The organism is Aquabacterium sp., assembly GCF_035476535.1.
GTDB lineage: Bacteria > Pseudomonadota > Gammaproteobacteria > Burkholderiales > Burkholderiaceae_C > Pseudaquabacterium.
The window spans coordinates 1-50,149 of the sequence record NZ_DATILJ010000021.1 but is presented as its reverse complement, the minus strand read 5'-3'; the positions used below and the strand labels follow the sequence as shown (position 1 = coordinate 50,149).

At 69.9% G+C, this 50,149-nt stretch carries 47 protein-coding genes; 26 read left to right on the top strand and 21 right to left on the bottom strand.

Features of this window, described 5'->3' with window-relative positions:
- The first annotated feature begins 3 nt into the window (after window positions 1-3).
- Window positions 4-2,088, top strand: a complete 2,085-nt coding sequence (gene sctV, locus VLK61_RS02790) for a type III secretion system export apparatus subunit SctV (protein WP_325418060.1) — start codon at window positions 4-6, stop codon at window positions 2,086-2,088.
- A 26-nt stretch (window positions 2,089-2,114) separates the two neighbouring features.
- Here the strand turns inward: sctV and VLK61_RS02785 are convergent, their stop codons facing one another.
- Window positions 2,115-2,459, bottom strand: a complete 345-nt coding sequence (locus VLK61_RS02785; protein WP_325418054.1) for an STAS domain-containing protein — start codon at window positions 2,457-2,459, stop codon at window positions 2,115-2,117.
- A 62-nt stretch (window positions 2,460-2,521) separates the two neighbouring features.
- Between VLK61_RS02785 and sctD the strand changes: the two genes are divergently transcribed.
- The 6 genes from sctD (at window position 2,522) to VLK61_RS02755 (ending at window position 6,840) form a co-directional block, all read left to right on the top strand.
- Window positions 2,522-3,859 carry a type III secretion system inner membrane ring subunit SctD gene (sctD, locus tag VLK61_RS02780; RefSeq protein ID WP_325418052.1) on the top strand — a complete coding sequence of 446 codons (1,338 nt, stop codon included), beginning with the start codon at window positions 2,522-2,524 and terminating at the stop codon, window positions 3,857-3,859.
- On the top strand, window positions 3,856-4,167 hold the full coding sequence (locus VLK61_RS02775; protein ID WP_325418050.1) for a hypothetical protein: 312 nt from the start codon (window positions 3,856-3,858) through the stop codon (window positions 4,165-4,167). The genes sctD and VLK61_RS02775 overlap by 4 nt, the downstream gene beginning before the upstream one ends.
- Window positions 4,168-4,192: 25 nt before the next feature.
- Window positions 4,193-4,450 (top strand): EscF/YscF/HrpA family type III secretion system needle major subunit, encoded by a 258-nt coding sequence (locus VLK61_RS02770; protein ID WP_325418048.1) that lies wholly within the window; start codon window positions 4,193-4,195, stop codon window positions 4,448-4,450.
- A 145-nt stretch (window positions 4,451-4,595) separates the two neighbouring features.
- Complete coding sequence (locus tag VLK61_RS02765) at window positions 4,596-5,390, top strand: hypothetical protein (RefSeq protein WP_325418046.1); 795 nt, start codon at window positions 4,596-4,598, stop codon at window positions 5,388-5,390.
- 506 nt (window positions 5,391-5,896) lie between these two features.
- Window positions 5,897-6,352, top strand: a complete 456-nt coding sequence (locus tag VLK61_RS02760) for a GNAT family N-acetyltransferase (RefSeq protein WP_325418044.1) — start codon at window positions 5,897-5,899, stop codon at window positions 6,350-6,352.
- Window positions 6,349-6,840, top strand: a complete 492-nt coding sequence (locus VLK61_RS02755; RefSeq protein WP_325418042.1) for a cupin domain-containing protein — start codon at window positions 6,349-6,351, stop codon at window positions 6,838-6,840. Before VLK61_RS02760 ends, VLK61_RS02755 begins: the two co-directional genes overlap by 4 nt.
- 143 nt (window positions 6,841-6,983) lie before the next feature.
- Here VLK61_RS02755 and VLK61_RS02750 read toward each other — a convergent pair whose 3' ends face one another.
- Together VLK61_RS02750 and deoC are read right to left on the bottom strand one after the other, a co-directional pair.
- On the bottom strand, window positions 6,984-9,428 hold the full coding sequence (locus VLK61_RS02750; protein ID WP_325418040.1) for an aldehyde dehydrogenase family protein: 2,445 nt from the start codon (window positions 9,426-9,428) through the stop codon (window positions 6,984-6,986).
- Window positions 9,428-10,468, bottom strand: coding sequence for a deoxyribose-phosphate aldolase (deoC, locus tag VLK61_RS02745; RefSeq protein WP_325418039.1), 1,041 nt, complete (start codon window positions 10,466-10,468; stop codon window positions 9,428-9,430). The genes VLK61_RS02750 and deoC overlap by 1 nt, the downstream gene beginning before the upstream one ends.
- 139 nt (window positions 10,469-10,607) lie before the next feature.
- Between deoC and VLK61_RS02740 the strand changes: the two genes are divergently transcribed.
- The 5 genes from VLK61_RS02740 (at window position 10,608) to VLK61_RS02720 (ending at window position 16,351) form a co-directional block, all read left to right on the top strand.
- Window positions 10,608-11,420 carry a DeoR/GlpR family DNA-binding transcription regulator gene (locus VLK61_RS02740; protein ID WP_325418037.1) on the top strand — a complete coding sequence of 271 codons (813 nt, stop codon included), beginning with the start codon at window positions 10,608-10,610 and terminating at the stop codon, window positions 11,418-11,420.
- A gap of 73 nt (window positions 11,421-11,493) precedes the next feature.
- Window positions 11,494-12,306 carry a purine-nucleoside phosphorylase gene (locus VLK61_RS02735; protein ID WP_325418035.1) on the top strand — a complete coding sequence of 271 codons (813 nt, stop codon included), beginning with the start codon at window positions 11,494-11,496 and terminating at the stop codon, window positions 12,304-12,306.
- 66 nt (window positions 12,307-12,372) lie between these two features.
- Entirely contained in the window at window positions 12,373-13,992 is a 1,620-nt protein-coding gene (ushA, locus tag VLK61_RS02730; RefSeq protein ID WP_325418033.1) for a bifunctional UDP-sugar hydrolase/5'-nucleotidase UshA, read from the top strand.
- Between the two features lie 12 nt (window positions 13,993-14,004).
- Window positions 14,005-15,327 carry a thymidine phosphorylase gene (gene deoA, locus VLK61_RS02725; protein ID WP_325418030.1) on the top strand — a complete coding sequence of 441 codons (1,323 nt, stop codon included), beginning with the start codon at window positions 14,005-14,007 and terminating at the stop codon, window positions 15,325-15,327.
- 121 nt (window positions 15,328-15,448) lie between these two features.
- Window positions 15,449-16,351 carry an alpha/beta fold hydrolase gene (locus VLK61_RS02720; protein WP_325418028.1) on the top strand — a complete coding sequence of 301 codons (903 nt, stop codon included), beginning with the start codon at window positions 15,449-15,451 and terminating at the stop codon, window positions 16,349-16,351.
- A gap of 37 nt (window positions 16,352-16,388) precedes the next feature.
- Here VLK61_RS02720 and VLK61_RS02715 read toward each other — a convergent pair whose 3' ends face one another.
- Window positions 16,389-17,336 carry a GAF domain-containing protein gene (locus VLK61_RS02715; RefSeq protein ID WP_325418026.1) on the bottom strand — a complete coding sequence of 316 codons (948 nt, stop codon included), beginning with the start codon at window positions 17,334-17,336 and terminating at the stop codon, window positions 16,389-16,391.
- A gap of 48 nt (window positions 17,337-17,384) precedes the next feature.
- Here VLK61_RS02715 and VLK61_RS02710 point away from each other — a divergent pair, with 48 nt between their 5' ends.
- The 5 genes from VLK61_RS02710 (at window position 17,385) to VLK61_RS02690 (ending at window position 23,906) form a co-directional block, all read left to right on the top strand.
- Window positions 17,385-18,587 (top strand): beta-ketoacyl-[acyl-carrier-protein] synthase family protein, encoded by a 1,203-nt coding sequence (locus VLK61_RS02710; protein WP_325418024.1) that lies wholly within the window; start codon window positions 17,385-17,387, stop codon window positions 18,585-18,587.
- Window positions 18,584-19,381, top strand: a complete 798-nt coding sequence (locus VLK61_RS02705; protein ID WP_325418022.1) for a beta-ketoacyl synthase chain length factor — start codon at window positions 18,584-18,586, stop codon at window positions 19,379-19,381. Before VLK61_RS02710 ends, VLK61_RS02705 begins: the two co-directional genes overlap by 4 nt.
- A gap of 27 nt (window positions 19,382-19,408) precedes the next feature.
- On the top strand, window positions 19,409-21,040 hold the full coding sequence (locus tag VLK61_RS02700; RefSeq protein WP_325418020.1) for an NAD(P)/FAD-dependent oxidoreductase: 1,632 nt from the start codon (window positions 19,409-19,411) through the stop codon (window positions 21,038-21,040).
- Window positions 21,041-21,126: 86 nt separating this feature from the next.
- On the top strand, window positions 21,127-22,626 hold the full coding sequence (locus VLK61_RS02695) for a type VI secretion system contractile sheath domain-containing protein (protein WP_325418018.1): 1,500 nt from the start codon (window positions 21,127-21,129) through the stop codon (window positions 22,624-22,626).
- Window positions 22,602-23,906: a hypothetical protein gene (locus tag VLK61_RS02690; RefSeq protein WP_325418016.1), complete on the top strand. Its 1,305-nt coding sequence runs from the start codon at window positions 22,602-22,604 to the stop codon at window positions 23,904-23,906. The genes VLK61_RS02695 and VLK61_RS02690 overlap by 25 nt, the downstream gene beginning before the upstream one ends.
- Window positions 23,907-23,924: 18 nt before the next feature.
- Here VLK61_RS02690 and VLK61_RS02685 read toward each other — a convergent pair whose 3' ends face one another.
- The 4 genes from VLK61_RS02685 to VLK61_RS02670 form a co-directional block, all read right to left on the bottom strand.
- The gene (locus VLK61_RS02685) at window positions 23,925-24,656 is read right to left on the bottom strand and encodes a glutathione S-transferase (RefSeq protein WP_325418014.1); all 732 of its coding nucleotides are present in this window, start codon (window positions 24,654-24,656) and stop codon (window positions 23,925-23,927) included.
- 42 nt (window positions 24,657-24,698) lie between these two features.
- The gene (locus VLK61_RS02680; protein ID WP_325418012.1) at window positions 24,699-25,667 is read right to left on the bottom strand and encodes a Bug family tripartite tricarboxylate transporter substrate binding protein; all 969 of its coding nucleotides are present in this window, start codon (window positions 25,665-25,667) and stop codon (window positions 24,699-24,701) included.
- A gap of 113 nt (window positions 25,668-25,780) precedes the next feature.
- Window positions 25,781-26,050 carry a DUF3297 family protein gene (locus VLK61_RS02675; RefSeq protein ID WP_325418010.1) on the bottom strand — a complete coding sequence of 90 codons (270 nt, stop codon included), beginning with the start codon at window positions 26,048-26,050 and terminating at the stop codon, window positions 25,781-25,783.
- Between the two features lie 24 nt (window positions 26,051-26,074).
- Window positions 26,075-26,785: a YebC/PmpR family DNA-binding transcriptional regulator gene (locus VLK61_RS02670; protein WP_325418009.1), complete on the bottom strand. Its 711-nt coding sequence runs from the start codon at window positions 26,783-26,785 to the stop codon at window positions 26,075-26,077.
- 128 nt (window positions 26,786-26,913) lie between these two features.
- Between VLK61_RS02670 and VLK61_RS02665 the strand changes: the two genes are divergently transcribed.
- Complete coding sequence (locus VLK61_RS02665; RefSeq protein ID WP_325418008.1) at window positions 26,914-27,900, top strand: Bug family tripartite tricarboxylate transporter substrate binding protein; 987 nt, start codon at window positions 26,914-26,916, stop codon at window positions 27,898-27,900.
- Between the two features lie 10 nt (window positions 27,901-27,910).
- Here the strand turns inward: VLK61_RS02665 and VLK61_RS02660 are convergent, their stop codons facing one another.
- Window positions 27,911-28,441: a hypothetical protein gene (locus VLK61_RS02660; protein ID WP_325418007.1), complete on the bottom strand. Its 531-nt coding sequence runs from the start codon at window positions 28,439-28,441 to the stop codon at window positions 27,911-27,913.
- A gap of 219 nt (window positions 28,442-28,660) precedes the next feature.
- Here VLK61_RS02660 and VLK61_RS02655 point away from each other — a divergent pair, with 219 nt between their 5' ends.
- Window positions 28,661-29,956, top strand: a complete 1,296-nt coding sequence (locus VLK61_RS02655; RefSeq protein ID WP_325418005.1) for a calcium-binding protein — start codon at window positions 28,661-28,663, stop codon at window positions 29,954-29,956.
- 20 nt (window positions 29,957-29,976) lie between these two features.
- On the opposite strand, the gene VLK61_RS02650 is transcribed toward VLK61_RS02655, so the two are convergent.
- On the bottom strand, window positions 29,977-31,275 hold the full coding sequence (locus VLK61_RS02650; RefSeq protein WP_325418003.1) for a UDP-N-acetylglucosamine 1-carboxyvinyltransferase: 1,299 nt from the start codon (window positions 31,273-31,275) through the stop codon (window positions 29,977-29,979).
- A 118-nt stretch (window positions 31,276-31,393) separates the two neighbouring features.
- Between VLK61_RS02650 and VLK61_RS02645 the strand changes: the two genes are divergently transcribed.
- Entirely contained in the window at window positions 31,394-31,657 is a 264-nt protein-coding gene (locus VLK61_RS02645; protein WP_325418058.1) for a VF530 family protein, read from the top strand.
- On the opposite strand, the gene VLK61_RS02640 is transcribed toward VLK61_RS02645, so the two are convergent.
- Window positions 31,654-32,157 (bottom strand): hypothetical protein, encoded by a 504-nt coding sequence (locus VLK61_RS02640; RefSeq protein WP_325418001.1) that lies wholly within the window; start codon window positions 32,155-32,157, stop codon window positions 31,654-31,656. The two genes, VLK61_RS02645 and VLK61_RS02640, sit on opposite strands and share 4 nt — an antisense overlap.
- A 318-nt stretch (window positions 32,158-32,475) precedes the next feature.
- Here VLK61_RS02640 and VLK61_RS02635 point away from each other — a divergent pair, with 318 nt between their 5' ends.
- The 4 genes from VLK61_RS02635 to VLK61_RS02620 all read left to right on the top strand — a co-directional run bounded on the left by VLK61_RS02635 (window position 32,476) and on the right by VLK61_RS02620 (window position 35,541).
- Window positions 32,476-33,174 carry a hypothetical protein gene (locus tag VLK61_RS02635; protein ID WP_325417999.1) on the top strand — a complete coding sequence of 233 codons (699 nt, stop codon included), beginning with the start codon at window positions 32,476-32,478 and terminating at the stop codon, window positions 33,172-33,174.
- Window positions 33,175-33,279: 105 nt separating this feature from the next.
- Complete coding sequence (locus VLK61_RS02630; protein WP_325417997.1) at window positions 33,280-33,918, top strand: MBL fold metallo-hydrolase; 639 nt, start codon at window positions 33,280-33,282, stop codon at window positions 33,916-33,918.
- Window positions 33,919-34,074: 156 nt separating this feature from the next.
- Window positions 34,075-34,836: a helix-turn-helix transcriptional regulator gene (locus VLK61_RS02625; RefSeq protein ID WP_325417995.1), complete on the top strand. Its 762-nt coding sequence runs from the start codon at window positions 34,075-34,077 to the stop codon at window positions 34,834-34,836.
- Between the two features lie 84 nt (window positions 34,837-34,920).
- Entirely contained in the window at window positions 34,921-35,541 is a 621-nt protein-coding gene (locus VLK61_RS02620; RefSeq protein WP_325417993.1) for a Crp/Fnr family transcriptional regulator, read from the top strand.
- A 39-nt stretch (window positions 35,542-35,580) separates the two neighbouring features.
- Here the strand turns inward: VLK61_RS02620 and VLK61_RS02615 are convergent, their stop codons facing one another.
- The 4 genes from VLK61_RS02615 to VLK61_RS02600 are packed head-to-tail and all read right to left on the bottom strand — an operon-like array spanning window position 35,581 to window position 42,328.
- Complete coding sequence (locus VLK61_RS02615; RefSeq protein ID WP_325417991.1) at window positions 35,581-36,528, bottom strand: M48 family metallopeptidase; 948 nt, start codon at window positions 36,526-36,528, stop codon at window positions 35,581-35,583.
- Window positions 36,529-36,587: 59 nt separating this feature from the next.
- The gene (locus tag VLK61_RS02610; RefSeq protein WP_325417989.1) at window positions 36,588-38,159 is read right to left on the bottom strand and encodes an AmpG family muropeptide MFS transporter; all 1,572 of its coding nucleotides are present in this window, start codon (window positions 38,157-38,159) and stop codon (window positions 36,588-36,590) included.
- A 9-nt stretch (window positions 38,160-38,168) separates the two neighbouring features.
- Window positions 38,169-41,255 carry an efflux RND transporter permease subunit gene (locus VLK61_RS02605; RefSeq protein WP_325417987.1) on the bottom strand — a complete coding sequence of 1,029 codons (3,087 nt, stop codon included), beginning with the start codon at window positions 41,253-41,255 and terminating at the stop codon, window positions 38,169-38,171.
- The gene (locus VLK61_RS02600) at window positions 41,252-42,328 is read right to left on the bottom strand and encodes an efflux RND transporter periplasmic adaptor subunit (protein ID WP_325417985.1); all 1,077 of its coding nucleotides are present in this window, start codon (window positions 42,326-42,328) and stop codon (window positions 41,252-41,254) included. The genes VLK61_RS02605 and VLK61_RS02600 overlap by 4 nt, the downstream gene beginning before the upstream one ends.
- A 207-nt stretch (window positions 42,329-42,535) precedes the next feature.
- On the opposite strand from VLK61_RS02600, the gene VLK61_RS02595 reads away from it, so the two are divergent.
- A complete protein-coding gene (locus VLK61_RS02595; RefSeq protein ID WP_325417983.1) occupies window positions 42,536-42,778 on the top strand; it encodes a hypothetical protein in 243 nt (80 codons plus the stop codon).
- Between the two features lie 90 nt (window positions 42,779-42,868).
- On the opposite strand, the gene VLK61_RS02590 is transcribed toward VLK61_RS02595, so the two are convergent.
- From VLK61_RS02590 to VLK61_RS02580, 3 genes are all read right to left on the bottom strand, one after another.
- Window positions 42,869-43,705 carry an anti-sigma factor family protein gene (locus VLK61_RS02590; protein ID WP_325417982.1) on the bottom strand — a complete coding sequence of 279 codons (837 nt, stop codon included), beginning with the start codon at window positions 43,703-43,705 and terminating at the stop codon, window positions 42,869-42,871.
- Between the two features lie 2 nt (window positions 43,706-43,707).
- A complete protein-coding gene (locus VLK61_RS02585; protein WP_325417980.1) occupies window positions 43,708-44,241 on the bottom strand; it encodes a sigma-70 family RNA polymerase sigma factor in 534 nt (177 codons plus the stop codon).
- A 72-nt stretch (window positions 44,242-44,313) separates the two neighbouring features.
- A complete protein-coding gene (locus tag VLK61_RS02580; protein WP_325417978.1) occupies window positions 44,314-44,496 on the bottom strand; it encodes a hypothetical protein in 183 nt (60 codons plus the stop codon).
- 126 nt (window positions 44,497-44,622) lie between these two features.
- Here VLK61_RS02580 and VLK61_RS02575 point away from each other — a divergent pair, with 126 nt between their 5' ends.
- Window positions 44,623-45,549 (top strand): LysR family transcriptional regulator, encoded by a 927-nt coding sequence (locus tag VLK61_RS02575; RefSeq protein WP_325417976.1) that lies wholly within the window; start codon window positions 44,623-44,625, stop codon window positions 45,547-45,549.
- A 12-nt stretch (window positions 45,550-45,561) separates the two neighbouring features.
- Here VLK61_RS02575 and VLK61_RS02570 read toward each other — a convergent pair whose 3' ends face one another.
- The 3 genes from VLK61_RS02570 to VLK61_RS02560 all read right to left on the bottom strand — a co-directional run bounded on the left by VLK61_RS02570 (window position 45,562) and on the right by VLK61_RS02560 (window position 50,117).
- The gene (locus VLK61_RS02570) at window positions 45,562-46,467 is read right to left on the bottom strand and encodes a 2-hydroxyacid dehydrogenase (RefSeq protein WP_325417974.1); all 906 of its coding nucleotides are present in this window, start codon (window positions 46,465-46,467) and stop codon (window positions 45,562-45,564) included.
- Between the two features lie 65 nt (window positions 46,468-46,532).
- A complete protein-coding gene (locus VLK61_RS02565) occupies window positions 46,533-48,320 on the bottom strand; it encodes an ABC transporter substrate-binding protein (RefSeq protein ID WP_325417971.1) in 1,788 nt (595 codons plus the stop codon).
- Between the two features lie 9 nt (window positions 48,321-48,329).
- Window positions 48,330-50,117 carry an ABC transporter substrate-binding protein gene (locus VLK61_RS02560; protein ID WP_325418056.1) on the bottom strand — a complete coding sequence of 596 codons (1,788 nt, stop codon included), beginning with the start codon at window positions 50,115-50,117 and terminating at the stop codon, window positions 48,330-48,332.
- Window positions 50,118-50,149 lie beyond the last annotated feature (32 nt).

Sequence of the window (50,149 nt, the reverse complement as noted above, 5' to 3'; positions counted from 1 at the left end):
CCGCTGCAACGCCTGCTGCAGGCCACAGCCGGCCGCAGCGACCTGGTGCTGGCGGTGATGATCGTGGCCATCGTCTTCATGATGATCCTGCCGCTGCCGCTGTGGCTGGTGGACACGCTGATCGCGGTGAACATGACGCTGTCGGCCGTGCTGCTGATGGTGGCGATGTACCTGCCTTCGCCGCTGGCCTTCAGCTCCTTCCCCAGCGTGCTGCTGATCACCACGCTGTTCCGGCTGGGCATCAGCATCGCCACCACGCGGCTGATCCTGCTGCAGGCCGATGCCGGCCACATCATCGACACCTTCGGCAACTTCGTCGTCGGCGGCAACCTGGTGGTCGGGCTGGTGGTGTTCCTGATCCTGACCATCGTGCAGTTCATCGTCATCACCAAAGGCGCCGAGCGGGTGGCCGAGGTCGGCGCGCGCTTCTCGCTGGATGCGATGCCGGGCAAGCAGATGTCGATCGACGGCGACATGCGCGCCGGCACCATCGACATGGACGAGGCGCGCCGCCGCCGCATGCTGGTGGAGAAGGAGAGCCAGCTCTACGGCGCGATGGACGGCGCGATGAAGTTCGTCAAGGGCGACGCCATCGCCGGGCTGATCATCGTTGCCGTCAACCTGCTGGGCGGCATGCTGATCGGCGTGGTGCAGCGTGGCATGCCTGCCGGCAAGGCGATGCAGACCTATTCGATCCTGACCATCGGCGACGGGCTGGTGGCGCAGATTCCGGGGCTGTTCATCAGCATCTGCGCCGGCATCATCGTCACCCGCGTGACCACCGGCGACGGGCCCAGCAACGTCGGCCGCGACATCGTCGCGCAAATGCTGGCGCAGCCCAAGGCGCTGCTGATCGGCGCGGCCATCGCGCTGGGCATGGGCCTGATCCCGGGCATGCCCTGGCCGGTGTTCATCGCGCTGTCGTTGGTGGTGGGTGGTGTCGGCTTCGCGCTGCAGCGCGGCACGCGGCGCGTCGTCGACGAGAGGACCGGTGCGGTCACCGAGGTGCCGGCCATGCAGGCCGCCGGTGCGCCGGCGGGCGCACGCAAAAAGGGCGAGCCCGGCGACGAGTTCGTGCCCACCGTGCCGCTGCTGATGGACGTGGCCGCGGGCCTGCAGCAGAGCTTCAACGCCGAGGCCTTGAACGACGAGCTGCTGAAGATCCGCCGCGCGCTGTACTTCGACCTCGGCGTGCCCTTCCCCGGCATTGCGCTGCGCTTCAACGAGGCGCTGCCGGCCGAGAGCTACAACATCCTGCTGTCCGAGGTGCCGGTGTCGCAGGGCCGGCTGCGGCCGCACCACCTGTTGGCGCGCGAGACACCGGCACACCTGGAGGCCCTGGGCCTGCCCTTCGAGGCCGACCGCAAGTTCCTGCCCAACCTGCCGACGATCTGGGTTGCCGACAGCCTGCGCGACACGTTGACCCAGGCCGGCATCGGCGTGCTGGACTCGAACCAGGTGCTGACCTACCACCTGGCCTTCGTGCTGAAGAAGCATGCCGCCGACTTCATCGGCATCCAGGAAACCCGGTTCCTGCTGACACAGATGGAAGCCCGCTTCCCCGACCTGGTGAAGGAGGCGCAGCGTGTGCTGCCGGTGCAGAAGATCGCCGAGATCCTGCAGCGCCTGGTCTCCGAGGATGTCTCGGTGCGCAACCTGCGTGCGGTGCTGGAGGCCCTGATCGAATGGGGCCAGAAGGAGAAAGACTCCGTTCTGCTAACTGAATATGTACGCGGCGCCCACAAGCGCTGGATCAGCCACAAGTACAGCAGCGGGCAGAACCTGTTGCCGGCCTACCTGCTGGCGCCCAAGGTCGAAGAGACGGTGCGCGGCGCCGTGCGCCAGACCAGCGCCGGCAGCTACCTGGCGCTGGACCCGGCGGTGGGTAAACGCCTGGTCGACAACCTGAAGAAGAGCGTCGGCGACCTGGCCACACGCGCGCAGCGTCCGGTGCTGCTGACCAGCATGGACATCCGCCGCTACCTGCGCAAGCTGATCGAGCAGGACCTGTACGACCTGCCGGTGCTCAGCTACCAGGAGCTGACGCAGGATGTCAACATCCAACCGCTGGCCCGCGTGGAGCTGTGATGTCAGCCGCCATGTCGGGCCTTGTGTCAGGCGTTCAACTGCGCCAGGGCCGCATCGACGCTGTCGCTCACCGGGAAGAGTGTGAGGAAGCCGCTCATCTCGAACACCTCGCGCACATTGCCATGCACGCCGGACACCGCCACCCGGCCTTGCGGGCTGCCGGCGCGCAGTTTCTTGGCCGCCAGCAGCAGCACGCGCAGGCCGGCCGAGCTGATGTAGTCCAGGCCGGCCAGGTCGAACAGCAGCCGCGCACCGCCGGTGTCCAGCACCTCGCGCAGGCCACGTTCGAGGTCGGGCGAGTTGTGGCTGTCCAGGCGGCCCTGCAGCCGTGCCACGTGCACGCTGCCAACCTGACTGAGCTCGAATGCCATGCGAAGGTGCTCCGTGGGGTGAGCGTTTTGGGGATGGGCGCCAGCATAGCCGAGGCTTGCCGATGAGTGCCGCTGCACACGAGTTGCGCGTGCTGGACGGCCTGCATGCGGGCGCCCGCGCACCGCTGGAGGATGACAGCAGCGTGCGCGTGGCCATTGGCTCGGCATGGGACAACGACATCGTGCTCAGCGATCCCGGCATCGACGGCCGCCATGCGCTGCTGCAGTGGGACGCCGGCGCGCGCCGCTGGCACCTGCTGGCCGATGAACAGGCCGCGCCGGGCCTGGGTCACGCCCTGGGCGAGCCCGTGGCGCTGGGGCCGGTGCGGGTAACCGTGGCCGCCGCCAACGACCGCTTCGAGCTGCATCCCGGACCGGCCGAGCCTGAACCGGCTTTGGTGGACGAGCCGGTGCACGAAGAAGTTGCCGAAGCCGAAGTGGCTATCTCTCCAATGGATCGGCCACGGCGCCGATGGCAGCACCTGCTGGTGCTGGGCTGCGGCCTGCTGGTGGCCCTGGTGGCCGCCGGGCTGTGGCAGTTCTCGCCGGCGATCGGCGAGATCGAGTCACCGGCACGGCCGGCGCCTCCCGCCACAGCCACGCCGATCGCCGCGGTGCAGGCCGCGACGCCCGATTACCGCAGCGCCGTGCATGCGGTATTGAAAGCCCAGGGCCTGGACACCGCGCTGCAGGTGCAAGGCTCGGCGGCCAAGCCGGTCGTCACCGGTCTGCTGGCCGACGCCGCCACGCTGGAGACGTTGGCCCAGGCGCTGGCCCGCCTGACGCCGCGCCCGGGCCTGCAGGTGGGGACGATCGACCAACTGCGTGCCGCGCTGCGCGACGGCGGGCTGCGTGTGCCGGCGACGCTGCAGATGAGCATCGATGCGAGCGGCGCCTTGCGCCTGTCCGGCCCCATCGCCAGCGAGGCCGCCGCCATCGACCTGCAGCAGCGTGTGCAGACCCTGCTGCCGGCCGGCGTGCCCGTACAGGCGGCCTTCGACACGCCGGCAGGTTTAGCGGCGCGCTTCATCGCCGACGCACAGGCCCAGGGCTTCAAGCTTGACGGCCGCTTCGACGGCCAGCAGCTGGCCCTCACGCTCGATCTGCCGGAATCCGATCAAGCGCGCTGGGAGCAGTGGCTGGCCACCAGGCACAAGCAGCTGGCCGGTGCGCTGCGCTTCACCGCCACCTTGCGCAGCGCGCCACCGCCACCGCGCAGCGACCAAGGCCTGCCCTTCCGCGTCAGCAGCATCGTCGGCGGTGAATCGCCCTACCTGGTGCTGAGCGACGGCTCGCAGCTGCTGCCCGGCGCGCAGCGCGGCGACGTGACGCTGCTGCAGATCGACAACGATGCCCTGCTGCTGCAACGCGGCAGCCAGACCTTCAAGGTGCCCCGATGAATCCAGCCCTGCTGCAGACCCCGCTGCCCCAAGACCTGTTGCCCCAAACCCCGCTGCAGCGCGCGCTGCAAGGCGACGATGCCCAGGCGGTGTGGCTCGCGACATCGAAGCGCCTGGCGACGCTGCGGCAGCAGGTCTTGCAGCAGCTGGACCAGGGCCTGGCGCCCGGCGACTACGCCCGCTGCCGGCAGCTGCTGGCCATGTGCGAAGCAGCGCTGCGCGTGCTGCAGACCCTGTCACCCACCGCGACCGAAACGCCGCCCCTCGGACCGGCGGCCGGCTTGCTGCCGCGCCCGGTCATTGCCTGAAACCTAACCCACCACTGGAGCGCCCATGGCCACCACCCCGATTGCCTCGTCGACCGCCGGTCTGAACTTCGACTTCCTGAACGGCAGCATCGCCAAGGTCGTGCAGACCAAGGAGAGCGACCTGCGCACGCTGATCGGCTCGATGGGCGACAACCCGACCACCGCCGACCTGCTGTCGCTGCAGCAGCAGGTGCAGCAATGGACGCTCACCACGCAGGTGCAGAGCACGGTGATCAAGGAAGTGGCTGACGCGCTGAAGGGCATCGTGCAGAAGGCGGGCTGAGGTCCGCGAGGCCAGCGCCTGATCAAGGCGCGGGGCGGCTGGCGGCCCCGCGTGCACGCCTTGCATCGACGCTTGGAAGTCGGTGCCAGTGCCGGTGCCGGTACGTTCCTCCCGTGCTTGAATGCATGTCCCACCGGCTTGCACGGTGTCGACGAATGTCGCCTTGCGCGTATCCTTTCGCGCTGTGAACTTTGACGCCGGCCTGGCCGGCAACTCGATCGTCGGCTACCGGGCCACCCGTCGATCGCGCTCCGATGGCCTGATGAAGGAAGGAACGAGGATCATGCCCAGCCTTGAAGAATTCAGGCAGCTTGTGCACGAAGGCAAGCTGAGCGAGGCCTTTACAGCCTACGAACTCGACTTCAATTCGGAGGCGTTCGACATCTTCGGCAAGCAGGACGTGCAGGGCTACGAGACCGACATCTACTGGTCGTTCGAGGGGCCCAACAAGATCAAGATGAACAAGAGCGCCAGCTCCGATGGCGGTACCGGCAAGAAGATCTACTACCTGCCCTGGAATACCAAGAAGGTGACCAGCGTTCAACTGGACGGCACGAGCCCAGGCTACTTCGTGACATCGCACTTCAGCAACTGCCGCTTCACGATGAACTACCTCGACGCCGAGGGAAAGTCGGTGTTCGTGCAGCACGTCGCGGGCGATACCGGCGGCGGATCAATGGCAAAGGGCACCCAGGAGCGCGACGACCTTGAAATCAAAGTACCGCAGGCCGTGCGCACGCGTCGCTTCTCCGTCAGCGGCCACAAGGCATTCGCGAAGAGCGGAAGGGAGCTCATGAAGGAGCGGGCGAAGCAGGGCACCACCTACTACGACAGCTGCGCTCGGGTCTTCGGCGTCCGCAGCACGTCCGGCGGCTGGGTGTTCTATATGCAGGACATCGATCACAAAGAAAAGGTCATCGGTTTCAAGGATTCCAAGTGAAACGGTTCGATTAGGCCGGCGCTGCGGGTCTTCGAACCTGGGACCAGGGCGCACGGAGCGAAAAAGACTGGGTGCTGTCACTCAGTTTCGGTGGCCGAATGACAGCCGCGACCGAAAGCTGCCTGTCGGCGGCCGCACTGGCGAATGGCGGCTGAACCCCGGAAGCAGCCCGACGTCAGCGACCAGGCCGGTGGCATGAGCCAGCATGGCTCTGGGCAACTGGCCAGCGACCGCTTCCAACGATCTTGAACTGGGGCTCTCGGCCCGTTGCGGTCGTTCGGTTGTTGTTCTGAGAGCCGACATTCGATTGTTGAGTCCTGCGGAGTGGCCGGGATTCCGCCCCGCCGGGGCGGAATCCCGGCCACGTCCAAGTACGCCGGCATCGAATGGCGCCCCCGACCGAACGACCGCAATGGGCCGACTGCAGTCGCACTCATGTGCACCGACGCGCCAAGCGTGGCGGGTGGCGCTTGGCGCAATGGACCACTGAAATGCAGGACCACGCCATGAAGACCATCGTCGTCAGGCCCGCGGTCGCGGCGGACATCGACCCCATCGCGTCGCTGTTCGATGCCTACCGCCAGTTCTATGGCCAGCCGGCCGACCTGGCCCTGGCGCGCCGATTCATCGCTGACCGGTTCGGCAAGCAGGAGTCCGTGCTGCTCGTCGCCGGCACCGGTGCGCCCATCGCGGCCTTCTGCCAGCTCTACCCCACGTTCTGCTCGGTCGAGGCGCGCAAGATCCTGACCCTGTACGACCTCTTCGTGGCGCCCGCGGCACGACAGCATGGCCTGGGGCGGGCGCTGCTGCTCGCGGCAGAGCAGTTCGCGAAGGACGAGGGCTATGCCCGGATGGACCTGACCACCGCGCGAACGAATGCGCCGGCCCAGGCGCTTTACGAATCCCTCGGCTGGCAACGCGATGAGGTCTTCTTCGCGTACAACCGCCACATCAGGCCATGAGCGTCATGTCGAACTCCAAGTACCCGCCCGCCCTGAACGCCCTGGACGTGGCGCCGCCCGCGAAGCAGACGACCTATCCCGAGCCCTTCGCGACGTGGGTCGGCGGACGAGAGAAGCGCCGGCTCGGCGAGGCGTTCGGCCTGTCGAACTTCGGCGTCAATCTCACCCGGCTCAAGCCCGGCGCGGTGTCCTCGGTGCGGCATGGGCACAGCAAGCAGGAGGAGTTCGTCTACATCCTCGAAGGCGCTCCGACCCTGGTGACCGACAGCGGGCCGACGCGTCTGGCGCCAGGCATGTGCGCCGGGTTCAAGGCCGGCAGCGGCGATGCGCATCACCTGAAGAACGACACCGCCGAGGATGTCTGGTACCTGGAGGTCGGTGATCGCACGCCAGGCGACGCGGCGACCTACCCGGACGACGACCTGGCCGTCGTCACGCAGGACGGTGCCTACCTGTTCACGCGCAAGGATGGCTCGCCGCATGCGTAGCGCGACGAGCCGGATCAGCGAGACTGCGATCGAGCTGCAGGTGGCGCGGCTTCCCGCTGTGCCCGGCGCACCGTGAGGCTCAATGCCCGCGTCGCGGTGCGGAGCAGCAAGCGGGTACGACGCCGCTGTGGGCGCCGGCCGCTTTACTCGCCGTAAGGAATCCAGACATTCTTCACCTGCACCGCATGGCGCAGCAGCAGCGGCCCTTCGGCAACGCGCGCGTCGAACCAGTCGATGGCGCGGCCGTTGTCGACCAGCGTGCGTTTCAGGTTGCCGATCGACAGCTTCTCGGCCATCGCACTCAACTCGGCCGAGCCGAAGGCCCACAGGCCGTCGACATCGTCGTGTTCGGCCAGCGTGCGGGCGAGGGTCTGGCTGGCGCCGGTGACGATGTTGATCACGCCGGCCGGCAGGTCCGAGGTCTCCAGCACCTGGTAGAGATCGGTGGCCACCAGCGCGGCGGTTTCGCTGGGCACGACGACCACGCGGTTGCCCATTGCGAGCAGCGGCGCGACCAGGCTGACGAAGGCCAGCAGCGGCGCTTCGGGCGGGCAGACCACACCCACCACGCCGAGTGGCTCGGGCAGCGCCAGCGCCACGCCGCGCAGCGGTGGCTGGTGTACGCGGCCTTCATATTTGTCGGCCCAGGCGGCGGCGCTGAACAGGCGGCCGATCGCGGCCTCGACTTCGGCGCGGGCCTGCTCTGGTGTCGCGCCGGTCAGCGCGGCGATGCGTTCGGCGAACTCGCGGCCGCGCGCCGACAGGTTCTCGCCCAGGTAGTACAGCACCTGCGCCCGGTTGTGCGCGCTGGCCTTGGACCAGCCTTCGGCGGCGCGCGCGGCGGCCACCGCGTTGCGGATGTCCTTGCGGTTGCCGGCGCCCACTTCGCCGGTTAGCGTGCCGTCGGCCGCGAACTGCGGCAGCTCGTGGTTGCCGTCGGGCCGCGCCTGCTTGCCGCCGATGAACAGCTTGGCCGTGCGGTCGATCGCCGGCATCGCGAAGACGTTCGACAGGTCCGGCGCGGCGGCCGGCACCGCGGGGCTTGCCGGCGCTGCCGCCAACGCGCTTGACGGCGCCGTCGACGCGGTGGCCGCACGCAGCGGCAACGCCGCCCAGGCCGCTGGCTTCAGGTATTCGAAACAGCCCTCGCGCCCGCCCTCGCGGCCGAAGCCCGATTCGCGCGTGCCGCCGAAGCCGACCGCGGCATCGAACAGATTGGTCGCGTTGACCCACACCACGCCGGCGATCAGCTTGGGCGCGATGTCCAGTGCCAGGCCGATGTTCTCGCTCCACACGCTGGCCGACAGGCCGTAGCGGCTGTTGTTGGCCAGCAGCACCGCTTCGTCCGGCGTGCGGAACGTGCCGGTCACCAGTACCGGGCCGAAGATCTCCTCGCGCATCACGGTGGCGCCGGGCTGCGTGCCGGTGATCAGCGTGGGTGGGTAGAAGCAGCCGATGCCCGGGCAGGCGGCTTGTGCGCCGGGGGCCTGGTAGACCGCGCCGCCTTCGGCCTCGGCGGTGGCCACCAGCGACTGGATGCGTTCCAGCTGCGCCGGCGCAACGATGGCGCCCATGTCGATGGTCTTGTCCAGCGGCTGGCCGACACGCAGCGTGGCCATGCGCCGCTTCAGTTTCGCAATGAAGGCCTCGGCAATGCCTTCCTGCACCAGCAGCCGCGAGCCGGCACAGCAGACCTGGCCCTGGTTGAACCAGATCGCATCGACCACGCCTTCAACCGCCGCGTCGAGGTCGGCGTCGTCGAAGACGATGAAGGGCGACTTGCCGCCCAGTTCGAGTGTTAGCGCCTTGCCGCTGCCGGCCGTGCGTTCGCGGATCAAGCGGCCGACTTCGGTCGAACCGGTGAAGGCGATCTTGTCCACTCCCGCGTGATCGACCAGCGCCGCGCCGGTGGCGCCGTCGCCGGTGACGATGTTCAGCACGCCCGCCGGCAGCCCGGCCGCCGCGGCGAGCTCGGCGAACAGCAGCGCGGTGAGCGAGGTGTATTCGGCAGGCTTGAGCACGACAGTGTTGCCAAGCGCCAGCGCCGGCGCGATCTTCCAGGCCAGCATCAGCAGCGGAAAGTTCCACGGGATGATCTGGCCGACCACGCCCACCGGCAGCTGGTCGGCGAACTCGCTGGCCTGGATCTGCGCCCAGCCGGCGTGGTGGTAGAAGTGGCGCGCGACCAGCGGCACGTCGATGTCGCGCGTCTCGCGGATCGGCTTGCCGTTGTCCAGGCTCTCGACCACCGCGAACAGCCGGGCATGGCGCAGCACCATCCGCGCCAGTGCGTACAGGTGGCGCGCGCGCACGGCGCCGCCGGCGGCCTGCCAGGGCGCTTGCGCCTGGCGTGCTGCGGCGACCGCGGAATCTATGTCGTTCGCCGTGCCCTGGGCCAGTTTCGCCAACACCTTGCCGGTGGACGGGTCGTGCGTCTGGAAGCTGCCGTCGCGGCCGGCACCAACCCAGCCGCCGCCGATGAAGTGGCCAAAGCCTGCTGCGTGCGCAGCGATCCAGGCCGTCGCCTCGGCGCTGCCCTCCAGCGCGGGCGCGTAGTCCATCGTGTCCATGTAGTGTGCGACGCTCATCAAGCCACCCCGTGGCGGTTGTAGGCCGAGTAGCGGCCGGTGACGTGGTGCTCCAGTTGCCGCTCGATGTCCGACAGCAGGCTGGACGCGCCGACGCGGAACAACTCTGGCTCCAGCCACGGCCGGCCGAGCTCTTCCTTCATCAGCACCTGGTAGTCGAGCACGTTCTTCGCGGCGCTGATGCCGCCGGCCGGCTTGTAGCCGATCATCACGCCGGAGCGTTCGTGGTACTCACGGATCAGGCGCAGCATCACCAGCGACACCGGCAACGTGGCATTGACGGCCTCCTTGCCGGTGGAGGTCTTGATGAAGTCGGCGCCGGCCATCATGCACACCATCGAGGCCTTCGCGACATTGCGCAGCGTCTTCAGGTCGCCGGTGGCCAGGATGGCCTTGACATGGGCCTCGCCGCAGGCGGCGCGGAAGTCGCGCATCTCGTCGTACAGCGCGCGCCAGTTGCCGGTCAGCACATGCTCGCGGGTGATGACGATGTCGATCTCCATCGCCCCGTCACGCACCGAGGCCTCGATCTCCTTGAGCTTCAGCGCATGCGGGTTCAGTCCGGCAGGGAAGCCGGTGGAGACCGCGGCCACCGGGATGCCCGAGCCGGCCAGTGCATCGACTGCCGTGCCCACGAAGCGGTGGTAGACACAGACCGCGCCGGTGGTGATGCGGCGATCGGCCACGCCCAGCGCGGCCAGCAGTTCCGGGTTCACCGGCTGCCGGGCCTTGGCGCACAGGCGCTTGACGCGCTCGGGGGTGTCGTCGCCGGACAGCGTGGTCAGGTCGATGCAGGTGATGGCCTTCAGCAGCCAGGCCGCCTGCGCGTCCTTCTTGACCGAGCGCCGGCCGGCCAGGCCGGCGACGCGCCGCTCGACCGCCGACAGGTTGACCCGCTGTTCGGCGATCCAGTCGCGGTCAAAGGGCTGGCCGGGGTTGCGCTGCGGCGCGGTGGCCGGCGGCGTGCCGGTTCGGGCGTCAGTCGCCACAACGGGCACGCTGGCATCGCGGAGAAGAACAGCCGAAGGGGCGGCGGTCATGGGCAACCTTTGAAGCGCGGACAAGAGACTGTGCATCCGGGCCGGGGCACCTGTCCACGGCCGGCGGATGAATGTTATTCTAGGAACATTGTTGGCCACAAGTTGTTTTCTGCGTAACACGCCGGGTTCACCCACCGCCATGTCCACCTTGTCCGGCACTGCCGCGCGCGAAGCCCGCTGGCGCCAGCTGCAAACCCTGTTTGCGGCCCGGGGTGCGCTGCCGCTGGCGCACGCCGCCGAGGCGCTGCAGGTCTCGGCGATGACCATCCGGCGCGACTTGGCGGGGCCCGAGGCGCCGCTGAGTTGCCTGGGCGGCTACGTTGTCGCAGCACTGGCGCCGGCGGCGGCGCGCTATACGCTGGACGAAGAGGCCGACCAGCACGCGCCTCACAAGCGGCTGGCCTGCCGGCGCGCCGCCGAGCAGGTGCAGGCCGGCGACAGCCTGTTCATCGACTGCGGCACGACGATGCCGCACCTCGCCGAAGCGCTGCCGCCGGACATCGCCCTGAACGTCGTGTGTTACTCGCTGAACATCGCGACGATCTTGAGCCGCCGGCCGAACACGCAGCTGATGCTGCTGGGCGGCCTGTACCACGCGTCGTCGGCCAGCTTTTCGTCGGACGAGGCGGTGGCCTACCTGCGGCGCCTGGGCGTCAACAAAGCCTTCATCTCGGCCGGCGGCGTGCATGCCGAGCGCGGTGCCAGCTGCGCCAACTTCCACGAGGTGCCGGTCAAGCAGGCGGCGATCGCCAGTGCGGCCGAAAGCTTCCTGGTCGTCGACGACAGCAAGCTCGGCCGGCTGCGCCCGGCCTTCTTCAGCCCGCTGGCACGCTTCTCGCGCATCATCGTCGGCGGCGCACCGAGCCCGACGATGCGAACGCAGTTCAAGGGCTTGAAGCTGGAGGTGGCGGCGGCACCGTCGTCCGCCACCGCTGCCCGCCGGCGCGGCTGAGCCGCCGCTGCGCTGTTCATCCGCCTTGCCCTGTCACACCCCTGCCCACCCGCCTGCAACGGAGCCCCCCGCCATGAACCTCGAACAAGCCATCACAGCCAGCGCTGACCGCATTCGCGCCACCGGCCGCACGCCGGCCATCGCGGTGGTGCTGGGCTCGGGCTGGGACGGCATTTCGGAGGCCGTCGAACAGGCGATCGACATCCCCTTCGCCGAACTGGGCGCCTTCCCCGCGCTCAGCGTCGCCGGCCATGCCGGGACGCTGCGTTTGGGTGCTATTGGTGGTCGTGAAGTGGCTCTGCTGCGCGGCCGCAAGCATGTCTACGAAACCGGCGATGCCGCGGCGATGAAGGGCGTGATCCGCACGCTGGCCGCCATCGGCTGCGGCACCGTGCTGCTGACCAATGCGGCCGGCAGCCTGGACAGCGCCATGCGCCCGGGCTCGCTGATGCTGATCAACGACCACCTGAACCTGGTGCAGCGCACACCGCTGCATGGCGAGCCGGGCAACGAACGCTTCGTCAACATGGCGGACGCCTACGACCCGGCGCTGCGCGCGCAGGCTCACGCGGCAGCGGCCGCTGCCGGCATCGCGCTGCACGAAGGCATCTATGCCTGGCTGCTGGGCCCGCAGTTCGAAACACCGGCCGAGATCCGCATGCTGCAGCGCCTGGGCGCGCAGGCGGTGGGCATGAGCACGGTGCCCGAAACCATCCTCGCGCGCCATGCCGGGCTGAGGGTGCTGGGCCTGTCGATGCTGACCAACATGGGTTGCGGCATGGAGGCCGAGGTGCTGAGCCATGCCCACACACTGCACACGGCCGAGGCCACGCGCGAGACGGCAGCGCGCGCGCTGCAGGCCATCATTCCCGCGCTGGTGCTGTAGCCCACCGCCATGGCCGTGCCATGGCATGCTGCACATTCGCATCGCCCCCCAACGAAGAGGCTCCGCATGAACCGTCGTCACCCCGTGATGTTGAGCGCCGCGCTGGTCGCGCTGGCGTTGCTGGCCAGCTGCGCCACGCAGGCGCCGCGCGCGCCGCTGAAGCTGACCATCCTGCACACCAACGACCACCATGGCCGCTTCTGGCCGAATGGCGATGGTGAATACGGCATGGCCGCGCGCAAGACGCTGATAGACCGCCTGCGCGCCGAGGTCAAGGCCAGCGGCGGCCACTCGCTGCTGCTCGATGGCGGCGACGTCAACACCGGCGTGCCCGAGTCCGACCTGCAGGATGCCGAGCCCGATTTCCAGGGCATGAACCGCATCGGCTACGACGCGATGGCGGTCGGCAACCACGAGTTCGACAAGTCGCCCGCGGTGCTGGCCAAGCAGCGCAGCTGGCTCAGCTTCCCAATGCTCGCGGCCAACATCTACCGCGACGGCCAACGCATGTTTCCGGCCTACCAGGTGTTCGAACGCGGCGGCTACAAGATCGCCGTGATGGGCCTGACCACCGACGACACGCAGAAGATGGTGCTGCCCGACAACATCCGCGGCATCGAGTTCCGCAAACCCGCCGAAGAAGCCGCGAAGCTGGTGCCCGAACTGCGCGGCCGGGCCGACATGGTGATCGCCACCACCCACATGGGCCACTACACCGACGGCCAGCACGGCGTCAATGCGCCGGGCGATGTCGAGATGGCGCGGGCAGTGAAGGGCCTGGACCTGATCGTCGGCGGCCACAGCCAGAATCCCGTGTGCATGCTGGCCGAGAACAAGCGCAACGACGCCTATGTGCCCGGCACGCCCTGCGCGCCCGATCGCCAGAACGGCGCCTGGATCGTGCAGGCCCATGAATGGGGCAAGTACGTCGGCCGCGCTGATTTCGAGTTATCCGGCGGCGAGATCAGGCTGATCAAGTACACGCTGATCCCGATCAACATGAAAGTGCGCGGCGCCGACGGCAAGAAGCTGCTGGCCACCGAGGCCATCGGCGAAGATGCCGAGCTGCGCGCCTTCCTGAAGCCTTTCCAGGACAACGGCCAGGCCCGGTTGTCGGCGCCGGTGGGCTCGGCCGACGGTGTGCTCGACGGCGACCGCGATCGTGTGCGCAAACAGCCGACCAACCTGGGCGTGCTGGTGGCCCGCGCGATGATGGACCGCACCGGCGCCGATCTGGCGCTGATCAATTCCGGCGGCGTGCGCGATTCGCTGCCCGCCGGCAACATCAGCTACCGCGATGTGCTGAAGGTGCAGCCCTTTGGCAACACCGTCGCGGTGGTGCAGATGAAGGGCGACGAACTGCAGCGCTTTCTCGAAGCCGCGGCACGCATGACACCGGGCTCCGGCGCCTTCCCGCAGACCGCCGGCCTGCAGATGCAGATCGAGGGCAACCAGCTGAAGCAGGCCCGCATCGCCGGCCAGACTATCGATCCGCAGCGCAGTTACCGCCTGGCCATCACCAACTTCACCGCCACCGGTGGCGATGGGTATCCGAAGCTGAACGGCCACCCCGGCTATGTCGATTCCGGCTTTGTCGATGCCGACGTGCTGCGCGCATACATCGCCAAGCGCAGCCCGCTGAAGCTGAGCGACTACGAACCGGGCGACGCCGTCGTGCGCCGTTGAGGGTCCGCCCCGATGCTTGCCGCTGAAATCATCCGCAGCAAACGCGATGGCGGTGCGCTGAGTGCCGCGCAGATCGATGCCTTCGTGCACGGCATCGTCGATGCCAGCTGGAGCGAAGGCCAGGTTGCCGCACTGGCGATGGCCATCCTGTTGCGCGGCATGCAGCGCGACGAGGTGGTGGCGCTGACCCGCGCGATGCTGCGCTCGGGCGAGGTGCTGCAGTGGCAGGACGCGCAGTTCAAGGGCCCGGTGCTCGACAAGCATTCCACCGGCGGTGTCGGCGACAAGGTCAGCCTGATGCTGGCGCCCATCGTCGCGGCCTGCGGCGGCGTGGTGCCGATGATCTCGGGCCGCGGCCTCGGTCATACCGGCGGCACGCTGGACAAGCTGCAGGCGCTGCCCGGCTACCGCATCGACCCGCCGCGCGAGCAACTGCTGCGCGTGCTGCGCGACAGCGGCTGCGCGATCATCGGCGCCAGCGCGCGCATCGCGCCGGCCGACCGGCGGCTGTATGCGGTGCGCGATGTCACCGCCACGGTGGAATCGCTGCCGCTGATCACCGCCAGCATCCTGAGCAAGAAGCTGGCGGCCGGGCTGCAGTCGCTGGTCATCGATGTCAAGTGCGGCAATGGTGCGTTTGCCGCGACGCTGGACGACGCCCGTGCGCTGGCCACCAGCCTGGTGCAGGTGGCGCAGGCCGCCGGGCTGCCCACTGAAGCACTGATCACCGACATGAACCAGGTGCTGGGCCGCACCGCCGGCAATGCGCTGGAGCTTCGCGAGGCGCTGGATTTTCTCGATGGCAGCGACCGGGAGCCGCGTCTGGTGGACGTGACGATCGCGCTGGCCGCGCGCATGCTGCGACTGGCCGGCCTGGCGCCCGACCTGGACCAGGCGCAGGCCCAGGCCATGGCGGCGCTGACCAGCGGCCGCGCGGCCGAGCACTTTGCGCGCATGGTCGCCGGCCTCGGTGGCCCGGCCGATGTGTTCGCGGCCGGCCGCCAGCTGCCCGCCGCGCCGGTGCAGCGTGAGCTGCTCGCGCCGCGCGACGGCGTGCTCGCGGCAACGGACACGCGCGGCATCGGCCTGGTGGTCGTGGCGCTCGGCGGCGGCCGGCGGCTGGCCAGCGATGCCGTCGATGCCCGGGTGGGCCTGGACGCCGTGCTGCCGCTGGGCACGGCGGTGCGCGCCGGCCAGCCGCTGCTGCGCGTGCACGCGGGCAGCGAAGACGCCGCGTTGGCCGCGCTGGCCACGCTGGGTGGCCTGCTGCGCCTCGCCGACGCGGCGCCGGCAGCGCCGCCAGTGATCGTCGAGGCCGTCACCGCATCGGCGTGAGCGCCTGCGCGGTTTTGCCGCGGCCGCGACGAAACCAATGAAACCTGGCGTGGCCGCGGCGATATCGGCTTGAAACCGCCGCGCCGCATGCTCCGGGCATCCGTTGTCAAGGAGCCCTGCCGTGCATGCCCCTACCCCCTCCGCCCTGGCCCTGGCCGATCATTGCCTCGGCCGTGCCGACACCGTGATCTGCCTGCATTCGTCCACCGGCAGCCAGGCGCAATGGCGGCCGCTGGTGCAGGCGCTGACGCCGCGCTGGCAGGCCCTGGCGCTGGACCTCTACGGCCATGGCCGCAGCCCGGCCTGGCCGGCTGACGCACCGAACACGCTGGATGTCGACGCCGCGACGGTGCTGGCCCTGATGCAGGGCCTGGACGATGGCGATGAGCCGTCGCGCGGCGTGCACCTGGTCGGCCATTCCTACGGCGCGGCGGTGGCGCTGCGTGTCGCGATGCGCCAGCCGCAGCGTGTGCGTTCGCTGACGCTGTACGAACCCGTGGTCTTCGGCCTGCTGCCGGCCACCGCCGGCGAGTACCCGGTGCGCCACGAGATCGTCGACATCGCGCTGTCGGTGGGCGCGCTGGTCAAGGCCGGTGCGCTGGCCGATGCGGCACGCGTGTTCGTCGGCTACTGGGGCGGCCCGAGGGCCTGGGGCGGCATGAACGAAGCGCAGCAGGCCACAGTACTTCACCGCATCGCCACCGTGCCGCGGCACTTCGAGGCCTTGTTCGCCGCCACCTGGCACCTGCGCCAGCTGCGGCGGCTGCAGATGCCGGTGCTGCTGCTGCAGGGCAGCAACACGCGCGCCCCGGCGCGCCGCGTCACCGAACTGTTGCTGCAGGCTTTGCCGCAAGCCCAGGGCCGCGTGATAGCCGGTGCCGGCCATCTGGGCCCGATCACCCATGCCGAACCGGTCCTGGCGGCGATGCGGGCGCACCTGGACCCCGGCAGCATGCTTCCGGCTCCGCTGCCGAGCACGGCCCCGGGAGCGTCACGCGCTGCGATGATTCCGGCCGAGGCTTGACGCCGAGGCCGCCGGCGCCGAGCCGGCCGGCGCGCACTCAGAAATACAGCGCCAGCACTTCGCTGACCACGCCCTCGGCCACCACCGGCACGGCCAGCATGCTGCTCAGCCCGGCCCGCTGGATCTCGCCGGCCAGCTCCGACGGGGCGGCGGCCAGCTGGGCCAGCACGCCGGCGCGCCCATGCGCATGGGCCAGGCCGATCACGCCGCCGGCGCCGCCGCTCTGCAGCGTCAATTCACCGCCGCCGGGCAGCGCGCCGGCGCTTTCGCAATGGCCGAAGCCGCGCTGCAGGGTCTTGCCGGCGGCGTCGGGCAGCCAGCTTTCCACGCGCCGGGCGATCGGCGTGCTGCTGGACGACAGCAGGCTCAGCACCCAGTTCTCGCGCCCGCGCCCCGAGCAGGGCAGCGCCAGCGCGCGCACGATGCCGGCGGCCGCGGCGGTCTGGGCGCGCAGAAAGCGCGCCTGGCCTTCAAGCTGGTCCATGAACACAACAGCCTCACGCTGCCAGGCCTGGCCCGGCAGGCCCGAGCCGCGCGGCAGCCAGGCATCTCTTGACAAGGTTTCAAGCTGCTTCGCGTCCTTGCCGAAATAGCCCTCTTTCAGTGCAAGGTCGCCGCTCAGCCGTGGGTCGTTGTGCCACAACTCGATCGCGCCCTGGTGCGTCGCGGCCTCGCCGCACAGCAGCACCACCACGCAGGTCAGCCGTTCGTCGATGAACACCGGTAGTGCCAGCGCGCAGCCCAGGCCGGCTGCCTGGGCCGCCGCGGTGCGGCGGAAGAACGAGTGCTCGAAGCGCTCCAGCAGGATCGGCCGGCCCTCGTCCCAGGCATGGCCGGGCAGCCCTTCGGCGCGGCCGAAGCACAGGCCCTGGCTCAGCGCGCCGAAGGCCGGCGCCGCGCCGTACAAGCCACCCGCCAGTTCGAGCAGCGCGCCGTCGGCACTGGGTTCCCAGACTTCCGCCACCCGGATGAAGGTGTTGTGCATGGCAGAAGTTGAGCAAGTTGCGGGCCAGCACCTACACTCGCCCGCACCGTGCCGCCTCGCATCACCCCCCTGCGCATCAGCGCCTACACCGCCACCACCGCCGTCGGCCCCGGGCTGGCCGCCTTGCGTGCCGCTTTGGCCGATGGCCGCAGCGGCCTGCGGGCCAATGATTTCGGCGACAGCCCGCTGAGCACCTGGATCGGTCGTGTCGACGGCCTCGAAGACCTGGCGCTGCCAGCGCGCTGGCAGCACTGGGACTGCCGCAACAATCGTCTGGCCTGGCTGGGGCTGCAGGCCGACGGTTTCCTGCAGCAGGCGCTGGAGGCGCGTGAACGCCATGGCGCCGCACGCATCGCGCTGGTGCTGGGCACCTCCACGTCCAGCATCGGCGCCACCGAACTGGCCTACCGCTCGCTGGACGCCCAGGGCCATTTCCCGCCCGGGATGCGGCTGCCGCGGCTGCACACGCCGCATTCGCTGGCGCTGTTCGTGCAGGAAGCGCTGGACCTGGCCGGGCCCTGCATCACGGTGTCCACCGCCTGCTCGTCCAGTGCCAAGGCCTTTGCCGATGCCGAACGGCTGATCCGCCTGGGCCTGGCCGACGCAGCCATCGTCGGCGGCGTCGACACCCTGTGCGGCAGCGTGCTGTTTGGCTTCAACTCGCTGGAGTTGGTGTCGCCCGATCCCTGCCGGCCCTTCGATGCCGAGCGTCGCGGCATCAGCCTTGGCGAAGCCGCGGGCTTTGCGCTGGTCGAGCGCGGACCCGGTCCGCTGCAGCTGCTGGGTTATGGCGAAGCCAGCGATGCCCACCACATGTCCACGCCGCACCCGGATGGCGTGGGTGCCGAGCGGGCGCTGGACGACGCGCTGGCCCGCGCCGGCCTGCGCTGCGAGCACATCGACTACATCAACCTGCACGGCACGGCCAGCCAGAAGAACGACGAGGTCGAAGCCGCACTGCTGGCGCGGCGTTTCGGCCCTGGCGTGCATGCCAGCTCGACCAAGGGCGTCACCGGCCACACGCTGGGCGCGGCCGGCATCGTCGAGGCAGCCGTCTGCCTGCTGGCGCTGGAAACCGGCTGCAAGCCCGGCACCGCGCACAGCCGCACGCTGGATGCGATGTGCGGCCCGCAGATCCGGCTGGCCGCCGAACAAGGCGTGGTGCGCCATGCGCTGAACAACTCCTTCGGCTTCGGCGGCAACAACTGCGTGCTGATACTGGGCGGTGGCGATACCGGAGCGCGCCCATGAGAACGCTCCATATCGACGGCATCGCCTTCTGGGCGCCGACGCTGCCGGGCTGGGACATCGCGCGCGCGGCGATGCGCGACGAGGCCGCGCCGCTGGAGCCGCCGGCCAGACGCCCGTCGCCGTTGCTGCTGCCTGCGGCCGAGCGCCGCCGCGCGCCGGACACCGTGGCGCTGGCGCTCGAAGTGGCCAGCGCCGCGGTGTCGGCCTCGGGCCACGACCCGAAGACCCTGCCCAGCGTGTTCGTCTCGGCGCATGGCGACCTGGCCATCAACGACCACCTGTGCAGCATGCTGGCCAGCACGCCGACCCAGATCTCGCCGACCAAGTTCCACAACTCGGTGCACAACGCCGGCGCCGGCTACTGGACCATGGGCGTGGGCTGCCATGAAGCCAGCACCGCGCTGACGGCTTTCGAGCACAGCTTCGCCAACGGCCTGCTGGCCGCGGCCACCCAATGCGCGGCCGATGAGCGGCCGGTGCTGCTGGTCGGCTACGACGTGCAGGTGGTCGGTGCGCTGGCCTCGGTGACACGCAGCGAGAGTCTGCTCGCGGTGGCGTTGGTGCTATCGCCGAAAGTCGGCGGCAGCAGCGTCGCCGGCTTCGACTGGGCCTTGCAGCCGGCCGAACCCGGAGCGCCGGCCGCTCCTCTGGTGTCGCCCGCGGCGCAGGCCCTGGCCGGCAATGCGCTGGCCGATGCCCTGCCCTTCTTCGAGGCCTTGGCACGGGGTTACATGGATTGGCAGTGTTTGCCCTTATCGTCGAGGCAGTCACTCGCTCTGCGCTTGCGATCCTGAAGCGTCCACTCCGCAGGAGATCGGCCGATGCAATCCCGTGCTCAACCCGCCGAATCCTGCGATGTGCTGATCATGGGCGGCGGCCTCGCCGGCCTGACGCTGGCGCTGCAACTGCGCCAGCGCTTCCCGGCGATGCACATCCTGGTGCTCGAGCGCCGCAGCCACCCGGTGCCCGAAGCCGCGCACAAGGTGGGCGAATCCACCGTCGAACTGGGCGCGCACTACTTTGCCGAGGTGCTGGGCCTGCGCCGGCACTTCGAGCAACGCCAGATCAAGAAATTCGGCTTCCGCTTCTTCTTCAGCGAAGGCCGGCGCGACATCGATCAGGTCACCGAAATCGGCGCCAGCCGCTTGCTCGCGGTGCCCAGCTACCAGATCGACCGCGGCATCTTCGAGAACTTCCTCGGCGAAGAAGCGCAGTCGCGCGGCATCCGCTTCAGCGATGCGGCACGCGTGACGCGGCTGACACTGGCCGAGGGCCAGGCTCTCCACCAGGTGGAGTGGCGGCGCGGCGACGAAGCGCATCACGTCCAGGCGCGCTGGGTCATCGACGCCTGCGGCCGCGCCGGGCTGATCAAGGGCAAGCTGGGGCTGGCCCAGCCCAACGATCACGGGTGCCACGCCATCTGGTTCCGCATTGCCGAGCGCATCAAGATCGACGACTGGTGCGGCGACCCCGCCTGGCAGAACCTGTGCACGCCGCCCGAGCGCTGGCGCTCGACGAATCACCTGGTCGGCGCCGGTTACTGGGCCTGGCTGATCCCGCTGTCCTCGGGCTCGCACTCGGTGGGCATCGTCGCCGACCCGCGCCACCATGCGCTGGAGACGATGAACAGCTTCGACAAGGCGATGGACTGGTTCAAGACCTGGCAGCCGCGCCTGTACGACGCACTCGACGGCCAGCGCGACAAGCTGCAGGACTTTGCCTTCTTCAAGCACTTCTCCTACGGCTGCAAGCAGGTCTTCTCCGGCCAGCGCTGGGCGCTGACCGGCGAGGCCGGGCTGTTCCTCGACCCGTTCTATTCGCCGGGCAGCGATTTCATCGCGATTGCCAACACCTTCATCACCGATCTGATCGCACGCGACCAGGCGGGCCAGGCCGTGGACGCTCATGCCGGGATTTATGACCAGCTGTACCACAGCTTCTACGAGAGCACGCTGGCGATGTACCAGGACCAGTACGCGCTGTTCGGCGAGCCCGAGGTGCTGCCGGTCAAGGTGATCTGGGACTACAGCTACTACTGGGGCGTGCTGAGCCAGCTCTTCGTGCACCAGCGGCTGACCGATCTGCGCACGCTGTCGGCGCTGAAGGATGAGCTGGCTCGCTGCCAGCACCTGAATGTCGAGGTGCAAGCCTTGCTGCGCGCCTGGGGCCAACTCAGCGCCAAGCGCAACCCGGCGCAAATGCTCGACCAGGCCAGCCTGCCGTGGTTTGCCGAACTGAACGCCAGCCTGGCCGACACGCTGGACGAAGCGGGTTTTCGCGCGCGCATGCGGCGCAATGCGGTGATGCTCACCGAGCTGGCCGACGAGATCGTTGAACGCGCCACGGCCCTGCATCCAGCGCTCGATGCCGCGGCACTGCGGGCCGTGATCGGCAGCGCGCCGCAAGCCGCCGAGCCGCGGGTCCGGCGGCTGTTCGAGACCACGCCGGCCTGAGCGCGGGGCCGCTGCCGGCAGTGCCGACACAGGCCCGCGGCCGGGTGGCACACTCGGCGCTCACTCCCCAGGAAGGAAGCGCCGCCATGACCTTCTCGTTCAACTTCGGTCGGGTTTCGGCCAACCGGCCCGCTGCGCAGCCGCGTGAAGACGATGTCTGCCGCATCGTGCTGCTGGGCGATTTCTCCGGCCGCGCCAACCGCGGCGAGCACCGCAGCAGCGACGAGCTGGCGCAGTGCAAGGCCAAGCGCCTGGACCCGGACACGCTGGACGCCGTGATCGCCTCGTTCGCGGCGCGGCTGAGCATTCCCTTGGGCGCCGGCGGCGTGGTGGAGTTCAAGCTGGCCTCGCTGGACGACTTGCACCCCGATGCGCTGTACGACCAGCTGCCGGTGTTCGATGAACTGGCCGTGCTGCGCAAGCGCCTGAACAACCCGGCCAGCTCGGTCGCCGCGGCGGCCGAAGTGCGCGAATGGGGCGCTGCCGCCGGCATCGACCTGCCGCCGCCGGTGGCCCCGCGCGGCCGAGGCGAGGCGCTGCGCATCGACGCCGAGCTGGCCGACTTCGCGCGCCTGCTCGGCCTGCCGCCGAGTCCGCCGCCACCGCCCAGCCCGCTGGAGGCCATGCTGAAGGAGGTGATGAAGCCGCACCTGCTGCCGGCGTCCTCACCCGATGCCGCGGCGCTGACCGCGGTGGTGGATGCGGCGCTGTCCGGCAGCATGCGGGCCGTGCTGCATCATCCCGACGTGCAATGCCTGGAAGCGGCCTGGCGCTCGCTGGACTTCATCGTGCGGCGCTGCGAAACCGACGCGACGCTGATCCTGCAGGTCTACGACATCAGCGCCGAGGAATTCGCCGCCGACCTGAGCGCCACCGACAGCCTGGAAGCCACCGGCCTCTACCGCCTGCTGGTCGAACGGCCGATGCAGGATGCGCGGCTGGGTCCACCTTCGCTGCTGGTCGGCCTCTATGGCTTCGAGATGACGCCCGCGCATGCCGAGCTGCTGGGCCGCATGGCCGGCATTGCCGCCAAGGCGCAGGCCCCGTTCATCGCGTCGATCGGCGCCGACGTCATCGGCTTCGACGAGAAGACGCTGCCGCAGCGCACCGCCGAGGCCTGGGCCGCACTGCGCAAGCTGCCGGCCGCGGCGTACATCGGCCTCACCGTGCCGCGCTTCCTGCTGCGTGCGCCCTATGGCAGGCGCACCGAGACGATCGAGCGCTTCGCCTTCGAGGAGTGTGCCGCGCAAGGGACCGGGCCGGAGTTGTTGTGGGGCCATGCCTCGCTGCTGGCCGCGGTGCTGCTGGGCCAGCATGCGCGCGAGATCGGCCTGGACGAAGAACCCGGCCAGCTGCTGAGCCTGGACGACATCGCCGGCTATTTCGAGGTCGATGCCGACGGCGATACCGTGGCCTACCGCAGCACCGAGCAGCTGCTCACCGAACGCCAGATCGCGCAGCTGCTGGACGCCGGCTGGACACCGGTGCTCGGGCACAAGTCGCTGCCGCAAGTCCGCCTGGCCGGCTTTCATGCGGTCGGCGGCAGGCGGCTGGCCGGGCCGTGGACGGCGACTCGCAGCGTGTGAGCCGCGCCGCGCACGGGCTGGTGCACTGGCTGCTCGTGGCGCTGCTGGTGGCGCCCGGCGTGGCCCTGCTGGCGGCGCTGTGGCTGGCCATCGATAGCGCGCCGCAGGTGGCGCGCCGCGACGACGTGTCGCCGGCCGACATCGACCGGGCGGTGGCCGTGGCACGGCTGCACGACCCGCGCCGCGCCGCCATCGGCCAGCTGCGCCGGGTGCCGCTGAGCGAGCGCGACGTCGACCTGCTGGTCTACCAGGCCGCACGACGCTGGTTGCGTGCGGACACGCAGGTGCGGCTGCACACCGGCCGCATGCTGCTGCAAGCCAGCGTGGCTGCGCCGCTGGGTGCCTGGCTGAACATCGAGCTGACGCTGCTGCAGATCGGCGAGCTGCCGGTGGTCGAGCGCCTGCGCGTCGGCCGCCTGCCCCTGCCCGCCAGCTGGGCCCTGCCGGTGCTGCGCGCCGTCGCCGAACGCCGCGGCGTGCAGACCGATGCGCTGCTGGCCGTCGACTGGATCGAACGCGTCAGCATCAGCAGCGGCCGCCTGATGATCAGCTACCGGCTCGGCCCGGACACGCTGAACCGCCTGCGCGCCGCGCTGGTGGCGCCGATGGACCAGCAGCGGCTGCGCGCCTACAGCGACCGGTTGGCTATGCTGGCGAATGAAGTGAGCGGCAATGAAGTCTCGATGGCCCGCCTGCTGCCGCCGCTGATGGCGCTGGCCGCCGAGCGCAGCGCGGCGGCCAGTGCGGCCGGCAGCACGGCCAGCGGCGATGCCGCCGCCGAGAACCGCGCCGCGCTGCTGACCTTGACCTTCTACGCCAACCACCGCCCGCTGGGCCTGGTGGTGCCGGCGGCCTACGGCTGGCCGCGGCCGCGCCCTTTGCACGTCACGCTGCAGCAGCGCCATGACCTGCCGCTGCACTTCCTGATCTCGGCGCTCATCGCCGCCGAGTCCGGCACGCCGCTGGCCGATGCGGTGGGCCTGTGGAAGGAGCTGGCCGATGCGCGCCAGGGCGGCAGCGGCTTCAGCTTCAACGACCTGGCGGCCGACCTGGCCGGCACCCGCTTCGGCGAGCGGGCGGTGCGTGAACCGCTGCGGCTGCAGGCCCGGCTGGCGGCCGGCGCGCAGGAAGCCGACTGGATGCCCGCCGCCAGCGACCTGCCCGAGTCCTTGCCCGAGGCCGAGTTCCTGGCGCGTTATGGCGGCATCGGCGGCGCCGGTTATCAGCGCCTGCTGGCCGAGATCGAAGCGCGCGTGGCGGCGCTGCCGGTGTTGCGCTGACCGGCCGGCGCCGGGGCGCTACGCGAGGTCCAGCGCCGGGTAGCAGCGGAAGATGCCCTGCTCGTTGAACGGGATGCGGCGCTCGCTGCGCAAATAGGCGGCGACCTTGGGCAGCGCCGTCACACGGTCGTGCAGTTGCACCACGCCGGGTGTCTTCGCCAGCGCGCCGGCGGCGGCCTTCGGAAACGCGTAGCGCAGGCCCTCGACCAGCTGGAACAGCGACAGGTCGGCGTAGCTCAGCTTGCCGCCGACCAGGTGGCGCGGGCCGGCCGGGTTGCGCACGATGATCTGCTCGAACCACTGCAGGAACTTCGGCAGACGCGCGCGGCAGAAAGCCTGGGCGCGGCGCAGCGCCTCGGGCTGCTGGTCTTCGTAGTACAGGCCGGTGTCGATGGGATGGTGGGTGTCGTGCGCCTCGGTCACCATGTCGGCAATGGTCAGCTGGATCTGCTGCGTCCACACCTGCAGCTGCGCGTTGCGCGGCACCAGCTTCAGCGTCGGTCCCAGGTAGTGCAGGATCGCGGCGGTCTGGCCCACCAGCACCGCGCCGTCTTTCAGGAAGGGCGGCGCAAAGGGCGGGTGCGGCTGCGTGCGGTCCTTCATCAGGCGCAGCATCGCCGGCAGGCCTTGACCGGCGGCTTCCGCACCCCGCGCCACGTCGATGTAGGGCGCGCCCGCGGCTTCCAGCGCCAGCCGCACGAATTCGCCGCGACCTTGGATCGTCGGCCAGTAATGCAGTTCATATGCCATGGCGCGCACTGTAGCCTGCGGCCGCGCCCCAAAAGGCCGGCCTCAGCCCTTGATGCCGAGCTTGGTCACCAGTTGCTTGAAGACCTCGTTGTCCCGCTTCATGCCGGCGCGGAAGGTTTCCGCCTCGGCGTAGGACTGGCCCATGCTCAGCCGGTCCAGCGCTTCTTTCAGCACCGCTTCGTCGGCCGACTTGCGGGTGGCCTCGACGAGCACCGCGATCACCTCCGGCGGCGTGCCCTTGGGCGCGGCCAGCCCGCGCCAGGTGCCGATGGCCAGGTCGATGCCGCGTTCCTTCAGGGTCGGCACGCGGTCGAAGCCCTTCAGCCGCTGATCGGCCATCACCGCCAGCGTCTTCAGCTTGCCGCCGGCCACGTGCGTGGCCACCTCGCCGGGGCTGACGGCCACCGCGTCCACATGGCCGCCCATCAGCGCCAGCACTGCCGGCGCCGCGCCGCTGAACGGGATCGGGTTGTACTTCACGCCGACCTTGTCTTCCAGCGCGGCGTGGGCCAGGTGCCAGATCGAGCCCGGGCCGGAATTGCCCATCTTGATCTCGCCCGGCCTGGCGCGGCTGGCGGCGAGGAATTCCTCGATCGTGTTCCATGGCGCGTCCGCGCGCACGGTGATCGCCGCCGGGTCGGCATTGAGCCGGGCGATCGGCGTGAAGTCCTCGTAGGAGAGCTTGCTCAGGCCCAGGTGCGGCACGATCACGATCTCGGCGAAGACGATGGCCAGCTTGTAGCCATCGGGCTTGGCGTTGATCAGCTCGCCGTGGCCGATCATGCCCGAGGCACCCGGCCGGTTGACCACGGTGACCGGCTGCGGCAGGTGCTTCTTGGCCGCCTCGGCGAAGGCCCGGGCCAGCACATCGGTGCCGCCGCCGGCACCAGCCGGCACGATCAGCTCGATGGCCCGGTTGGGGTAACCGGCTTGCGCGAACAGCGCGGCCGGCACGGCGCCGCCGGCGAGGGCCGCAACCAGCGTGCGGCGGCGGATGACGGGGTGATGCATCGGTGGGCTCCAGGACCCGGCAGCGCCGGGGCTGCGTGCATGCTAGGTCGGCACGACCGCTTCGCTGCTCCGCAGTTTCCCGCGCCGTGGGGTCGCCGGGCCCGGCCCGCCGCTCAGCGGTAGAACGCCGTCACCGTGCCCTTCAGCTTGAGCATCAGCGGCTGGCCCTTGCGGTCCTTGGTCTTGCCGGCCGGCACCTTGATCCAGCCTTCGCTGATGCAGTATTCCTCGACATCGTGGCGCTCCTTGCCGTTGAAGCTGATGCCGACATCCTGTTCGAACACGGCGGCCACGTGGAACGGGCTGCGTGGGTCGCTCGACAGGCGGTCGGGCAGCGGCGGCGGGGCGGTCGCTTCGGGGGGTGTCGAGGGGGTGTCGGTCATGGGCATCTGCTTTCGTTCGCGGGCTCAGCCTTGCAGGCCGGCAAAGACGTTCTGCACGTCTTCGTTCGCATCCAGCGCGGCGAGGAAACTTTCAACTTCGTCGAGTTGCTCGGCGCTCAAGCTCGCCGGGTCGATCGGGTTCTTCGGCCGGTAGCCCAGCTTGGCCGACAGCACCGTGAAGCCCTGCGCCGGCAGCGCGCGGCTGACCAGGTCGAGGTCGGCGGGGTCGGTCAGGAACAGCGTGACGCCGTCGTCGGCGGGCTCGAAGTCCTGCGCGCCGGCTTCGATGGCGGCCAGTTCGGGGTCGGCGCCGGCAGTGGCCGGCTCGGCCTCGATCATGCCGACATGCTCGAAGTCCCAGGACACCGAGCCGGACGTGCCCAGCTGGCCCTTGCGGAACAGCACGCGCATGTCGGACGCGGCGCGGTTCACGTTGTCGGTCAGGCATTCCACCATCACGGGCACGCGGTGCGGCGCGAAGCCTTCGTACATCGCATGCTCGAAGTGCACGGCCTCACCGGTCAGGCCGGCGCCTTTCTTGATCGCGCGCTCCAGCGTGTCGCGCGGCATCGAGACCTTGCGCGCCTGCTCCACCACCATGCGCAGCCGGGCGTTGGCCGCCGGGTCGGCGCCATGGCGCGCGGCGATCATGATGTCCTTGGCCAGCTTGCCGAACAGCCTGCTCTTGGCGCTGGCGGCCAGGTCCTTGTGTTTTGCCTTCCACTGCGCGCCCATGGCTGACCGATCTGTGAGTAGGCGACGATTCTAGGCGGCGGGCCCACGCCGCAGCGCGCTTGCCACCGGCCCGGCGGGCTCTTGTAAGCTTGCGCGCTGGACCACCACCGCGCGTGCCGCGAACGCCCATGACTGCTCTTCACTTCCCGCGTCGCACGCTGCTGCGTGCCGGCGCCGCCGCGGGTCTGCTGGCCACGGTCGGGCTGCCCCGCGCGCAAAGCGGCCGCACGCTGCGCATCCTGGTCGGCTTTCCGCCCGGCGGTGGCACCGACGCCATCGCCCGCATCCTGGCCGAGGCGCTGAAGGATGAACTCGGCGGCGCCACCGTGATCGTCGAGAACAAGCCCGGCGCCGGCGGCCAGCTGGCGGCGCAGGCGCTGAAGGCCGCGGCGCCCGACGGCAGCACGCTGTTCCTCAGCCATGACCACAGCATTTCGATCCTGCCGCAGGTGGTGAAGACGCCCGGCTTCGACCCCGCGCACGACTTCGTGCCGGCGGCCGGCTTCGCCACTTTCGTCAACGCCTTCGCGGTCTCGGGCGGCACGCCGGCGAAATCGTTCAACGACTACGTGGCCTGGCTGCGCGGCCAGGGCGGCAAGGGCGCGGTCGGCGTGCCGGCGCCGGCCTCGGTGCCGGAGTTCCTGGTCAAGCTGATCGCCGAGAAGTACAAGCTCGACCTCGTCGCCGCGCCCTACCGCGGCAGCGCCCCGATGATGGCCGACATGCTGGGCAACCAGATCGCCGCCGGCGTCGGCAGCATCCCCGACTTCATCGAGAACCACCGCGCCGGCAAGCTACGCGTCGTTGGTGTGTTAGGCGGCGCACGCCAGTTGGTGATGCCGGAGGTGCCGACCTTTGCCGAACTCGGCCTGGCCGGCTTCGAGGACGTGCCGTACTACGGCTTGTTCGCACCCGCCGGCACGCCGCGTGCGGCGATCGACGGCTTCTCGGCCGCGCTGGCCAAGGTGCTGGCCAAACCCGCGGTGCACGAGCGGCTCACCGCGATGGGCCTCAGCGTCGGCCACATGAGCCCGGACCAGCTGGGCCAGCGCGAGCGGGCCTACACGGCGACCTGGGCGCGCATCATCAAGGCGACGGGCTTCGTGCCGCAGTAGGCGGCGTGCGCTACAGGCCCCGCACCAGCAGCGCACAGAGATTGCGCACATGCCGCGGCCCCGGCCGCAGATCGGCCAGCGAACGCAGTGCCACCGGCCCGGCAGCCGCATCCAGCGGCTTGCCGTCCAGCGTGGTGATGACCAGCACCTGCTCGCCCACCGGGTTGTTGAACAGCTCGCCCCAGCTGAACACTGCGCGGTAGCCATCGGTGGCGACGGCCTCGATCACCGCGGTCCGTGCGCTGCGATCGGTCGTCGCATCGAAACCCGACGTCGTCAGTGCATCGCGCAGCAGCACACCACCGTAGCTGAGGCTGCGCTCGGTGGCGGTGCCGCCGGTCGATGACACGCTTTGCCGCTGCGTCAGCGTGGTCTGCGGCAGCGCCGCCAGGTCCGCCGCGCTGAACGGCCGCGCGGGCCGGCCGGCCGGCTGAATGCTCAGCACGATACCGGCTGCGCGGGGCGCCGGGTCGGTGGGGCAGGCATCGGCCGCGGCACACAGCATCAGCGCCGCTGCGGCACACAGGGTTCTGGCGAGCATCTGATCCTCGGCAACAAAGGGATCGCGGCGGCGCCGGATCTCGATGCGTGCAAGCCTACGGCAGCCTCGCGCCCGCTGCACGCCGGCTGTTGCGCGTTGGCCTATGGCGGCGGCGACATAGGGCCTCCCGTGTCGGCCGCCGTCGGGCGGCACTTAGGGGGCCTGGCTGCCGGGCCTGCCGTGCGACGCGCACACTCACGGTTCCAGGAGGACACCACCATGAGTTTGCACCCCCAACACATCCGCAGCCTGCAGGCCGACTTGCGCCGCGCGACGAGCGAAGCGGCCGAGGCCGTCACCCCCACCGCGACGATCACCGGTAGCGCCGGCGACGACAACCTCACCGGCACGGCTCAGAACGAGCTGATCGAAGGCCTGGCCGGCAGCGACCTGCTGGTGACGGGCGGCGGTCACGACACGCTGCGCGGCGGCAGCGGCGACGACGCCCTTTTCAGTGGCGCCGGCAACGACACCCTCGATGGTGGCGAAGACTACGACCACCTCTACTACTCCAACGCCCCCGCCGGCGTGACGATCGACCTGCGCACCGGCACGGCCACCGGCGGCGCCGGGTCCGACACCTTCACCGGCATCGAGCTGATCTTCGGCTCCAGCTTCAACGACGTCTACATCGGCAATGACGAGGGCGCCAACTTCCTCGGCGACGATGGCAACGACAGCATCACCGGCGGCGCCGGCCGCGACCACCTGGAAGGTAACGGCGGCGACGACACCATCGACGGGCTGGGCGGCGTCGATGCCGTGGCCTACTACAGCGCGGCCTTCGCCGTGGTGGTCGACCTGGGCGCCGGCACCGCCACCGGCGGCCTGGGCAGCGATGTGCTGCGCAACATCGAGGACGCCACCGGCAGCGTGTTCAACGACACGCTGAGCGGCAGCAACAGCGACAACACGCTGGATGGCAGCGATGGCAAGGACACGCTGATCAGCACACCAGGCAACGATACGCTCGATGGCGGCAACGGCATCGACACCGCCGTCTACGCGCTGCCGCGCAGCGTCTACACGCTGCAGCGCCCCGGCGATTACAGCATCGAGAAGCCCGACGCCGCCGGCTCCGACACGCTGCCCGACATCGAGCGCCTGCAGTTCAGCGACAGCCACCTGGCACTGGACCTGGACGGCCATGCCGGCCAGACCGCCAAGCTGCTGGGCGCGGTGTTCGGCGTGGCCTCGCTGGCCAACCAGCGCTTCGTCGGCATCGGCCTGTCCTACCTGGACGATGGCATGAGCTACCAGGACTTGGCCGCGCTGGCCGTGTCCGCCACCGGCAAGACCAGCCATGCCGACATCGTGAGCCTGCTGTGGACCAACCTGTTCGGCGCCGCGCCGACGGCCGAAGAAGCCGCGCCGGTGATCGCCTGGCTCGACGGCGGCATGACGGTGGGCGCACTGACCGTGCTGGCGGCGGACCTCGAACTCAACACCAGCCACATCGACCTGGTGGGGCTGGCGCAGACGGGCATCGCGTTCGAGCCCTGGGTGCCGATCTAGCGAATTGGGCCGGCGCCAGCTCAGTCGCCGACCACCCACTCCACCGACGCCCCCAGCGCGTTCAGATTCTCGACGAAGCGCGGGTGCGCGCGCCGGATCGGCAGTGCGTTGAGGATCGTCGAGCGGCCGTCGATGCTGGCGGCCAGCATGAACAGCGCAATGGCGACGCGGATGATGTACGGGCTCTCGACCGTGGCCGGGATCAGCGGCTTGCCGCCGTAGATGATCAGCCGGTGCGGGTCGCACAGCACGGCATGCGCGCCGAATTTACCCAGCTCCGAGCTCCAGCCCAGCGCGCCTTCGTAGACCTTGTTCCAGTACATCACCGAGCCCTCGGCGCGCACGCCTAAAGCGACGAAGATCGGCAGCAGATCGGCCGGCACATAGGGCCAGGGCGCGGCCTCCACCTTCTGCAGGATGTTGGCGGTGAAGGGTGTGCGCACCTTCAGCGGGCCGCTGACCTGGGCGCGGCTGAACCCGTCGCGGTGGCTGACTTCGACGCCGAACTTGGCGAAGGTGCGGTCCAGCAGCGGAAACTGCGCCGCGGCGCCGTTGCGCACCGCCACGTCGCCGCCGGTGATCGCGCTCATCGCCAGGAAGGTGGCCACCTCGTGGAAGTCGTCGGCAAAGGTGTATTCGGCGCCGCCCAGCGCGTCGACACCGTCCACCTGCAATTGCGAGCCGCCGATGCCCAGGATGTGCGCACCCATCAGCGCCAGGACGTTGCAGAACTCCTGCACATGCGGCTCGCAGGCGGCATTGGTCAGGTGCGAGCGGCCGCGTGCGGCCACCGCGCAGAGCACGAAATTCTCGGTGGTGGTGACCGAGGCGTATTCCAGCCAGTGGTCGGTGGCGGTGAAGTGCTGCGGCGCGAAGATCGTCACCGCGCCGGGCTCCAGTTCCACCCGCGCGCCGAAGGTGCGGAAGACTTCGATGTGCGGGTCGACCTCGCGCACGCCCAGCGTGCAGCCGGTGACATCGTCCTCCAGCCTCACGCGGCCGAAGCGGTGCAGCATCGCCGGCACCAGCATGATCGACGAACGCATGCCCGCCGGCAGCCGCGCCTCGGCATCGGCCAGGCCGCTGCGGTGGTGCAGCTTCAGCGTGCCGCTGGCGAAGTCCATCTCCACCTGGGAGCCCAGCGTGCGAAAGAAGTCCAGCAGCTTGCGCACGTCGGTGATGTCCGGCACGCGGTGCAGCACCACCGGTTCATCGGTCAGCAAGGTGGCGCACAGCACCGGCAGCACGGCATTCTTGTTGGCCGAGGGGGCGACGGTGCCTCGCAAGGGGCGGCCGCCATGCACGATCAGGTTACTCATGGGAACAAACGGGTGAGCAGTGTCAAGGGCGACATGATGCGCCGAACCGAACCCCGCGCTAGCGGACGGGGCGATGAAAGTCGACGAAGTGCGGCTGGGCAGCCGCCAGAATCGGGGCATGTCCACGCCGACGACCCCGCCCGCCCAGCCGCGCAACCCCCTGCATGGGTTGACGCTGGAGGCCATCGTCAGCGCGCTGGTGGCGCACTTCGGCTGGCCGGGCCTGGCCGAGCGCATTCCGTTGCGCTGCTTCAGCCATGAGCCGAGCATTGCGTCGACGCTGAAGTTCCTGCGCAAGACGCCCTGGGCGCGCGAGAAGGTGGAGGGGCTCTACCTCTTCATGCAGCGCGAGATCCGCCGCGGAGCCGGCCCGGCGGCTTAGCCCGGCTTGCGGAACTCGTTGGCGATCCAGGCGGCGGCGCTGGTCGGGCTGAGCTTGAAGCCGGCGGGCACGCGCACGCGCGCCAGCGCTTCGCCGTCCGCATCCGTCGCGGCCAGGAAGGCATGCGGCTCGTCCTCGTCGGGCACGATGTCCAGCGTCACCGTGATGCGGCCCGCCTCTGCCATCACGTAGAGGCTCTTGTGCAGCAGGGCGTCGCGCTGCTGCTCATGCCGGCGCAACACTTCCGAGGCGGTCTTCACCAGCGTGTTGAAGGCCGCGGTGTCCAGCGGCTTGGGGTTCTTCTTGTCGCGGCCCATGGTCCAGGGGCCGACCAGCGCCGGCTCGGCCTCGCCCTGCTTGATCATCTCCACTGCCCAGCCGTCGTCGTCTTCGTTCTTGATGACGCGGGCGGTCCAGCCGTTGTCGCGCCACAGGCGGGCTTCGTGCAGGGCCTCGGGCAGGTCGGCCTCGTCGTTGGTCAGCGTCGGAATCGATGTCATGGCGGGCATCTTACGGGCCACCGCAGGCCGCTCCGCGAGTTCGCGGCCGGCGCCTGAAACCATCGCCATGCGCCGGCCGGGTTGGGTCGTGCTGTCGTTGTCACGAAACCGCCTGACCCGCCGACGTCGCATTTGTTCCGAGCGTTTCAGCCACCTGTGCAGGCCGAACTGCCCCCGGCATGATCAGCCGATGAACACCTGCGAAGTGACGACGCCGGCGGGCACCGTGTGCATCACCTCCCTGCGCGAGGTGCGGCCACGCCTCTGGTCGATCAGCGGCTGGACCGACCGGGCAGTGCCCCGTTGACGGCTAAGGACATGGACATCATCGAACTTCTGCGTGTGCAGGCAGAGCGCGCGAATGCGCTTGAATTGCGTGAACGACGCGACTATCACGCGTATCTGAAGGCCCGTGGCGACGACAGCGAAACGCTGGAGGAGCACGTCGCCAGATACGCCAGCCTGGCGTGGCTTGGCCAGCCCGCCGTCGAGCACGACCTGGTCCGTCTGCAGGCCATCTGCCCGGTGCCGCTGCCAGCCGCGTTGCTGAGCTTCTATCGGACCGCAGCTGGCTTTCGCGGCGGCGGGCGGCTGCAAGATGCGGTGATTCACGCCCCCGCCGACTTGTTGCGCGCCTCGGAACTGCCGGCCGGTCAATGGGATGCCCTGCGATCGATGGGCCTTGTGCACATGGTGCTACGGGCGTGGGGCAATGACCGCTTCGAATTCGATCCCGACAGCCAAGAAGGCCTGGATCGGCCGAGCGTCGATGCCTTGAACACGAACTACGCCATCATCGGCTGGCGCGTGATGGACGATGGTGAGGCGCATGAGTTCCTCTACTTCGACCGCCAGGGTCGGTTCGGTCGGCTGTTCTATCACCAGGATGCCTTCGACGAGTTGCTCGCGGACCACCTCCTTCCCATGGTGCGGCAGTCGCGTCCTGCACCGGGCGACTTCGGCACCGTGCTGTCTGAATTCATTGCGGCTGCCGGACAGCCTTCGTCGCCGGGCTAAGCCGGCAAGCGGCCGGGCGACCGGCGTTCGCAGGCTTTTTGCGGGGCCGACTCGGCACATTGCCTGAAAATTCGAAGCATCGCTCTCAGCTTCCTGCCGCAGCCCATGCTCCGCTACACCACCATCCCGGTCACCCCCTTCCAGCAGAACTGCTCCGTCATCTGGTGCGATGAAACGATGGAAGGCGCCGTGATCGACCCTGGCGGCGACCTGGCCAAGATCCGCGCCGAGGTGGCACGCCAGGGCATCACGCTCAAGCAGATCCTGCTGACCCATGCCCACATCGACCATGCCGGCGGCACCGGCACGCTGGCGCGCGAGACCGGGCTGCCGATCATCGGCCCGCACCCGGGCGACCAGTTCTGGATCGACGGCCTGCCGCAGCAGGCGCAGATGTTCCGCTTCGCCCCGGCCGAGATGTTCACGCCCACGCGCTGGCTGCACGATGGCGACAGCGTGCCGGTCGGCCGCAGCACGCTGGCCGTGCGGCACTGCCCGGGGCACACGCCGGGCCATGTGGTGTTCCACAGCGACGAGGCCAGGCGCGCCTTCGTCGGCGACGTGCTGTTCGCCGGCGGCATCGGTCGCACCGATTTCCCCGGCGGCGACCACGCCACGCTGATCGCCAGCATCACCCAGCGCCTGTGGCCGATGGGCGACGACACGGTGTTCATCCCTGGCCATGGGCCGGAGAGCAGTTTCGGCCGGGAGCGGCGCAGCAACCCCTACGTCGGCGGCACCTGAACCCGCGCGGCCCGGGTTCCCGGGATGTGATTAGTTCACAAATTGTCACCGACGGATTCACTGCCCGCGGCCGGCACGGCTGCCTAAGCTGAGTGACATCCCGGGGGTGCCGACGCGTCGCGTCCTTGGTCCCGGGGTGAAACGGGGGCACGCATCATGTTGGACCAGCTCGATCTTCAACGTTCGCCGCGCAATGGCCTGGGCTTCGATCCCGGCGCGGCGATGCAAATGCTGCGAGACCGCAGCTACAGCGGCCCCGAGCGCCGCCTGGCCGCTACGGCCCTGCAGCAGCGCCGCATGGCGCAGATGGTCGACGAGGTCGATTACGGCATGCTGCTGCTGAGCGACGAAACCCATGTGGCGCACGTCAACCGCGCCGCGCGGCGCGACCTGGACGAGCAGCACCCGCTGCAATTGATCGGTAGCGAACTGCGCGCCCGCACGCTGCAGGACACCGCCGTGCTGCGCGATGCGCTGGCCGGGGCCAGCCAGCGCGGGCTGCGCCGCCTGCTGCGCCTGGGCGACGACAGCGAGCGCATCACCGTGGCCGTGGTGCCGCTGCCCACCCTGCCGTCGGAGCTGCGCCACAGCGTGGTGCTGGTGCTGGGCAAGCGCCGGGTCTGCGAAGAGCTCACGGTCGACTGGTTCGCCCGCGCGCATTCGCTGACGATGGCCGAGACCACGGTGGTCAAGGGCCTGTGCGCCGACCTGACGCCGCAGGAAATCGCCAAGCGCCAGGGTGTCGGGCTGGCGACCATCCGCACGCAGATCGGCAGCATCCGCGCCAAGACCGGCACCGCCAGCATCCGCGCGCTGGTGCGCCAGGTGGCGATGCTGCCCCCGCTGGTGAGCGCGCTGCAGGGCTTCAACACCGCGCCGGTGGCAGCGCAGCCGCCGCGCCGGACGATGCAGGCCTGAGCAGGCAGTCGCAGTAGCATCGCGGGCGCGCGGCCATTGCTGGGCCGTGCGCCCGCGATGCCGCCGATCGACCCGAACCTTGACTTGTCCGAATGGCCCGAGACACTGCGCGAGCTGGTGGCGCGCGGTGACGTGCGCCGTTACCGCAAGGGCACGCTGCTGATCCAGGAAGGCGATCACGGCGACACCTTGTTCATCATCCTGAGCGGCCGGCTGCGCGCCTTCAGCAGCGGTGAGCGCGACCGCGAGATCATCTATGGCGACTACAAGCGCGGCGAATACCTGGGCGAGATGAGCCTGGACGGCGGCCCGCGCTCGGCCAGCGTGATCACGCTGGAGGCCAGCACCTGCGCGGTGGTGACCCGCCGCACGCTGGAGGCCTTCATTGCCGAACGGCCGGCCTTTGCCTTCGAACTGCTGGCCAAGGTCATCCGCCGCGCGCGGGCGGCCACCCTCAGCACCCGCCAGCTGGCGCTGAACGATGTCTATGGCCGGCTGAAGCTGCTGCTGGAATCGCTGGCGGTCCTTGGGCCGGACGGCCAGCGCGTGCTGTCCGAACGGCTGACGCACCTGGAAATGGCCAACCACCTGGGCTGCTCGCGCGAGATGGTCAGCCGGCAGATGAAGGACCTGGAGAATGGCGAGTTCATCGCGATGGTCGATGGCCATGTCGCGCTGCTGCGGCCCCTGCCGGCGCGCTGGTAGCGCGTCGGCAGATGGCAGGGACACCGGCGCGCTGGCGGATCAGGACGCCGGCTTGACCGGCGGCGGCCCGAAGCGCTGATCCGGTTTGGCGGCCCGCTGGTAGAAGGGTTCGGCGCGCGGCAAGCGGGCTTCGATCTCGGCAATGCGCGAGGTACCGGACGGGTGCGTGGACAGCCATTCCGGCGGTGCGCCCTTGCTGGCGGTCATCATCTTCTTCCACAGCGATACGCCGGCGCGTGGGTTGTAGCCGGCCTTGGCGGCCAGCAGCAGGCCCAGCGCATCGGCCTCGGACTCGTCGTCGCGCGAAAAGCGCAGCGTCAGCAACTGCCCGCCCATGCCGGCGGCCGTGCGCGCGGTGTTGCCCAGGCCCAGCAGCGCGGCGCCGATCTCGATCACGCCACGCGTTGCAGCGGTCTTGCCCATGCGCTCGCGGGCATGCTCCAGCAGCGCGTGGGCGATCTCGTGGCCCATGATCATCGCCACCTCGTCGTCGTCCAGTTGCAGCTTGGTCAGGATGCCGGCGTAGAACGCGATCTTGCCGCCGGGCATGCAGAAGGCATTCAGCTGCGACGAGTTGATCAGGTTGACCTCCCAGCGCCAATCGCGCGCGCGCTCGTTGCAGCCCAGCGTGAAGGGCACGATGCGCTCGCCGATGTAGCGCAGCCGCTTGAGCTGGTTGTGGTCCTTGCTCACCAGCGCGCGCTGGTTGCCGGCCTGCTGCAGCATCTGCACGTACTGCTGGCCGGCGGCTTGTTCGATCTGCTCGGCCGACACCACCTTGGTGAAGCCGGAACGCTTGCATTCGGCGGCGATGTCGGGGTCGACCGCCGCGGCCGCGGGCGTGGTGCCCAGCGCCGCCAGCAGCCCCGCGCCGAACAGCGCGCCGCCCAGGCGCCGGCGCGCATGCAGGGCACAGGCGCAATCGCCGGGGTGGGCGAGGGCCGGCACGGGCACGTCAACGTCGTCTCGGGGGTCAAGGTGGGTCATTGCTTCGGGTCCTGTGCCGCTTGGCGCATTGCGTGCAGATTCTGCCTGTGGCGGAAAATTCAATCGTCGGCCGCCGCCGCGCCTGGCACCACCTCCAGCCGGCGCACCGGCGCGCGCAGCCACCAGAGCATCCACAACGCCGGCAGGGCCAGCACCGTCGACACGATGAAGAACGTCGGCCAGCCGATGGATTCGGCCAGCACGCCGGCCAGCGGCCCGACCCAGACCCGGCCGACCGACGCAAAGGCGCTGAGCAGCGCGTAGTGCGTCGCGGTGAAGCGCTGGTTGCACAGGCCCATCAGGAAGGCGACGAAAGCAGCGGTGCCCATGCCGCCCGAGAGGTTCTCGAAAGCCACCACCATCAGCAGCCCGCCATCCACCGGCGAGGCCTGCGTCAGCTGCACGATGCCCCAATCGAAGGCCGGGATCACCAGGCCCGGCAGGCTGCCCTTGCCCATCGCCGCCAGCCACCAGAAGCCCAGGTTGCTGGCCGCCTGCAGGATGCCGAACAGCATCAGCGCGCGCCACAGCCCGAGCTTGAACATCAGCGCGCCGCCGAGCAGCGCGCCGCCGATCGTCAGCCACAGCCCGATGACCTTGTTGACCACGCCCACCTCGGCCGAGCTGAAGGCCATGGCCTTCAGCAGGAAGGGCGTCATCAGCGCGCCGGCAAACGCGTCGCCCAGCTTGTAGAGCACGATGAGCAGCAGGAAGGCTGCCGCGCCCGGCTGCGAGAAGTAGCTGCGCAGGCCGCCGAGCAAGGTCTCGAACTTCGCGCGCCGCGCGGCCCAGCTGGCCAGCGGCAGTGTGAAGCCAATGCCCATCAGCAGCGCCAGCAGGTCGATCCAGCGGGCCTGCAGCGCCGGCGCCAGCGTGCTGCCGGCGAGCCAGGGCCGCAGCAGCCAGCCGGCGATCGGGGCGGCCAGGTGCAGCGTGAAAAGATAACCCGTGACAGCAGCGGCCAGCACCGCGACGAAGCCGAGCAGGTCGTTGCGGGCCACGCTGCGCGGCACTGCCGACAGCGGCAGCCGCGGCAGCGCGATCAGCGAGAACACCGCGGTGCCGGCCATCAGCGCGGCCATCAGCCGATACACCTCGGCCCAGGTCCAGCCGCTGCCGGTGACCGCATCGGTCCAGATCATCGCCACGCCGCCGGACAGGATCATCGCCAGCCGGTAGCCCAGCACCTTCAGCGACGAGCCCAGCCCGCGTTCGGCCTGCGGCAGCAGGTCGGTGCCGTAGGCATCGATCACCACGTCCTGCGAGGCCGAGACGAAGGCCAGCACCAGCGCCAGCAGCGCGAACATCTGCAGCGCCGCTTTCGGCGGCGTGGCCGCCAGCGCCAGCAGCGCGCCGGCCAGCAGCAGCTGTGTCAGCACCAGCCAGCCGCGCCGGCGGCCGAGTGCCGGCCACAGCTCGAAGCGGTCCATCAGCGGCGCCCACAGGAACTTGAAGGTGTAGGGTAGGCCGACCAGGCTGAGGAAGCCGATGGTCGCGACATCCAGCCCTTCGATGCTCAACCAGGCCTGCAGCGCCTGGCCGGTCAGCGCCAGCGGCAGCCCCGACGCAAAGCCCAGCACGCCAACGACGAACAGACGGTACAGCGCGGCCAGGCGGCGGGAATCGGGCATCGGTGCATTCTAGGAAGGGGCGACATGCCAGCGTCGCCGCAGCCGGCTCATGAAGGCCTGGTGCACATCGTCGACGAAGGTGAACACCACCGGAATCACCAGCAGGCTGAGGAAGGTGGAGGTGATCAGCCCGCCGATCACGACGATGGCCATCGGCGAGCGGAAGCTGGGGTCGACGCCCAGGCCCAGCGCGATGGGCATCATGCCGGCGCCCATCGCGATGGTGGTCATCACGATCGGCCGGGCGCGCTTGCGGCAGGCGTCGAGCAGCGCGTCCCAGCGCTTCAGGCCGTGGTCGCGGCGCGCGATCACCACGTAGTCGACCAGCAGGATCGAGTTCTTCGTGGCGATGCCCATCAGCATGATCAGCCCGATCATCGAAGGCATCGACAGTGAGCTGTGGGTGATGAACAGCGCGAGGAAGGCGCCCGGGATCGACAGCACCAGCGCGGCGAGGATGGTCACCGGCTGCACGAAGTCCTTGAACAGCAGCACCAGCACGGCGTAGATGCACAGCACGCCGGCGCCCATGGCGATGAGGAAGCCGTCGAACAGGTCGGCCATCGCCTCGGCGTCGCCCACCGAGGCGCGGCTGACGCCCGGCGGCAGCTGCGCCAGGCTGGGCAGCGCCAGCGCGTGGGCCTCGACCTCGCCCAGGCCCTGGCCGTTCAGCTCGATCTCGAAGTTGATGTTGCGCCGGCGGTCATAACGATCGATCTGAGCGGGCCCGGCAGCGATGGACAGCGTCGCGACATTGCCCAGCATCACCGGCCCCTTGGCGCCCGGCACCGGCAGCCGGGCCAGCAGCGCCAGGTCCTGCCTTGCTTCGGCCGGCAGGCGCACGACCATCGGCACCTGGCGCTGCGCCAGGTTGAGCTTGGCCAGGCCCTGGTCGTAATCGCCGGCGGTGGCCACGCGCAGCGCGTCGGCCAAGCCGGACGAGGTGACGCCCAGGTCGGCCATGCGTGCGAAATCGGGCCGCACGATCAGCTCCGGCCGCTGCAGGCTGGAGGTGGAGGTGATGTTGCCGATGCCGGGAATCGTGCGCAGTTCGCGCTCGACCAGGCGGCCGTGCTCGGCGAGCACGCGGCCATCCTCGCCGGCCAGCACCAGCACGTACTTCTCGGCCGAGCCGCCGAAGGCCACCTTGACCCGCGCACCGGGCAGCACCGTCAAGGCCTCGCGCAGCTGCGCCTCGATCTGCTGCTTGCTGATGCCGCTGCGTTCCTGGCGCCGCGTCATGTTGATCGTCAGCACCGCCTTGCGCACGTCGGCCTGGCCCTGGGGTGCGAACGGATCGGCGCCGGAGTTGCCGCCGCCGATCGCGGTGTAGACCATCTTCACATGCGGATGGCGGGCCACGATCTCGCGCGCCTGCTCGGCGCTGGCCAGCGTCTGCTTCAGCGTGGCGCCAGGCGGCAGCGTCAGCGTCACCTGGGTTTGCGACAAGTCGTCGGGCGGGATGAAACCGGTGGGCAGCAGCGGCACCAGCAGGAAGGAGCCGACGAAGAACACCGCCGCGCCGAGCATCGTCCACCAGCGGTGGCGCAGGCACCAGGCGGCCCAGGTTTCGTAGATCCGCAGCCAGCCCGGCACCGGCCGTTCCTTGGCCGGTGCTTTCATCAGGTAGGCGGCCATCATTGGTGTCAGCATGCGCGCGACGACCAGCGAGAAGAACACCGCGATGGCCGCGGTCCAGCCGAACTGCACGAAGAAGCGGCCGACCACGCCGCTCATGAACGCGGTGGGCAGGAACACCGCGATCAGCGTGAAGGTGGTGGCGATCACCGCCATGCCGATCTCGTCGGCGGCTTCCATCGCCGCCTGCATCGGCGTTTTGCCCTGCGCGAGGTGGCGCATGATGTTCTCGATCTCGACGATGGCGTCGTCGACCAGGATGCCGACCACCAGCGACAGCGAGATCAGCGTCACGCCGTTGAGCGTGAAGCCCAGCAGGTGCATCACCGCGAAGGTCGGTATCGCCGACAGCGGCAGCGCCGCGGCGGCCACCAGCGTGGCGCGCCAGTCGCGCAGGAACAGGAACACCACCAGCACCGCCAGCGCCGCGCCTTCGTACAGCAGCAGCATCGAGCCGTCGAAGCCTTCACGCGCCGGGTCGACGAAGTTGAAGGCCTCGGTGATCGTGATGTCGGGATGCCGCGCCTTCAGCGCGTCCAGCGCCTGGCGCACGCCGGCGGCGACGTCCAGCTCGCCGGCGCCGCGTGAGCGCGTGATCTCGAAGCCGACCACCGGCTTGCCGTTCAGCAGCGCGGCCTGGCGCCGTTCGGCCACCGTGTCGGCCACCGTCGCCACCTGGTCGAGCCGGATGCGCCGGCCGTCCGACAAGGCCATCTCCAGCCGCGCCAGCTCCTCCGCCGATTGCACCGTGGCCAGCGTGCGCACCGATTGCTCGGCGCCGCCGATGTCGGCGCGGCCGCCGGAGGCGTCCTGCTGCACCTGGCGCAGCTGGCGCGAGATGTCGCCGGCGGTGACGTTCAAGGCCAGCAGCCGCGCCGGGTCGAGCTCGATGCGCACTTCGCGCGAGACACCGCCGACCCGCGACACCGCGCCGACGCCGCGCACGGCGAGCAGCGTTTTCGACACCTCGTTGTCGACGAACCAGGACAGCGCCTCGTCGTCCATGCGGCTGGAGGCCACGGTGTAGGTGAGGATCGGCGTGCCGGCCAGGTCGGCCTTGGCCACCACCGGGTCGCGCAGGTCGGCCGGCAGGTCGGCCCGCACGCGCGAGACCGCGGCGCGCATGTCGTCGACGGCTTCCTGCACCGGCTTCTCGAGCTGGAACTCGGTGGTGATGACCACCACGCCATCGCTGATCGTGGTGTAGATGTGCTTGACGCCCTGCGCGCCGGCGATGGCGTTCTCCAGCTTGCGCGCGACCTCGGTTTCCAGCTGCCCCGGTGCCGCGCCGGGCAGCGCCGCGGTGATGATGACCATCGGCAGGTCGATGTCCGGGAAGTTCTGGATCTTCATCGCCTTGAAGCCCAGCAGGCCGGCCAGGCTCAGCAGCAGGAACAGCAGCACCGACGGGATCGGATTGCGGATCGACCAGGCGGAGACGTTGATGACGCCACTCATGGCCCCACCACCTTCACCAGATCGCCGTCGGCGAGGAAAGCACCGCCCGAGGCGACCACGCGCACCTCGGCGGCCAACCCGCTGGTGATCTCGACGCGGTCGCCGACGCGGCGGCCGGTGGCCACCTTGGTCAGCGTGACGCGGCTGTCGTCGCCCAGCCGGTGCACATAGCTGAAGCCGTCGCGCAGCAGCACGGCGGTCTGCGGCAGCGTGAGGCCCGGCGCCGAGCCGAAGGAAAACTCGCCGCGCACGAACATGCCCGGCTTGGCATCGCTGCCCGGCGCCAGGTCGACATAGACCAGGCCGTTGCGCGTGGCGGGGTCGACCACCGGGCCGACCATGCGCACGCTGCCTTTCACCGCCTGGCCGGCGGGTGTCGTCACCAGCGCCGGCAGGCCGGGCTTCAGCCGCGACAAGTCGCCGGCCGGCACCTCGGCGCGCCACTCCAGGCGGCCGCGCCGGATCAGCCGGAACAACTCCTGCCCGGGTTGGGCCATCGCGCCTTCGGTGGCCCAGCGCGCCGAGATCACGCCATCGTCGGGCGCGACGATGCGGGCCTGCGCCAGGCGCACCTCGTCCGATTTGACGCGTGCGCGCAGCGATTCGAGCCGTGCCTTGGCGGTGCGTTCGGCTGTCAGCACCTGGATCGACTGCTGCTGGCTGATGGCGCCGGCGGGTCCTAGTGTGCGCGCCCGGTCGGCATTGGCCGTGGCCTCGGCCAGCAGGGCCTCGCCCTCGGCGAGCGCGGCCTGGCTCTGCGCCAGCTCGGCGTTGAGCGTCTCGGTGGACAGGCGCGCGAGCAGCTGGCCGCGCTTGACGCGGTCGCCGACCTGGGCCCGCACCTCCGTCAGGCGCAGGCCGCTGGATTCGGTGCCGATCACCGCTTCCTGCCACGCCCCTACCGAGCCGGCGGCCGACAGCTTCAGCGGCCAGTCGATGCGTTGCGGCGTGGTGATCTGCACCGTCAGCGCGGCGCGGGGCGGCGCCGAACTGCTCTTCGAGGGGGTGGCTGGCGTGCTGGCCTGGGCCGAGGCCAACGCGGGGTGGACCAGCAGCAAGAGTGTCGTGCTCAAGGCACTCAGCGCGGTTCTCCCGGGCGAGTGACGGATCCGGTGCCGGAGGCGGTGCGTCACGGGCATGTTCACGGACATGGGCTCGATTCGGGGGGCCACAGAGCCGGGCATGTTGACACGTCCGGCACCGGATACGCCGGCGGCAACGGCGCCGCAACGGCCGGCACCTACGCTGCAGCCATCCCCCGTCCCCCCAGGAGTACCGCGATGACAACCCCCGTTCAGCTGACTGCCAGTGCTTGCACCACCCGGTTCCTGCCCGTGCGCAGCGGGCGCCTGCGCGCCGGACGTCGCATGGCACCGCAGCTGCATGCCCGGCTGCTGGCTCGCGCACTCGCCATGCCGAACCATCTGGTCGACCTGCTGCGCCCGGATGCGGACGCAGCGGACCTGGCGCAGCAGGTGCTGGACACCGCCACCTGCGCAACATCACCCTCGTGCGCCGCGTGACCGGCCGGCGCTGCCGGATGGCGGCGCCAGGCCTCGACGCTCACAAGGAAATGCGGCTGTGCCACTTTGCTTGACCCCCTCGGGCGGTGTTCAGGACGCCGGCCGCGGCCGGCCCGCCGGCAAGTCGGGCTCGACTTGCTTGTAGGCCGCTTCGGCCAGCGCCAGCAAGCGCTCACGCGGCAGCTTGCCGACCAGCGCACAGCCGTATCCTTCTTCGGCCCAATAGAACATGCCCAGCTCGCCTTCGCGCTGGTAGCGGAACGAGGTGCTGGTGCCCGGCTCGGGCCGGCGCAGGTAGACGGTGATGCGCTGGCCGCCGGCGTTCTGGTACATCAGCTGCGCGCTGGGGCCATGTGCGTCGGGCAGCAGCCGGCCGCCGACCAGCGCAAAACCTTCAGAGCGCAGGTCGAACAGCCGCACCGGCATGTCCAGCCGCTTGGTCAGCCAGCGCGCCAGGTGTTCTTCCTGCGCACGCTGCTGCGCCGGCTGGCCCTCGGCGACGTTCACCTCCACCGGGTGGCGCACCTCGGGTGCATAGACCGCATGGGCCACCGCGGCCCGCTGGGTCCAGCTGCCGCGGCCGCTGGCCACGTCACGCTCGGGCTGGAACTGCCAGACCAGGCCGCCGCCGATCAGCGCGCCGCCCACCAGCAGTCCGGCGGCCGCCGCGGCCAGGCGCCAGCGGGCCGGCGCCTGGCTGCGGCCGCCTTCACGCACGGCGCGCTGCAAGGCCTCGGGCACGGTTTCGTCGAGCACCGGGTCGAAGCGTGCGCGCAAGCCTTCGCGGTCGGCCGCCCACAGGCGCACGCGTGCGGCGTCGTCGGGGTGCTCGCGCAGCCAGGCTTCGATGCCGAGCCGCGTGACGTCATCGAGTTCGCCATCGAGCCAGGCCGACAGCAGGTCGTCGTCCGGTTGTTGCCTGTCCATGATCACACCACCCGCCGCAGCGTCCGTACCTTGTCGGGCCGGCCACGGCCTTCCAGCCATTCACGCAAGTTGGCCCGGGCCCGCGAGACGCGCGACATCACGGTGCCGATGGGGATGCCCAGCGCCTCGGCGCATTCGGCATAACTGAGCTGCTCCACGCTGACCAGCAGCAGCGGCTGGCGCTGCTCGGGCGGCAGCCGCGCCAGCGCGGCATTCAGGTCGATGCGCAGGCCGATGTCGACGCCGGGGTCGGCGCCGTGGGCGTCCTGGTGCGCTTCGATGTGCTGCGGGTCCAGCACCTGCATGCGCGCATCGCGCCGGCGGCCATCGAGAAAGGCGTTGTGGGCGATCGACAACAGCCACAGCACCATGTCGCGCCGCTGGTCGAACTGATGCCAGTGCGACAGCGCGCGCTCCAGCGTGGACTGCACCAGGTCGTCGGCCGGCGCTGCATCGAACACCAGCGACCGCGCATAGCGCCGCAGCCGCGGGATCGCGGCGAGCAACTGGTTGCGAAAGGAGTCGGGAGCGTCCACCCTGGGCATACGCCGGAGCGTGCCGCATTATTCCGCTGCCAGGGCGGCGGCCGCCTCGGGCGTCGCTCGATCCTAACGGGCAAAGAACTGGTGCAGGCAGGCGCGCCAGGTGGTGAGGCGGCTGCGCTCGCTGGCCAGGGCGGCGGGCATGGCGGCTGGCTGCGGCTGCCAGCGCTGCAGCAGGCGCAGCGGCGGGTGCTGCTGGGTACCGGCGCCAGCTGCAGGGCCTACACCGGCCGGCAATCGCATGTCCATGAAATCTCCTGGGCCCGACCCCCTGTCCGGGCAATGCGGCGATCGTAGAGGCGTGGTTCGATGCACACAACGGGGTGATCTGCAGACGGAGCTTGCGTTTTTGCAGACTCTACGGATACTGGGCCGATGGACGAACTCGACTGGAGCGATCTGCGCTACGCGCTGGCCATCGGCTCGGCCGGCAGCCTGGTGGCCGCGGCGCGTCAACTGGCGGTGAACCACACCACGGTGCTGCGGCGTCTGGATGCGCTGGAAAAGCGCCTGGGCGCGCGGCTGTTCGAGCGCACCCGCAGCGGTTACCTGCCCACCGAAGCCGGCGCGCTGGTGCTGGAGCAGGCCCGCCGCATGGCCGACCAGGCCGACGAGATCGAGCGCCGCGTGCTCGGCCGCGACCGCGAACTCACCGGCCCGTTGCGCGTGACCACCGCCTTCGTGGTCATGGCGCACCTGCTGCCGCAACCGCTGGCCGACTTTGCGCGGGCCTTTCCCGGCATCGAGGTGGAGGTGGTGGAGAACGCCTTCCTGGTCGACCTGACCCGGCGCCGCGCCGACGAGTCGCCAGCCTGGGCCTGGCGCGAGGCCGATGTGGCGGTGCGCCTGACCTCGCAGGTGGCCGAGCACCTGGTCGGCCGGCCGCTGGGCATGACGCATTGCCGCGTCTATGCCAAGCGCGGTGCCCAGGGCCTGCCGCAGGGCGTGGACACGCTGGCGACGCTGGTGCGCGACGCGCCGTGGATCACCTTCGAGCGCGATGCCCAGTCCCGCGTGTACGACCAGTGGATGCGCGAGCAGCTGGCGCAGGCCCAGGTGCGGCTGCGCGTGGACATCTTCAACGCCGTGGCGGCGGTGCTGCGCACGGGTCTGGGCGTGGGCATCCTGCCGACCTTCATGGAGCCGCAGCATCCGGAGCTGCAGCCGGTGTCGGAGGTGATCCCGGAGCTGTCGGTGCCGGTGTGGATGCTGACCCACCCGGACCTGCGGCAGACGGCCCGCGTGCGGGCTTTCATGCAGCATGTGGGCGATGGCGTGGCCGCGCTGCTGGAGCGCTATTGATCCCTTCGGGGCTCAGTAGCCGCGCGCCCTGTCCACCGCGTTGGGCAGCGGCCGGCCCTGTTCCAGGCACTGCAGGCCGGCGACGAACTGCCGCGCGACCGTGTCCAGCGACGATTGCGCGGCGATGTGCGGCGTGATCAGGATGCCGGGCACGTCCCACAGCGGGTCGTCGGCCGGCAGCGGTTCGGTCTGCTGCACGTCCAGCGCCGCGCCGGCCAGCTGGCCGCTGCGCACGGCGGCGATCAGGTCGGCTTCGATGACATGGCCGCCGCGTGCCACGTTGATCAGGTAGGCGCCGCGTGGCAGGGCCGCAAAGGCCTGGGCGTTCAGCAGGCCGCTCGTTTCAGGCGTCAGCGGCAGCGCGTTGATGACGACCTCGCTGCGTGCCAGCAGCGGCAGCAGCGGCCCGCTGCTGCGCCGCCAGCCTTCGACCGGGAAACCCAGCGCGCTGAGCGTGGCGGCCACTGTCTGGCCGACCTCACCGAAACCCAGCACCGCGCAGCGGTGGCGCGCGGCGGCCTTCGGGTGGCGCTGCCAGCTGTGCTGGCGCTGCTGTTCGTCGTACAGCGGCAGTTGCCGCGCATGGCGCAGCACCATCAGCGCCACATGCTGGGCAATGCCCAGCGCCTGGTCGGGGTCGACCACGCGGGACATCGGGATCTGCGGCGGCAGGTCGGGCGGCAGCAGCTTTTCGACGCCGGCGGCGATCGAGCAGACCCAGCGCAGGGCCGGCAGCTGCGGCGCCAGGCCGGGCGGCAGCCGCCAGCCCAGCAGCACCTGCACGCGGGCCAGCGTGGCGGCGTCCAGCTCACGCGACCAGGGGATCAATTCCAGTTCGGGCGCGACGGCCAGCACGGCGTCACGGAAGGCGGGAATCTGCGACGGGTCGGGCGGCAGCAGCAGGATCGGTGGGTTCATGAAGCGAGTGTGCCGCAGTCGCCGACGGGCCCGCGTTGCTCGTGCGCCTGCCCTGCCGACACCCTTCAGTGCGGCGCGATGTCCAGGTAGCGCCAGATGTCGCGCATGAACGGGTGCCGCCAGTAGTTGTGCAGCCACGGCTGCAGCAGATCGGCCTGGATGCGGTGGCCGTGCACTTTGTAGGGCATGTAGGCCACCATCAGGTTCTTGCCCTCGCGCATCAGCGCCGCGCGTTCGGGGCCGTCGGGCAGCACGCGCTGGCGTTCGTACAGCCGGTCGAAGGCCGGCAGCGCAAAGCGCGCGTCGTTGGACTCGCTGGCGTTCGGGCCGTAGGCCAGGCCGAGGAAGAAGGCGCCGTCGGGCGACGCGGCGGTCCAGCCATAGCCCCAGATCATCAGGCTGCCCGAGCGGGAGCGCAGCAGCAGCTCGCTCCAGCGCGCGGGTTCGAAAACCACGCGCAGGCCCACGGCCGTCAGGCTGCGCTGCCAGACTTCGTTGCCGTCGCGTGCCGCCTGGTCGGCGAGCGAGGCGATGCGCAGCGTTAGCGGCCGGCCGTCGGGCATCTCGCGCCAGCCGTCGCCGTCGCGGTCGACATAGCCGAACAGATCGAGCAGCGCGCGCGACTTCGCCGGATCGTGTTCGCTCATCTCGCTGCGGTAGTCCGCTTCGTAGCCGATGGTGTAAGGCGGCACCGCCGATTGCGCCGGCACCGCCAGCCCGCCGCGCACCAGCCGCCGGTAGGACCCGCCGTCGTGGGCCAGCGCGATCGCGCGGCGCAGCGCCACCTTGTCCGGCGCGAGGCCGCCGACCACCGGATCCTGGTGGTTGAAGTAGGACATCAGCATGTCGGCCTGCGGCGTCAGCGCCAGCTGCACGCCCTTCTTCTGCAGGAAGGGGGCGAGCCGGCCGTTCGGCACCGCCAGCTTGCCGAAGCTGCCGGGCACCTCGGCCCAATCGAGCTGGCCGTTGACGAAGGACAGCCAGTAGGGTTGCTGCTCCTCGATGATGCTGAACTCGATGCGGTCGATCAGCGGCAGGCGCTGGCCGCTCAGTTTGTCGGCTATTGCGCGGGCTTCCGGCGTGTCGGCCGGCTGGCCCTGGTAGACCTCGCCGCGGAAGCCGGGGGAGCGCTCCAGCACGATGCGCGAGCCGCGGCGCCAGGACACCAGGCGGTACGCGCCGGTGCCCACCGGGTGCGCGCTGATCTCGTTGCCGTAGTGCTCCACCACCTCGCGCGCCACTGCGCCGCTGAGGTAGGGCAGCGCCAGCTGGTAGATGAAGCGCGGGTCGGGATCGGCCATGCGCAGGCGCAGCGTGTAGCGGTCCAGTGCGCGCAGGCCTTCCACCTCGGTGTCGTAGTCGAAGGGCTTGCCGCTGCTGATGGCGCGCTGGCGCAGCTCGCTCAGGCCGAGCAGCTTGCTGCCTTCGAACAGGTACAGGTCGGCCGATTTCCAGCGCGGGTCGTAGAAGCGCTTGATGCTGTAGACGTAGTCCTGCGCCACCAGCTCGCGCGGCTTGCCCTTGAACGCCGGATCGTCGGCGAAGAAGATGCCGGGGCGGATGCGCAGCGTGACCTGCCGGAAGTCGGCCGAGATCTCCGGCAGCGCCGCCGCCGTCACCGGCACCAGGCGCGGCGGGCGTGCCAGGTAGTCGTAGCCCAGCGGCGATTCGAAGATGCTGGCGATGACCAGGTAGGTGTAGGTGCTGCTCTCGGCCTGCGGCGGGTCGAACGGCGTCTCGGCGGCGGGCAGTGCCAGGCGCAAGGTCTTGGTGCCAGCGTTGGCGCCGGCGGCCGCGGCACCCAGCGTGGGCAGGGCCGAAGCACCGGCCAGCAACTCACGGCGACGCAGCATGGCGCAGGCTCAGGACGCCGGCCGGCGGCTGGAGTCGATGTCGATCAGGTGCCACCACGAGCGCCAGAACAGCGGGCGCCGGTAGCCGATGACCCAGGGGTGCAGCAGATCCGATTCGATGCGGTGCACACGGTACTTCCACGGCATGTACGCGGCCGCGATGCGCTTGGCTTCGACGAACAGCGCGTCGCGTTCCGGGCCGTCGGGCAGCTGCTGCAGCTGTTCGTAAACGCGGTCGTAGGCTTCGAGCTTGAAGCGTGCCATGTTCTGGCCGCCGGTCTCCGGGCCGTACAGGCGGGCCAGTGCACTCTGGCCGTCCAGGCCGGCGGCGCTGGACGACAGCTGCCACATCATCAGCTTGCCGGCGCGGGCCGCCTTCAGGTTCTCCGGCCACTGCCCGGTGATGAACTTGATGCGGATGCCGAGTGCCGTCAGGCTCTTCTTCCACAGCTCGTCGAGCAGGCGGAAGCGCTGCTCGGGCTGCGTCAGCATTTCCAGTTGCAGCGGCGAGCCATCGGGTTGCTCGCGCCAGCCGTCGCCATCGCGGTCGACATAACCGTAGAGGTCGAGCAAGGCCATGGCACGGGCCGGGTCGTAGTCGCTCATCTCGCTCTTGAACGCGGCGACGTAGCCGGTGGTGTGCGGCACCAGCGGCGATTGCGCGGGAATCGCCGCGCCACGCCAGAACAGCTGGATTTCGCGCTGCACGTCGTAGCCCAGCGAGAGGGCGCGGCGCAGCGCCACCTTGTCCGGCGTGTAGCCGCCGACCACCGGGTGCTCCATGTTGAAGAAGGACAGCGAGCTGTCGGCGTTGACGACGCTGCGGCCGACGACGCCGCGCTTGGCCAGGTTCGGCGCCAGCCTGCCGTTGGGCATGGCCTGCGTGATGAAGCCGGGCGGCACGCTGTTGGCGTTGGTGGCCAGCGCGTCGATCTGCGTGTTCAGGAAGGCCAGCCAGCGCGGCTGGTCTTCCTGGATGATGCTGACCTGCACCTCGTCGATGATCGGCAGGCGTTTGCCTTTCAGGCGCGCGAGGATGGCCTGGCCTTCGGTGTCGTCGGCGGCCGGCTGCGCGTCGTAGACCACCTCGCGGTAGGTCGGGTTTCGCTCCAGCACGATCAGCGAGCCGCGCCGCCATTGCTTCAGCCGGAACGGGCCGGTGCCCACCGGGTGCGCGTCGATCGCATCGCCGTAGTGTTCCACCACCTCGCGTGCCACCGCGCCCAACAGGTCGGGCTGGGCCAGGGTTTCGACAAAACGCGGGCGCGGCGTGTCCAGCACGAAGCGCAGTGTGTAGCGGTCCAGCGCCTGGACACCTTCGATCTTGCGGTCGTAGTCGAAGGCCTTCCTGGCCTTGATCGCTTCTTCGCGTTGGGCATTCAGCCCGGCGAAGCCCACTGTCTGCATGGAGCCGAATGCCGGGCTCTTGGTGGCCGGATCGAAGAAGCGCTTGATCGCATAGACGAAGTCTTGCGCCACCAGTTCGCGCCGTCCGCCGGGCAGACCCTTGAAGGCCGGGTCCTCGGCAAAGTACACGCCGCGCTGGACCTTGATGGTCCAGACCTTGAAGTCGGCCGATACCTCGGGCTCGCCATCGGCCAGTTGCGGCCGGATCTTCGGCGGGCGGGCCAGGTGGTCGTAGTTGTAGAGCCCCTCGAAGATGTGCGGCGTGACCGTGCGCGAATACGTGTCGTTGACCTTCACCGGGTCCAGGCTGGTCTCCGCGGCGGAGAAGGCGAAGTGCAGGATCTTCTTTGGCTCGGCGGCTTGCGCCAACGCCGGCTGGGCCAGCAGCATGCTCATCACGAGCAGGCCCGGCCGCAGGGCGT

Excerpts from the sequence above, each read along its gene's own strand:
- VLK61_RS02655 (WP_325418005.1), top strand. The coding sequence starts at position 28,661 with ATGAGTTTGCACCCCCAACACATCCGCAGCCTGCAGGCCGACTTGCGC.
- VLK61_RS02695 (WP_325418018.1), top strand. The coding sequence starts at position 21,127 with ATGACCTTCTCGTTCAACTTCGGTCGGGTTTCGGCCAACCGGCCCGCT.
- VLK61_RS02640 (WP_325418001.1), bottom strand. The coding sequence starts at position 32,157 with ATGACATCGATTCCGACGCTGACCAACGACGAGGCCGACCTGCCCGAG.
- VLK61_RS02615 (WP_325417991.1), bottom strand. The coding sequence starts at position 36,528 with ATGACCCACCTTGACCCCCGAGACGACGTTGACGTGCCCGTGCCGGCC.
- VLK61_RS02575 (WP_325417976.1), top strand. The coding sequence starts at position 44,623 with ATGGACGAACTCGACTGGAGCGATCTGCGCTACGCGCTGGCCATCGGC.
- VLK61_RS02760 (WP_325418044.1), top strand. The coding sequence starts at position 5,897 with ATGAAGACCATCGTCGTCAGGCCCGCGGTCGCGGCGGACATCGACCCC.
- VLK61_RS02595 (WP_325417983.1), top strand. The coding sequence starts at position 42,536 with ATGACAACCCCCGTTCAGCTGACTGCCAGTGCTTGCACCACCCGGTTC.
- VLK61_RS02560 (WP_325418056.1), bottom strand. The coding sequence starts at position 50,117 with ATGCTGCTGGCCCAGCCGGCGTTGGCGCAAGCCGCCGAGCCAAAGAAG.
- VLK61_RS02750 (WP_325418040.1), bottom strand. The coding sequence starts at position 9,428 with ATGAGCGTCGCACACTACATGGACACGATGGACTACGCGCCCGCGCTG.
- VLK61_RS02660 (WP_325418007.1), bottom strand. The coding sequence starts at position 28,441 with ATGCTCGCCAGAACCCTGTGTGCCGCAGCGGCGCTGATGCTGTGTGCC.
- sctD (WP_325418052.1), top strand. The coding sequence starts at position 2,522 with ATGAGTGCCGCTGCACACGAGTTGCGCGTGCTGGACGGCCTGCATGCG.
- deoA (WP_325418030.1), top strand. The coding sequence starts at position 14,005 with ATGCTTGCCGCTGAAATCATCCGCAGCAAACGCGATGGCGGTGCGCTG.
- VLK61_RS02570 (WP_325417974.1), bottom strand. The coding sequence starts at position 46,467 with ATGAACCCACCGATCCTGCTGCTGCCGCCCGACCCGTCGCAGATTCCC.
- VLK61_RS02700 (WP_325418020.1), top strand. The coding sequence starts at position 19,409 with ATGCAATCCCGTGCTCAACCCGCCGAATCCTGCGATGTGCTGATCATG.
- VLK61_RS02645 (WP_325418058.1), top strand. The coding sequence starts at position 31,394 with ATGTCCACGCCGACGACCCCGCCCGCCCAGCCGCGCAACCCCCTGCAT.
- VLK61_RS02755 (WP_325418042.1), top strand. The coding sequence starts at position 6,349 with ATGAGCGTCATGTCGAACTCCAAGTACCCGCCCGCCCTGAACGCCCTG.
- VLK61_RS02565 (WP_325417971.1), bottom strand. The coding sequence starts at position 48,320 with ATGCTGCGTCGCCGTGAGTTGCTGGCCGGTGCTTCGGCCCTGCCCACG.
- VLK61_RS02705 (WP_325418022.1), top strand. The coding sequence starts at position 18,584 with ATGAGAACGCTCCATATCGACGGCATCGCCTTCTGGGCGCCGACGCTG.
- VLK61_RS02735 (WP_325418035.1), top strand. The coding sequence starts at position 11,494 with ATGAACCTCGAACAAGCCATCACAGCCAGCGCTGACCGCATTCGCGCC.
- VLK61_RS02715 (WP_325418026.1), bottom strand. The coding sequence starts at position 17,336 with ATGCACAACACCTTCATCCGGGTGGCGGAAGTCTGGGAACCCAGTGCC.
- VLK61_RS02670 (WP_325418009.1), bottom strand. The coding sequence starts at position 26,785 with ATGGGCGCGCAGTGGAAGGCAAAACACAAGGACCTGGCCGCCAGCGCC.
- VLK61_RS02740 (WP_325418037.1), top strand. The coding sequence starts at position 10,608 with ATGTCCACCTTGTCCGGCACTGCCGCGCGCGAAGCCCGCTGGCGCCAG.
- VLK61_RS02650 (WP_325418003.1), bottom strand. The coding sequence starts at position 31,275 with ATGAGTAACCTGATCGTGCATGGCGGCCGCCCCTTGCGAGGCACCGTC.
- deoC (WP_325418039.1), bottom strand. The coding sequence starts at position 10,468 with ATGACCGCCGCCCCTTCGGCTGTTCTTCTCCGCGATGCCAGCGTGCCC.
- ushA (WP_325418033.1), top strand. The coding sequence starts at position 12,373 with ATGAACCGTCGTCACCCCGTGATGTTGAGCGCCGCGCTGGTCGCGCTG.
- VLK61_RS02775 (WP_325418050.1), top strand. The coding sequence starts at position 3,856 with ATGAATCCAGCCCTGCTGCAGACCCCGCTGCCCCAAGACCTGTTGCCC.
- VLK61_RS02635 (WP_325417999.1), top strand. The coding sequence starts at position 32,476 with ATGGACATCATCGAACTTCTGCGTGTGCAGGCAGAGCGCGCGAATGCG.
- VLK61_RS02610 (WP_325417989.1), bottom strand. The coding sequence starts at position 38,159 with ATGCCCGATTCCCGCCGCCTGGCCGCGCTGTACCGTCTGTTCGTCGTT.
- VLK61_RS02685 (WP_325418014.1), bottom strand. The coding sequence starts at position 24,656 with ATGGCATATGAACTGCATTACTGGCCGACGATCCAAGGTCGCGGCGAA.
- VLK61_RS02665 (WP_325418008.1), top strand. The coding sequence starts at position 26,914 with ATGACTGCTCTTCACTTCCCGCGTCGCACGCTGCTGCGTGCCGGCGCC.
- VLK61_RS02625 (WP_325417995.1), top strand. The coding sequence starts at position 34,075 with ATGTTGGACCAGCTCGATCTTCAACGTTCGCCGCGCAATGGCCTGGGC.
- VLK61_RS02675 (WP_325418010.1), bottom strand. The coding sequence starts at position 26,050 with ATGACCGACACCCCCTCGACACCCCCCGAAGCGACCGCCCCGCCGCCG.
- VLK61_RS02605 (WP_325417987.1), bottom strand. The coding sequence starts at position 41,255 with ATGAGTGGCGTCATCAACGTCTCCGCCTGGTCGATCCGCAATCCGATC.
- VLK61_RS02580 (WP_325417978.1), bottom strand. The coding sequence starts at position 44,496 with ATGGACATGCGATTGCCGGCCGGTGTAGGCCCTGCAGCTGGCGCCGGT.
- VLK61_RS02630 (WP_325417997.1), top strand. The coding sequence starts at position 33,280 with ATGCTCCGCTACACCACCATCCCGGTCACCCCCTTCCAGCAGAACTGC.
- VLK61_RS02680 (WP_325418012.1), bottom strand. The coding sequence starts at position 25,667 with ATGCATCACCCCGTCATCCGCCGCCGCACGCTGGTTGCGGCCCTCGCC.
- VLK61_RS02785 (WP_325418054.1), bottom strand. The coding sequence starts at position 2,459 with ATGGCATTCGAGCTCAGTCAGGTTGGCAGCGTGCACGTGGCACGGCTG.
- VLK61_RS02770 (WP_325418048.1), top strand. The coding sequence starts at position 4,193 with ATGGCCACCACCCCGATTGCCTCGTCGACCGCCGGTCTGAACTTCGAC.
- VLK61_RS02590 (WP_325417982.1), bottom strand. The coding sequence starts at position 43,705 with ATGGACAGGCAACAACCGGACGACGACCTGCTGTCGGCCTGGCTCGAT.